Origin of the sequence: Arthrobacter sp. ISL-5, from assembly GCF_018613835.1 — a bacterium.
GTDB lineage: Bacteria > Actinomycetota > Actinomycetes > Actinomycetales > Micrococcaceae > Arthrobacter.
Window position 1 is genome coordinate 1 of sequence record NZ_JAGGPM010000001.1, and the last position, 57,341, is coordinate 57,341.

Annotated in this window: 52 protein-coding genes, 2 tRNA genes and 1 pseudogene (1 of these 55 running past the window's edge); 22 read left to right on the forward strand and 33 right to left on the reverse strand. The window is 65.7% G+C overall.

All coding sequences use genetic code 11. From position 1 onward, the window contains the following. Positions 1–336: 336 nt before the first annotated feature. From J7I89_RS00005 to J7I89_RS00015, 3 genes are read right to left on the reverse strand one after another with little or no spacing between them, the layout of a single operon-like run. On the reverse strand, positions 337–4,179 hold the full coding sequence (locus J7I89_RS00005; RefSeq protein WP_214966362.1) for a 1,4-alpha-glucan branching enzyme: 3,843 nt from the start codon (positions 4,177–4,179) through the stop codon (positions 337–339). A 1-nt stretch (position 4,180) separates the two neighbouring features. Further along, a complete protein-coding gene (gene treS / locus J7I89_RS00010; protein WP_214966363.1) occupies positions 4,181–5,977 on the reverse strand; it encodes a maltose alpha-D-glucosyltransferase in 1,797 nt (598 codons plus the stop codon). A 6-nt stretch (positions 5,978–5,983) separates the two neighbouring features. Beyond that, on the reverse strand, positions 5,984–8,056 hold the full coding sequence (locus J7I89_RS00015; RefSeq protein ID WP_214966364.1) for an alpha-1,4-glucan--maltose-1-phosphate maltosyltransferase: 2,073 nt from the start codon (positions 8,054–8,056) through the stop codon (positions 5,984–5,986). 131 nt (positions 8,057–8,187) lie between these two features. Between J7I89_RS00015 and glgP the strand changes: the two genes are divergently transcribed. Next, complete coding sequence (gene glgP, locus J7I89_RS00020) at positions 8,188–10,806, forward strand: alpha-glucan family phosphorylase (protein ID WP_214966365.1); 2,619 nt, start codon at positions 8,188–8,190, stop codon at positions 10,804–10,806. A 172-nt stretch (positions 10,807–10,978) separates the two neighbouring features. Here glgP and J7I89_RS00025 read toward each other — a convergent pair whose 3' ends face one another. From J7I89_RS00025 to glgX, 3 genes are read right to left on the reverse strand one after another with little or no spacing between them, the layout of a single operon-like run. Beyond that, positions 10,979–11,335, reverse strand: coding sequence for a barstar family protein (locus tag J7I89_RS00025; protein WP_214966366.1), 357 nt, complete (start codon positions 11,333–11,335; stop codon positions 10,979–10,981). Positions 11,336–11,340: 5 nt separating this feature from the next. Continuing rightward, positions 11,341–11,808 carry a ribonuclease domain-containing protein gene (locus J7I89_RS24870; protein ID WP_308159765.1) on the reverse strand — a complete coding sequence of 156 codons (468 nt, stop codon included), beginning with the start codon at positions 11,806–11,808 and terminating at the stop codon, positions 11,341–11,343. 5 nt (positions 11,809–11,813) lie between these two features. Then, entirely contained in the window at positions 11,814–13,934 is a 2,121-nt protein-coding gene (gene glgX, locus J7I89_RS00035; RefSeq protein WP_214966367.1) for a glycogen debranching protein GlgX, read from the reverse strand. 114 nt (positions 13,935–14,048) lie between these two features. Here glgX and J7I89_RS00040 point away from each other — a divergent pair, with 114 nt between their 5' ends. Next, positions 14,049–14,858: a carbon-nitrogen hydrolase family protein gene (locus tag J7I89_RS00040; RefSeq protein ID WP_214966368.1), complete on the forward strand. Its 810-nt coding sequence runs from the start codon at positions 14,049–14,051 to the stop codon at positions 14,856–14,858. A gap of 209 nt (positions 14,859–15,067) precedes the next feature. On the opposite strand, the gene J7I89_RS00045 is transcribed toward J7I89_RS00040, so the two are convergent. From J7I89_RS00045 to J7I89_RS00075, 7 genes are all read right to left on the reverse strand, one after another. Then, positions 15,068–15,235: a hypothetical protein gene (locus J7I89_RS00045; protein WP_214966369.1), complete on the reverse strand. Its 168-nt coding sequence runs from the start codon at positions 15,233–15,235 to the stop codon at positions 15,068–15,070. A 273-nt stretch (positions 15,236–15,508) separates the two neighbouring features. Beyond that, positions 15,509–16,501: a 23S rRNA (guanosine(2251)-2'-O)-methyltransferase RlmB gene (rlmB, locus tag J7I89_RS00050; RefSeq protein WP_214966370.1), complete on the reverse strand. Its 993-nt coding sequence runs from the start codon at positions 16,499–16,501 to the stop codon at positions 15,509–15,511. A 92-nt stretch (positions 16,502–16,593) separates the two neighbouring features. Continuing rightward, positions 16,594–18,048 carry a cysteine--tRNA ligase gene (cysS, locus tag J7I89_RS00055; protein WP_214966371.1) on the reverse strand — a complete coding sequence of 485 codons (1,455 nt, stop codon included), beginning with the start codon at positions 18,046–18,048 and terminating at the stop codon, positions 16,594–16,596. Positions 18,049–18,077: 29 nt separating this feature from the next. Beyond that, complete coding sequence (locus tag J7I89_RS00060) at positions 18,078–18,404, reverse strand: hypothetical protein (protein ID WP_214966372.1); 327 nt, start codon at positions 18,402–18,404, stop codon at positions 18,078–18,080. A 54-nt stretch (positions 18,405–18,458) separates the two neighbouring features. Beyond that, complete coding sequence (ispF, locus tag J7I89_RS00065; protein ID WP_214966518.1) at positions 18,459–18,944, reverse strand: 2-C-methyl-D-erythritol 2,4-cyclodiphosphate synthase; 486 nt, start codon at positions 18,942–18,944, stop codon at positions 18,459–18,461. Positions 18,945–18,996: 52 nt separating this feature from the next. Continuing rightward, on the reverse strand, positions 18,997–19,779 hold the full coding sequence (gene ispD, locus J7I89_RS00070) for a 2-C-methyl-D-erythritol 4-phosphate cytidylyltransferase (protein WP_214966373.1): 783 nt from the start codon (positions 19,777–19,779) through the stop codon (positions 18,997–18,999). Positions 19,780–19,952: 173 nt separating this feature from the next. Then, positions 19,953–20,435: a CarD family transcriptional regulator gene (locus J7I89_RS00075; protein ID WP_026266570.1), complete on the reverse strand. Its 483-nt coding sequence runs from the start codon at positions 20,433–20,435 to the stop codon at positions 19,953–19,955. A 329-nt stretch (positions 20,436–20,764) separates the two neighbouring features. On the opposite strand from J7I89_RS00075, the gene J7I89_RS00080 reads away from it, so the two are divergent. Next, the gene (locus tag J7I89_RS00080) at positions 20,765–21,322 is read left to right on the forward strand and encodes a hypothetical protein (protein WP_214966519.1); all 558 of its coding nucleotides are present in this window, start codon (positions 20,765–20,767) and stop codon (positions 21,320–21,322) included. Positions 21,323–21,409: 87 nt separating this feature from the next. Here J7I89_RS00080 and J7I89_RS00085 read toward each other — a convergent pair whose 3' ends face one another. Then, complete coding sequence (locus J7I89_RS00085) at positions 21,410–22,090, reverse strand: response regulator transcription factor (protein WP_214966374.1); 681 nt, start codon at positions 22,088–22,090, stop codon at positions 21,410–21,412. Continuing rightward, complete coding sequence (locus J7I89_RS00090) at positions 22,087–23,376, reverse strand: cell wall metabolism sensor histidine kinase WalK (RefSeq protein ID WP_214966520.1); 1,290 nt, start codon at positions 23,374–23,376, stop codon at positions 22,087–22,089. Before J7I89_RS00090 ends, J7I89_RS00085 begins: the two co-directional genes overlap by 4 nt. A 203-nt stretch (positions 23,377–23,579) precedes the next feature. On the opposite strand from J7I89_RS00090, the gene phoU reads away from it, so the two are divergent. Then, complete coding sequence (phoU, locus tag J7I89_RS00095) at positions 23,580–24,242, forward strand: phosphate signaling complex protein PhoU (RefSeq protein ID WP_214966375.1); 663 nt, start codon at positions 23,580–23,582, stop codon at positions 24,240–24,242. Positions 24,243–24,323: 81 nt separating this feature from the next. On the opposite strand, the gene J7I89_RS00100 is transcribed toward phoU, so the two are convergent. Next, on the reverse strand, positions 24,324–25,070 hold the full coding sequence (locus J7I89_RS00100; RefSeq protein WP_214966376.1) for a phosphoglyceromutase: 747 nt from the start codon (positions 25,068–25,070) through the stop codon (positions 24,324–24,326). Positions 25,071–25,203: 133 nt separating this feature from the next. Between J7I89_RS00100 and J7I89_RS00105 the strand changes: the two genes are divergently transcribed. Continuing rightward, positions 25,204–26,025 (forward strand): class I SAM-dependent methyltransferase, encoded by an 822-nt coding sequence (locus J7I89_RS00105; protein ID WP_214966377.1) that lies wholly within the window; start codon positions 25,204–25,206, stop codon positions 26,023–26,025. Between the two features lie 95 nt (positions 26,026–26,120). Here the strand turns inward: J7I89_RS00105 and J7I89_RS00110 are convergent, their stop codons facing one another. Together J7I89_RS00110 and J7I89_RS00115 are read right to left on the reverse strand one after the other, a co-directional pair. Then, positions 26,121–26,477 (reverse strand): DUF2516 family protein, encoded by a 357-nt coding sequence (locus tag J7I89_RS00110; RefSeq protein ID WP_214966378.1) that lies wholly within the window; start codon positions 26,475–26,477, stop codon positions 26,121–26,123. Positions 26,478–26,486: 9 nt separating this feature from the next. Then, on the reverse strand, positions 26,487–27,671 hold the full coding sequence (locus J7I89_RS00115) for a PLP-dependent aspartate aminotransferase family protein (protein ID WP_214966379.1): 1,185 nt from the start codon (positions 27,669–27,671) through the stop codon (positions 26,487–26,489). Between the two features lie 86 nt (positions 27,672–27,757). On the opposite strand from J7I89_RS00115, the gene tmk reads away from it, so the two are divergent. The 3 genes from tmk (at position 27,758) to J7I89_RS00130 (ending at position 31,191) form a co-directional block, all read left to right on the forward strand. Beyond that, positions 27,758–28,414 carry a dTMP kinase gene (gene tmk / locus J7I89_RS00120; RefSeq protein WP_214966380.1) on the forward strand — a complete coding sequence of 219 codons (657 nt, stop codon included), beginning with the start codon at positions 27,758–27,760 and terminating at the stop codon, positions 28,412–28,414. Continuing rightward, a complete protein-coding gene (locus J7I89_RS00125; RefSeq protein WP_214966381.1) occupies positions 28,411–29,553 on the forward strand; it encodes a DNA polymerase III subunit delta' in 1,143 nt (380 codons plus the stop codon). The genes tmk and J7I89_RS00125 overlap by 4 nt, the downstream gene beginning before the upstream one ends. A gap of 63 nt (positions 29,554–29,616) precedes the next feature. Next, positions 29,617–31,191, forward strand: a complete 1,575-nt coding sequence (locus tag J7I89_RS00130) for an alpha/beta hydrolase (protein ID WP_214966521.1) — start codon at positions 29,617–29,619, stop codon at positions 31,189–31,191. A 12-nt stretch (positions 31,192–31,203) separates the two neighbouring features. Here J7I89_RS00130 and J7I89_RS00135 read toward each other — a convergent pair whose 3' ends face one another. After that, a complete protein-coding gene (locus tag J7I89_RS00135; protein WP_251044734.1) occupies positions 31,204–31,863 on the reverse strand; it encodes an HAD-IA family hydrolase in 660 nt (219 codons plus the stop codon). Between the two features lie 375 nt (positions 31,864–32,238). Between J7I89_RS00135 and J7I89_RS00140 the strand changes: the two genes are divergently transcribed. After that, positions 32,239–32,311, forward strand: a tRNA-Thr gene (locus tag J7I89_RS00140). A 178-nt stretch (positions 32,312–32,489) separates the two neighbouring features. On the opposite strand, the gene J7I89_RS00145 is transcribed toward J7I89_RS00140, so the two are convergent. The 3 genes from J7I89_RS00145 to J7I89_RS00155 form a co-directional block, all read right to left on the reverse strand. Continuing rightward, positions 32,490–33,104 carry a carbonic anhydrase gene (locus tag J7I89_RS00145; protein ID WP_214966382.1) on the reverse strand — a complete coding sequence of 205 codons (615 nt, stop codon included), beginning with the start codon at positions 33,102–33,104 and terminating at the stop codon, positions 32,490–32,492. A 48-nt stretch (positions 33,105–33,152) separates the two neighbouring features. Continuing rightward, on the reverse strand, positions 33,153–33,665 hold the full coding sequence (locus J7I89_RS00150) for a hypothetical protein (RefSeq protein ID WP_214966383.1): 513 nt from the start codon (positions 33,663–33,665) through the stop codon (positions 33,153–33,155). 156 nt (positions 33,666–33,821) lie between these two features. Continuing rightward, positions 33,822–34,307, reverse strand: coding sequence for a hypothetical protein (locus J7I89_RS00155; RefSeq protein ID WP_214966384.1), 486 nt, complete (start codon positions 34,305–34,307; stop codon positions 33,822–33,824). 425 nt (positions 34,308–34,732) lie between these two features. Between J7I89_RS00155 and J7I89_RS00160 the strand changes: the two genes are divergently transcribed. The 4 genes from J7I89_RS00160 (at position 34,733) to ftsW (ending at position 39,663) form a co-directional block, all read left to right on the forward strand. Further along, positions 34,733–36,898 carry a copper-translocating P-type ATPase gene (locus tag J7I89_RS00160; RefSeq protein WP_214966385.1) on the forward strand — a complete coding sequence of 722 codons (2,166 nt, stop codon included), beginning with the start codon at positions 34,733–34,735 and terminating at the stop codon, positions 36,896–36,898. A 75-nt stretch (positions 36,899–36,973) separates the two neighbouring features. After that, entirely contained in the window at positions 36,974–37,462 is a 489-nt protein-coding gene (locus J7I89_RS00165; protein WP_214966386.1) for a hypothetical protein, read from the forward strand. A 153-nt stretch (positions 37,463–37,615) separates the two neighbouring features. Further along, positions 37,616–38,248, forward strand: coding sequence for a DUF305 domain-containing protein (locus J7I89_RS00170; RefSeq protein ID WP_214966387.1), 633 nt, complete (start codon positions 37,616–37,618; stop codon positions 38,246–38,248). A 218-nt stretch (positions 38,249–38,466) separates the two neighbouring features. Further along, entirely contained in the window at positions 38,467–39,663 is a 1,197-nt protein-coding gene (gene ftsW / locus J7I89_RS00175) for a putative lipid II flippase FtsW (protein ID WP_308159766.1), read from the forward strand. A 21-nt stretch (positions 39,664–39,684) separates the two neighbouring features. Here the strand turns inward: ftsW and J7I89_RS00180 are convergent, their stop codons facing one another. Next, on the reverse strand, positions 39,685–40,239 hold the full coding sequence (locus J7I89_RS00180; protein ID WP_214966389.1) for a cysteine hydrolase family protein: 555 nt from the start codon (positions 40,237–40,239) through the stop codon (positions 39,685–39,687). 255 nt (positions 40,240–40,494) lie between these two features. On the opposite strand from J7I89_RS00180, the gene J7I89_RS00185 reads away from it, so the two are divergent. Further along, positions 40,495–41,142 carry a PAS and ANTAR domain-containing protein gene (locus tag J7I89_RS00185; protein WP_214966390.1) on the forward strand — a complete coding sequence of 216 codons (648 nt, stop codon included), beginning with the start codon at positions 40,495–40,497 and terminating at the stop codon, positions 41,140–41,142. A gap of 12 nt (positions 41,143–41,154) precedes the next feature. Here J7I89_RS00185 and J7I89_RS00190 read toward each other — a convergent pair whose 3' ends face one another. Together J7I89_RS00190 and J7I89_RS00195 are read right to left on the reverse strand one after the other, a co-directional pair. After that, complete coding sequence (locus tag J7I89_RS00190; protein WP_214966391.1) at positions 41,155–41,538, reverse strand: hypothetical protein; 384 nt, start codon at positions 41,536–41,538, stop codon at positions 41,155–41,157. 396 nt (positions 41,539–41,934) lie between these two features. After that, entirely contained in the window at positions 41,935–42,198 is a 264-nt protein-coding gene (locus tag J7I89_RS00195; RefSeq protein ID WP_214966392.1) for a GlsB/YeaQ/YmgE family stress response membrane protein, read from the reverse strand. Positions 42,199–42,354: 156 nt separating this feature from the next. On the opposite strand from J7I89_RS00195, the gene J7I89_RS00200 reads away from it, so the two are divergent. From J7I89_RS00200 to J7I89_RS00215, 4 genes are all read left to right on the forward strand, one after another. Then, positions 42,355–42,528 (forward strand): CsbD family protein, encoded by a 174-nt coding sequence (locus J7I89_RS00200; RefSeq protein WP_214966393.1) that lies wholly within the window; start codon positions 42,355–42,357, stop codon positions 42,526–42,528. 501 nt (positions 42,529–43,029) lie between these two features. Then, on the forward strand, positions 43,030–43,278 hold the full coding sequence (locus J7I89_RS00205) for a hypothetical protein (protein WP_214966394.1): 249 nt from the start codon (positions 43,030–43,032) through the stop codon (positions 43,276–43,278). Between the two features lie 79 nt (positions 43,279–43,357). Further along, positions 43,358–44,332 (forward strand): hypothetical protein, encoded by a 975-nt coding sequence (locus tag J7I89_RS00210; RefSeq protein WP_251044714.1) that lies wholly within the window; start codon positions 43,358–43,360, stop codon positions 44,330–44,332. 39 nt (positions 44,333–44,371) lie between these two features. Further along, positions 44,372–44,551, forward strand: coding sequence for a hypothetical protein (locus tag J7I89_RS00215; protein ID WP_078029946.1), 180 nt, complete (start codon positions 44,372–44,374; stop codon positions 44,549–44,551). A gap of 84 nt (positions 44,552–44,635) precedes the next feature. Here the strand turns inward: J7I89_RS00215 and J7I89_RS00220 are convergent, their stop codons facing one another. The 8 genes from J7I89_RS00220 to J7I89_RS00255 all read right to left on the reverse strand — a co-directional run bounded on the left by J7I89_RS00220 (position 44,636) and on the right by J7I89_RS00255 (position 51,691). Next, positions 44,636–45,481, reverse strand: a complete 846-nt coding sequence (locus J7I89_RS00220) for an aldo/keto reductase (protein WP_214966396.1) — start codon at positions 45,479–45,481, stop codon at positions 44,636–44,638. Between the two features lie 80 nt (positions 45,482–45,561). Continuing rightward, positions 45,562–46,005 carry a hypothetical protein gene (locus J7I89_RS00225; RefSeq protein ID WP_214966397.1) on the reverse strand — a complete coding sequence of 148 codons (444 nt, stop codon included), beginning with the start codon at positions 46,003–46,005 and terminating at the stop codon, positions 45,562–45,564. Positions 46,006–46,012: 7 nt separating this feature from the next. Continuing rightward, entirely contained in the window at positions 46,013–46,690 is a 678-nt protein-coding gene (locus tag J7I89_RS00230) for a bacterial proteasome activator family protein (protein WP_214966398.1), read from the reverse strand. A gap of 38 nt (positions 46,691–46,728) precedes the next feature. After that, positions 46,729–47,013, reverse strand: coding sequence for a GNAT family N-acetyltransferase (locus J7I89_RS00235; protein ID WP_285290158.1), 285 nt, complete (start codon positions 47,011–47,013; stop codon positions 46,729–46,731). A 181-nt stretch (positions 47,014–47,194) separates the two neighbouring features. Beyond that, positions 47,195–47,386 carry a YbdD/YjiX family protein gene (locus J7I89_RS00240; RefSeq protein WP_214966400.1) on the reverse strand — a complete coding sequence of 64 codons (192 nt, stop codon included), beginning with the start codon at positions 47,384–47,386 and terminating at the stop codon, positions 47,195–47,197. A 13-nt stretch (positions 47,387–47,399) separates the two neighbouring features. Further along, a complete protein-coding gene (locus J7I89_RS00245; protein WP_214966401.1) occupies positions 47,400–49,700 on the reverse strand; it encodes a carbon starvation CstA family protein in 2,301 nt (766 codons plus the stop codon). A 243-nt stretch (positions 49,701–49,943) separates the two neighbouring features. After that, complete coding sequence (locus tag J7I89_RS00250) at positions 49,944–50,558, reverse strand: PadR family transcriptional regulator (protein WP_214966402.1); 615 nt, start codon at positions 50,556–50,558, stop codon at positions 49,944–49,946. Positions 50,559–50,707: 149 nt separating this feature from the next. Further along, positions 50,708–51,691 (reverse strand): NAD(P)H-quinone oxidoreductase, encoded by a 984-nt coding sequence (locus J7I89_RS00255; RefSeq protein WP_214966403.1) that lies wholly within the window; start codon positions 51,689–51,691, stop codon positions 50,708–50,710. A gap of 113 nt (positions 51,692–51,804) precedes the next feature. Between J7I89_RS00255 and J7I89_RS00260 the strand changes: the two genes are divergently transcribed. From J7I89_RS00260 to J7I89_RS00270, 4 genes and pseudogenes are all read left to right on the forward strand, one after another. After that, a tRNA-Ser gene (locus J7I89_RS00260) sits at positions 51,805–51,892 on the forward strand. A 261-nt stretch (positions 51,893–52,153) separates the two neighbouring features. Beyond that, positions 52,154–52,285, forward strand: coding sequence for a hypothetical protein (locus J7I89_RS25530; RefSeq protein WP_285290156.1), 132 nt, complete (start codon positions 52,154–52,156; stop codon positions 52,283–52,285). Positions 52,286–52,390: 105 nt separating this feature from the next. Then, positions 52,391–53,177 (forward strand): annotated as a pseudogene (locus tag J7I89_RS00265) (VOC family protein). Between the two features lie 89 nt (positions 53,178–53,266). Further along, on the forward strand, positions 53,267–57,341 hold the 5' portion of the coding sequence (locus tag J7I89_RS00270) for an ExeM/NucH family extracellular endonuclease (RefSeq protein ID WP_251044715.1). Its footprint extends 80 nt past the window's final position; only the first 4,075 of its 4,155 coding nucleotides appear in the window; the start codon lies at positions 53,267–53,269; the stop codon falls past the right edge of the window.

Consider the following 57,341-nt stretch of genomic DNA (forward strand, 5'->3'; position numbering starts at 1 on the left):
CACCCGGCACCACCACAACCAAACGGTCGCGGATCGCTCCGGAGCAACTTTTCAAACTTACCCGCTCGCTTCCTCCGTGTCAAATCGGCATCTGCGGCTCCTCGATGCCTTGGGCATCTTAGCTGCTGTACCGACCAACTCCGGGGAGCGGCGCGGAAATAAACTCTACCACTACTTTGCGCTGCGGCCAACCCACCACCGGAAGGGGCCGAAAAGGCCCGGAATCACGGGGATTCCGGGCCTTCTCGTCGCCCCGACTGGAGGTCCATTGGTGGGGTCCATTTGTGGGGTCCGTCAGCGGCATCCGTTGGCCTCTGCGGACTGACCGCATGGTGCTTAAGTCAGCGGTCCGCCTGGCAGTGCCGCGCCGCCGTCTTCGGCCGCGGGTCCGGCCGATGCCGCGGGTGCCGGTCCGGCCGATGCCGCGGGTGCCGGTCCGGCCGATACCGCAGCTGCGCCCGCGGCAGTGCCGCTTGCGACCTCTCCGATGCCGGCGGGCTTGAAGTAGGCGACACCCAGCGGGGGCAGAGTCACGGTCAGGGTTGCGGGCTGACCGTCGATGCCCTCGTCCTCCGCCGTCAGGGTCCCGCCGTTGAGGACACCCGATCCCCCGTATGCGGGCGCATCGGTGTTGAGTACTTCCATCCAAGCGCCGGTGGACGGCACTCCCAGGGCGTAACCCTCATGCGGCCCGCCCGAGAAGTTGACCGCGCAGACCAACGGGTTTCCCTCGGTGTCCCAGCGGACGAATGTCAGGACGTTGCGGTCCGCGTCGGCTCCGTTGATCCACTGGAATCCGCCGGGCTCGTTGTCCCGCGAGTACATCGCTGGAGTGGACTTGTACAGTTCGTTCAGGTCCTTGGTCAGCAGCTGCAGGCCCCGGTGCGCCGGGATGTCCGCCAGCCACCAGTCGAGTCCGTGCTGTTCGGACCATTCGGCTTCCTGGCCGAACTCGGTGCCCATGAAGATGAGCTGCTTGCCGGGATGCGCCCACTGGTAACCAAGGAACGCGCGGAGGTTGGCCAACTGCTGCCAGCGGTCGCCGGGCATCTTGCGGAGCATGGACCCCTTGCCGTGGACCACCTCGTCGTGGCTGATGGGCAGGAGGAAGTTCTCGGTGAAGGCATAGACCATCGAGAACGTAACCGTGCCGTGGTGCCATTTCCGGTTGACGGGATCCTCAGAGGCGTACTTGAGCGAGTCGTGCATCCAGCCCATGTTCCACTTGAGTCCGAAGCCGAGGCCGCCGTGGCTGGTCGGTGCCGTGACGCCGGGGAATGCAGTGGACTCCTCCGCGATCATGACCACTCCCGGATGGGTCTTGTACACCGTGGCGGTGGTCTCCTGAAGGAATGAAATGGCCTCCAGGTTTTCCCGCCCGCCGAACCTGTTCGGCTGCCATTGGCCGTCTTCGCGTGAGTAGTCCAGATACAGCATGGACGCTACGGCATCCACGCGCAGGCCGTCGATGTGGAACTCGTCCAGCCAGTAAAGCGCGTTGGCGACCAGGAAGTTGCGGACCTCGGTGCGCCCGAAATCGAAGATCAGGGTGCCCCAGTCCGGGTGCTCCCCCAGGTTGGGATCGGCGTGTTCGTAAAGGGGCTGCCCGTCAAACTGGGCCAGGGCCCAGTTGTCCTTGGGGAAGTGTGCCGGCACCCAGTCCAGGATGACGCCAATACCGGCCTGGTGCAGAGCATCCACCAGGTAACGGAACTCGTCGGGGTGGCCGAAGCGGGACGTCGGTGCGAAGTAGGACGTGACCTGGTAGCCCCAAGAGCCGCCGAAGGGGTGCTCGGCCACCGGCATGAATTCAACGTGGCTGAAGCCCAGCCACTTCACATACTCCACGAGCTCCTTGGCCAGCTCGCGGTAGGTCAGGCCCAACCGCCAGGATCCGAGGTGCACCTCGTACACGCTCATGGGCGAGTTATGGGGGTCCAGCTCGGCGCGCGCCTTCATCCAGGCCTCGTCCTCGAACCGGTAGTGGGACTCGACCACCCTGGAGGCGGTCAGCGGCGGCACCTCCGTGCCGAAGGCCAGGGGGTCGGCCTTCTCCACCCAGTAGCCGCCTTTGGCCTTGATCTCGAATTTGTAGCACGCCCCTGCTGAAACACCGGGGACGAACAGTTCCCACACACCGGAGGACCCGAGGGAGCGCAGTGAATTTTCGCGGCCGTCCCATGCATTGAAGTCGCCCTTGAGCCGCACGGCTTCGGCATTGGGAGCCCACACGGCGAACGACACGCCGTCAACGTCGCCCAGAGTGGACTTGTAGTGCTGCACATGTGCGCCAAGCACCTCCCAGAGCTTCTCGTGGCGGCCCTCACCGATCAGGTGCAGATCCACTTCGCCGACGGTGGGGAGGTAGCGGTACGGATCGTCCACGGTCACCGGCTCCGCGCCTTCGTACGTCACCTCAAGACGGTAGTCCGGCACGTGGCCGGCCTGCAGGGGCTCGACGACGGCAACCCACACGCCGTCGGCCTCGTGGGTCATGGGCACGGTGCCCGCGACGGTAACCACGTTGACCGCTTCGGCCAGGTGCTTTACGGTGCGGATGGTTACGTGGCCGTAGTCATCGAGGTGGGCGCCAAGCACCGAGTGCGGCGCGTGGTGTTCGCCAGCCGCCACCTGCGTAAGCGTGTGCGCATCCACGTGCAACGGCGCGTGGTGGCTGTCGGTATGTGCAGAGCCTGTCATTTTCTTACCTTCCGCTGCGGCACCGGCCGGTTCGCCGGGGCCTTTACTGCTGAGGAGCCGCCTGGACGCATTGACCGGAATGGCCAGCCAGCCGGGCCTGTTGCGTAATTCATAAACGACTTCGTACAACGCCTTGTCCAGCCACAATGCCACAAAGAGCGGCGACTTCCGGTCAATCGTGCCGGGCGTGACTTCGGAGTATCCCGCGAGGAAGGCCTCGGCGCAGTCGTCGACCCAGGATTCGGGCACGCGGGCATCGGTTCGCTCCCGCTCCGCAGCACCGGCGGCGTAGTCAAAGGAGCGCAGCATGCCCACCACGTCCCGCAGCGGCACGTCGGGAAAGTTGCGTTCCGAGATGGGCCGCATGGGCTCACCCTCGAAATCGAGAATGGCCCACCGGTCCGGTACGCCGCCGCTGCCGGGAACCTGGAGGATCTGGCCCAAGTGGAGGTCTCCGTGGATGCGCTGCAGAGCACCGGCCGGGACACCCTCGAGGTGGCTGAGCAGGCTTTCCAGCTCCTCTTCATGAGGGCCGACGGCGGCACGGGCCTCCGTCCATGCCTGGCGGACGCGCTGGGCTACTCCGGGGGCGATGACGCCGCCCGGGACGGGTTCGGCGGAAACGCCGAGCGTTTCCGCGAGCCTGCGGTGGACCATGGCTGTTGCGTGGCCCAGGGCATGCGCCTCTGCAGTGAAGTCAACTCCCCCGGCGGCGGCATCGACGGCCAGCCGCCAGGCATCCCGTCCGCCGGCCAGGAACTCGTGGGCGACCGCCAGTTCACCCTGGGCGCGGCCGGCGGGGGCGCCCTCCGGAGAGGCTCCCGGGGCCTGCCCCTCCTGGAGAAACCATTCGCCGGTGACCCAGCCCAAAGTGGCCGGCACTTCGGAAGTGCGGGCGGCAGAAAGGGCAGCCCCGACTTCCACTTCAGGATTGCGTCCGGCGGAAAGCACCCGGAAGAACTTCACGATGGCCGCGGAGACGCCGTCGTCCACTATCACTGAACTGTTGGACTGTTCACCGGAAAGGACCTTGACTGTCCCGGAAGCGCGCGGCAGGGGCTTGCCGGCCCCGGACAGATGACCGATGGCCATGCCGGCGGAAGCATCTCCTTCCGTACGCATGAGTTCCAGCCATTCCGCAATGAACACGCGGTCATGGACGGCATCGTAAATCCAGCGGTGGCCCAATTCGGCGTCGTCACTTTCGCCGATCAGCGCGCGCTCGGCGCCGGGCAGCGGTTCGCTGCGGTAGCTCAGCGGCACCTGCACCACATCGGTGCGGCGGGCGCCGTCGGCCGTCTCGGAAACCACAGCGGCGAGGAACACCTCGAGGCCCACCTTGCCCGAGGCGTCGTTGAGGATGAGTCCGCCCACCGGTGCCAGCGAAAATTCGGCAGATTTCACCGGGAACCAGCGCTGGCGCGGCAGCCAGCTGCGGAGCAGTTGTTCGAGCGTGGGTGTCAGAGTGGATTGGCTCATGTCAGCCCTCAATGGACAGGATCGGCATCGCCTGGGTGAACGGGGACGCCGGGTTGGAGGTCGCCGAGCGGACCCGCAGCCAGAAGAAATCGTGGCTGCCCAGGGTCAGGGTCAGGTTCCCGTCGTCACCGATACCCGGAAACGGCTGCCCGCCAAAAACGTCCCGGAGCCCGCGGCCGGCAAACTGCGGGACCCTCAACGTTGTAGCCACCGGATGCTGCGAGAGGTTGAAGGCGCACAGGATGGACTCGGCCGGCTCACCTGCCGCGTTGCCCTCCGGCAGTTCGCGCAGGTAGGCCAGGACGACGTCGTGGTCGGCTTCGACGTGCTTGAACCCGCCGAGGCCGAACGCCGCGTGGTTCCGCCGGACGCTCAGGATCTGGCGGGTCCAGCGCAACAGGGATCCGGAGTGCGCGGCCTCAGCCTCCACATTCGCCATGCTGTAGTTGTAGACCAGCGACTGGATCACCGGCAGGTACAGCTTGCCCGGGTCGGCGTTGGAGAATCCCGCGTTGCGGTCCGGGTTCCACTGCATGGGCGTGCGGACGGCGTCGCGGTCTTCGAGCCAGATGTTGTCGCCCATGGCGATTTCGTCCCCGTAGTACAGAAAGGGGCTGCCCGGCAGGGACAGCAGCATGGCATTGATGAGCTCAATCTCTGCCCTGGAATTATCCAGCAGCGGCGCCAACCTGCGCCTGATGCCGATGTTGGCCCGCATGCGGGGGTCCGGGGCGTACCAGCCGAGCATGGCAGCCCGTTCATCCGCGGTGACCATTTCCAGCGTCAGTTCGTCGTGGTTCCGAAGGAACGTTCCCCATTGGGCGCCCTCCGGAATCTCCGGTGTGTCGTGCATGGTCTCGATGATCGGGGCCGCCTTCTGATCACGCAGCGCGTAGTACAGCCGCGGCATGATGGGAAAGTGGAACGCCATATGGCATTCCGGCTCTTCCTCGGTGCCGAAGTATTCCACCACCTCGTTGGGCGGCTGGTTGGCCTCAGCGATGATCACCCTGCCCGGGTAGCTGTCGTCCACCATTTTCCGCAGCTTGCGCAGGAAGTCATGGGTGGCGGGCAGGTTTTCGCAGTTGGTGCCCTCTTCCTCGAACAGGTACGGGATGGCGTCGGCCCGGAAGCCGTCGATCCCCTGATCCAGCCAGAACCGCACGACGTCGAACAGTGCGTCGATGACCTTCGGATTCTCGAAATTCAGGTCCGGCTGGTGGCTGAAAAAACGGTGCCAGAAGAACTGGCGCCGGATGGGGTCGAAGGTCCAGTTGGACTCCTCCGTGTCCACGAAGATGATGCGGGCGTCCTGGTACTTCTCATCAGTGTCGCTCCACACGTAGAAGTCCCCGAACGGACCGTCCGGATCCTTCCGGGACTCCTGGAACCACGGGTGCTGGTCCGAGGTGTGGTTCAGCGGCAGGTCAATGATGACCCGGACTCCGCGGGCATGTGCCTCAGCCACCAGCCGCTTGAAATCGCTGATGGTGCCGAACTCGTCCAGTACGGAGTTGTAGTCCGAAATGTCATAGCCGCCGTCCCGCAGCGGTGACTGGAAGAACGGCGGAAGCCAGAGGCAGTCCACCCCCAGCCACTGCAGGTAATCGAGTTTCTCGATCAGGCCATGGAAGTCGCCTGAGCCGTCGCCGTTGGCGTCCGCAAAACCCCGGACAAGCACTTCATAGAACACCGCCTTCCGGTACCACAGGGGATCGTGCTGCAATCCGGGCGCGTTGAGCTCGAACGAACTCTTGGGTGTGAAGTGATGAGCCGGGTTCTGCGGGCTGAAACTCACTTGAGGCTACCTCCGGATGTTCAGAATGTGTGCAGGTTCAACATGGGCATCGAGTCTGACGTAGTTGTATTCGCCCCACTCCCACGTCTCGCCCGAGATCAGGTCATCGACACGGAAGCCGCCGTTCGCGGTGAGGTCATCGGGGTCGAGGTGCAGAGCGGCGAGATCAAGCGAAACCGTGCTTTCCCGCGTGCTGTGCGGGTCCACATTGACCACCACGATGATGGTGTCCTTCGTGCCGTCCGGAAGGGTCTTGTGCTTGGAATACACGATGGTGGCGTCGTCGGTGCTGTGGTGCAGCGTCAGGTTCTGCAGGTCAGCCAGCGCCGGGTGGGCCTTCCGGATTTCGTTAAGCCGGGTCAGGTACGGCGCGAGGGTCCGGCCGGACGCGTTGGCCGCGTCCCAGTCACGGGCCTTGTACTCGAACTTCTCATTGTCGATGTACTCCTCAGCCCCTGGCCGGGCCACATGCTCGTACAGCTCGTAGCCGGCGTAGACACCCCACAGCGGGCTGGCGGTGGCAGCGAGGGCTGCCCGGATCTTGAACGCGGCGGGCCCGCCGTACTGCAGGTACTCGGTGAGGATGTCCGGCGTGTTGACGAAGAAGTTCGGCCGGAAGTAGGCCGGCGACACGTGGCTGACCTCCTGGAAGTACGCCTCGAGTTCCTTCTTGGTGTTGCGCCAGGTGAAGTACGTGTAGGACTGCTGGAAGCCTGCCCTGCCCAGCGCATGCATCATGGCGGGCCGGGTGAAGGCCTCGGCGAGGAACACGACTTCCGGGTTCTTCTTGTTGACCTTCGCGATGAGCCATTCCCAGAACCACACGGGCTTGGTGTGGGGGTTGTCCACGCGGAAGATCTTCACACCGTGGCTGACCCAGAGCTGGACGATGCGCAGGATTTCCTTGGACAGGCCCTCGGGATCGTTGTCGAAGTTGAGGGGATAGATGTCCTGGTACTTCTTCGGCGGGTTTTCCGCGTAGGCGATGCTGCCGTCCACCCGCGTGGTGAACCACTCCGGATTCGTCTGCACCCAGGGGTGATCCGGCGCCGCCTGCAGCGCAAAGTCAAGTGCCACTTCCAGGCCGAGTTCGTTGGCCCGCGCCACAAAGGCATCGAAGTCCTCAAAGGTTCCGAGGTCCGGGTGGATGGCGTCGTGGCCGCCTTCCTTCGAACCGATGGCCCAAGGCGAACCAGGATCGTGGGGACCGGCAATCAGGGTGTTGTTCGGGCCCTTGCGGTGCTGCACACCGATCGGGTGAATGGGCGGCATGTAGATGACGTCGAACCCCATGCCGACGACGGCGTCCAGCCTTTTGGCCGCAGTCCGGAAGTTGCCGGACGTCCATTCGCCCGTCGAATGGTCCCGGACGGCGCCTTCCGACCGGGGGAAGAACTCATACCAGGCCCCGCGGCCGGCGAGGTCCCGCTCAACCAGCAGCGGAAAGGCTTCGGAGGCAGCGACCAGCTCGCGGATCGGTTCGCGGTCAACGACGGCGGCCACCCCCTCGCCGAAGCCCGCCGCCAGCCGCTCCTCGGCGGACAGCGACGTGTCGGACAGCACCGAGGCGGCGGTCCGGAGGGTTCGCCTGTCGTCGGAGTTCCGCGAAGGATCTTCGGCAGCCTGGGACAGCAATGCGGCCCCTTCGTCGAGCATCAGCTCGACGTCGATGCCCGCCTCGACTTTGACCTCGGCGTTGTGGTGCCACGTGCCGTAGCGGTCGTGCCAGGCCTCGATGACGAACGACCAGGTGCCGGTTGAGGTCGGCGTCAGCAGGCCTTCCCAGAGGTCCGTACCCTTGCCCCGGTCCCCGGGCGGGGGCTGCAGGCGTACGCGCTGGCGTTCCTTGCCTTTCGGATCCAGGAGGACCGCGCTCACGCCAAGCTGGTCATGGCCTTCGCGGAAGGACCGGGCACTGACCACGATTCCCTCGCCGGGGAGGGCCTTGGCCGGGAACTTCCCCCCTTCGACAACAGGCTGAACGTCCGTGATCGGGAAGCGGCCGAACCGGAGGCCGTCCGTAATCGAATTTTTCGGCGTTTGCTTTGCAGGGGCACTGGTTCGGGTGTTAGTCGTCACAGGCTCGACGTTAGCGAGAAACGGGTCGAATTGCTAAGCCTGCGATCCTAATTTGTGAACTGATTCGTCATTTACCGGAAAGTAATCGAATGCAGTTCCTGCCGTTCATCTTGTCGGTTAGTGTGGCGCAGGTGAAGGCAATCCGCAGATTTACCGTCCGTACCGTTCTTCCCGAACCGATTCGGCCGCTTGCCCGTTTGGCCACAAACCTTCGCTGGTCCTGGCACCGGCCGACGAGGGAACTTTTCGAGGGGCTCAACCCCAAAGTATGGGCTGAAAGCGACAACGATCCGGTGAGCTTCCTGGGACTTGTGGGCCGCGAGGAAATGCACCGGCTGGCCACTGACCAGGATGTGGTGGCCCGTGTGCAGGCTGCGGCGGATGACCTCGACCGGTACCTTCAAGAGCCCCGCTGGTACCAGAGCCTGGGTCAGGACGCCCCTGCGTCCGTTGCCTACTTCTCCCCCGAATTCGGCATCACGGAAGTTCTGCCCCAGTACTCGGGCGGCCTCGGCATCCTCGCGGGTGACCACCTGAAGGCGGCCTCCGATCTGGGCGTTCCGCTGATCGGAGTTGGACTCCTCTATCAGGCCGGCTACTTCAAACAGTCCCTGTCCCGCGACGCCTGGCAGCAGGAGACCTATCCGGTGATTGACCCGGACGGCCTGCCGCTGACGCTGCTGCGCGAGCCCTCCGCGGACGGCAACGGCAAGCCCATCCAGATCGCGCTGCCGCTGCCCAACGCGCGGCGCCTATTGGCGCACATCTGGCGTGCCGACGTCGGGCGTGTCCCCCTTCTGCTGCTCGACTCCAACGTCCCGGGCAATGACGACGCCGCCCGCGGAATCACCGACCGCCTCTACGGCGGCGGAGGCGACCACCGGCTGCAGCAGGAGCTCCTGCTGGGCATGGGCGGTGTGAAGGCGCTGCGGGTCTACCAGAGGCTTACGGGCACCACCGCGCCGGAGGTGTTCCACACCAATGAAGGCCACGCCGGGTTCCTGGGCATCGAGCGGATCCAGGAGCTGATGGCCGGGGAGCAGGCCCTCACGTTCGACGAGGCCCTCGCCGCCGGACGCGCGTCCACCGTGTTCACCACCCACACCCCCGTTCCGGCCGGCATCGACCGGTTTGAAACAGCGCAGATACAGCATTTCTTCGAAGCAGGCCTTGCACCGGATGTTCCCCTCTCGCGGATCCTGGACCTCGGCCGGGAGGACTTCGCCGACGGAAACCCGTTCCTCTTCAACATGGCCGTCATGGGTCTCCGGCTTGCGCAGCGGGCCAACGGCGTGGCCAAGCTCCACGGTGAGGTGTCACGGGGCATGTTCTCTGCGCTGTGGCCGGGATTCGACCACTCCGAGGTGCCCATAACCTCCGTGACCAACGGCGTGCACGTTCCCACCTGGGTGGATTCGCGCATTTCGAAGCTTGCCCGGAAGCGCTTCGGCCCCGAGGCGGAAGTCAACGGCCGCTGGGACCTCGCCTACAACGTCAGCGACGCCGATGTCTGGGCGCTGCGCCGTGAAATGCGTGTCTCCCTGGTCGAGGACGTCCGGCGCAGGCTGCGTGCGGCCTGGAAGAAGCGGGGGGCTGCGGACGCCGAGCTGGCCTGGACCGGCTCCGTGCTGGATCCGGACATCCTCACCATCGGATTCGCCAGGCGCGTGCCCACCTACAAGCGGCTGACACTGATGCTGCGCGAGCCGGAACGGCTGAAGGCCCTCCTGCTGCACAAGGAGCACCCCATCCAGCTGGTCATCGCGGGGAAGTCGCACCCGGCGGACGACGCCGGGAAGAAAATGATCCAGGACCTGGTCCGCTTCACCGACGATCCCGCCGTCCGCCACCGCATCGTGTTCCTGCCGAACTACGACATCGCCATGGCCAGGACGCTGTTCCCGGGCTGCGACGTCTGGCTGAACAACCCGCTGCGTCCGCTGGAAGCCTGCGGCACGTCCGGCATGAAGGCGGCCATCAACGGGTCCCTCAACCTGTCGGTGCTCGACGGCTGGTGGGATGAGATGTACGACGGCGAGAACGGCTGGGCGATTCCGACCGCCAACAACGGTGCTTCCGCCGAGGAACGGGACGACATCGAGGCAGCTGCGCTGTATGAGCTGCTCGAGACCCAGGTTGCGCCGCGTTTCTACGGCAACACCGTCTCCGAGTCGGCCGGCGCCGCGGGTCCGTCCGACTCCGGCCAGGAGAAGATCCCCACGCACTGGGTGTCCATGATCAAGCACACGCTGGCCCACCTGGGCCCGGCCGTCTCGGCCGAACGGATGCTGCAGGACTACGTCAACATCCTGTACAGGCCCGCCGCAGTCTCAGGACGGCACGCGGTGGCCGATTCCTTCGCCCAGGCCAAAGCACTCGCAGCCTGGGTCTCAAAAGTCCGTGCGGCCTGGCCCCACCTCCACGTGGAGCATGTGGACTCCATGGGCGTGTCCGAGGAGCCGCAGATCGGTGACACGCTGCAGGTCAACGCCTACGTGGGGCTGCACAACCTGTCGCCCAGCGACGTGTCCGTGGAGGTGGCTTACGGCCAGGCGGAGGAAAACGACGAACTCGCCAACGTGACCTTCGTGGACCTGGAGCCCAAGGAGGAACTCGGCAACGGCCACTTCCTCTTCACCGGGTCCATCGTGATCGACCGCTCAGGGTCCTTCGGGTACACCGTCCGCGTGCTGCCCAAGCACGAAGCACTGGCGTCCAAGGCGGAACTGGGGCTGATCGTCAACGCCTAGTCATCCAGGGTTGCGCCGCAACTCAGCCATCCTCCGCGTGCTAGCTCGTTCCTCCCCACCGTCCCCCTAGCCTCGCAAGCTCGGCCAGGGAACCCGGACGGCGTGGGCCCAGCTTTGACGCACGCTTCCGGATTGCTGAGTTGCGGCGCTGGCTGTCAAACGTTGTGTTTACTCAGAGGAGCACGGCGATGACTGATAGGTCCTTGCCGGCGTAGCTTTCTGCATCTTGCAGGATCTCACAGATGATGCCGAAGGACCGGTCGCTGCGGAAGGCTGCGGGCACTTGCCAGATGAGGGTCAGGGGTTCCTGGCCGTCGTCGGAGATGGTGTCGGCGAAGTCGTGCAGCGAGTCGTTGAGGGCGTCAAGGTTCACGCCGAAGTGTTCGGGAAAATCCAGTGCCTCGCCGAAGGTCGCCAGCACGGACTTCTTCGAGTCCGCGGCCGGGATCACCAGGCTGCGGCGTCCCGCGTCGGCCACCTGGTCGCGCAACTCTTCAATGGTCCAGGTGTCGCCGGAATAGATCTTCATGGGTGCTATTTGCCTTCTGCTATGAATTTGAACGACTCGTAGTGGTCCGGAGTGTAGTATTTCTCGCCGTCCCTGCCCGCCACGATCCTGCGGGCGCCTCTGTCTGACTCGCCGGGCGTGGGGACCGTGTACTCCTTGTAGTACCCGCCCGATTTGCGCGGCAGGAGGCGTTCAAAATTGCTGAACGTTGCGCCGTCGCGGGTGTACGGAAAGGGGCCGCCCTGCCGGATCAGGGCGAGGGTCCGGCGGCCTTCGGCCGGCAACTGGGACTCCCGTACGGCGGCCATGCCCGAGGGGTTGGGAACGGCCGTCACGTTCCCGGACGGCGCGGGCGACGCCGTGCCCAGCGGAGTGGCCGCGGGAGGCTGCACCGTGGGTGACGAAACGAGGCTGCACGCCACGAGGGCCGCCAAGGCGAGCCCTACCAGCAGCGTCCCAACGGCCAACAGCCTGCGCTTGTTAGTGCGGTACACGAGGCCTAGGTGCGGTAGATGCTGATGGTGTTCGCCGGCACGCTGTCCCGCTCACCGGAGGAGACCAGGCTGCCCTGCCGGCGGTCGTGGAGCTCGGACGTGGTGAGGCGCAGTTCGAAGAACCGCTTGCCGGTGCCGTCATCGTTGGTGACCTGGGGAAGGGTGACGTTGGCATCGTCGCGGCCGCCGTTGACCACAACGAGTCCTGCCACCTGGCCGTCGTCGGAGCCCAGCAGCAACTGCACCGCCCGGTGCCGGGGATCGTTCCACCGTTCCATGGACATGGGCTGGCCGTCCTCGTCATACCAGTACAGGTAGGATTGTGCGTCGCGGACCGGGAAATCGTGGGGCTGGCCGGCCAGGAATTCCTTGCGGAGGCGGATGATGCGCTTGGTGCTGCGCAGCATGGCGTGCGACTCCGGCGTGCTGGTCCAGTCGAGCCAGGCAAGGGGGTTGTCCTGGCAGTAGGCGTTGTTGTTGCCCTGCTGGGTGCGGCCAAGTTCGTCGCCGGCCGTGATCATCGGAACCCCGAGGGAGATCATGAGCGAGGCCATCAGGTTGCGCCGGGTCTGGGCGCGCCGGGCGAGGATGCTTTCGTCCTCGGTCCGCCCTTCAAAACCGTGGTTGTAGCTGCGGTTATCGCCGTGCCCGTCCCGGTTCTGCTCGCCGTTGGCCTCATTGTGCTTGCGGTCGTAGGACACGAGGTCGGTCATGGTGAAACCGTCGTGGGCGGTGATGAAGTTCAGCGATGCGAGCCGGGAACGGCCTGACGGTTCAAAGAGGCTCGCCGAGCCGGACATGGCGTCTGCCAGCCTGGCCACGGATCCGCCTTGGCCGCCGGCGTCGATCGCCGCTCGGTCCGCCAGCCAGAAAGAGCGCAGGGCGTCGCGGTAGTGGTCGTTCCAGTCTACCCAGCCGCCCGGGAAGCGGCCGGTCTGCCAGCCCCCGTAGCCCACGTCCCAGGGTTCGGCGATCAGCTTGACCCGGGACAGGACAGGGTCCGCCGCGACGGCAACGAGGAACGGATGGTTCGGATCGAACTCGTTGGCGGCGTTCCGGCACAGCGTGACGGCCAGATCGAAGCGGAAGCCGTCGACGTGGAATTCATCCACCCAGTAGCGGAGCGAATCCAGCACCAGCTGGACCACGCGGGGCTCGCCGAAGTTGAGCGTGTTCCCGCAGCCTGTGGTGTCGATGTATTTGCCGTGGCCGTCCGTGCGGTAATACTTCTGCTCGCCCAGTCCGCGGAAGCCGAAGGTGTGGCCGTCGGGCCCGCCCTCGGCGGTGTGGTTGTAGACGACGTCCAGGATGACTTCGATGCCCGCAGCGTGGAGCAGCTTGACCATGCCCTTGAACTCGTCCTGAACGGCCTGGGGCCCGGAGTCCTGCGCGGACTGCGTGGCGTACCCGGGGTGCGGGGCGAAGAATGCCGCCGTGTTGTAGCCCCAGTAGTTGGTCAGGCCGAGGTTCTGCAGGTGCGGTTCGTCGAGGTGGAAATGCACCGGCAGCAGCTGTACCGCCGTAATACCGAGGCCCGTGAGGTGCTCAATCATGGCCGGGTGGGCCATGCCCGCGTAGGTTCCGCGCAGGGCCTCCGGGATATCCGGGTGCAGCATGCTCTGCCCCCGGACGTGGGCCTCGTAGATGATGGTGTTGCGCCACGGCGTGTGCGGACGGTCGTCGGCGCCCCAGTCGAAGTCGTTGGACATCCTGACGTTGGTCAGGAAACCGTTGCGTTGGTCGACGGCGCGCCCGTAGGGATCGAGCAGCAGCGGCTGCCGGTCGTCGTCGTGGTCTTCGTCAAAGTTCACGCTGGGAACTGAGAGCGGCAGCACTTGACCATCGGTAGCGGCGCGGAAGCCGTAGCGCGAGCCGACCGGGAATCCCTCAACAATGCCGTGATGGACGCCATTCGTGACGTTCGGCAGCGGCTGGAGCCGCCAGCTGCCCCCCGGTGCCTGGTACGCGATTTCCAGGGTGAGGACGCTGGGAGCATAGACTGCCACGTTGGCGCGCCCCTTGTGCGAGCCGTCCTCGGCTGACCTTGGACGCGGAGAACTTACGCCGAGGGGGAAGGCCTGGGAGGCGTCAACGGTCGAGGCTGTGTCTAAGAGGGGCATTACCATCGATTAAAGCTTAGCTGGCACATACAAATAGCTGATCTATTCCGGGATGTTACACCCGCCGGCCCTGCTCCGAGCGGCGGCATACTGGTAGTACGCACCGATATGGAGGTAGTCGTGAGGGTTGCACTTGCCCAGATCATCACCGGCCGGGACCTGGCCGCCAACCTCGTGCTGGTCGAGGAGTATGCCCGCCGCGCCAAGGACGGCGGTGCCGAGCTGGTCGTCTTCCCTGAAGCCACCATGCGCGCCTTCGGGAATTCGCTCATCGACATCGCAGAACCGCTGGACGGCCCGTGGGCCAACCGGGTCCGCGCCATTTCCGCCGAGCTGGGGATCGTGATCGTTGCCGGCATGTTCATCCCCGGATCGTCGCCCGACGGAGGGCAGGCAAAAGTCCGGAATACGCTGCTGGTGACCGGTCGCGGCGTGGAAGCCAGCTACGACAAGGTTCACCTCTTTGATGCCTTCGGCTTCCTCGAATCGGACACCGTGGACGCCGGGACGGGTCCCGTAACGTTCGACGCCGGCGGCGTCACCTTTGGCCTGGCCACCTGTTACGACGTCCGTTTCCCGGCGCTTTTCACGGCCAACGCCGACCGTGGGGCCGTTGCGAACATCGTCTGCGCCTCGTGGGGTTCGGGGCCCGGCAAGGTGGAGCAGTGGCAGCTCCTGGCCCGCGCCCGCGCCGTGGACACCACCACCTACGTGCTTGCGTGCGGACAGGGCGATCCGGCAACCCAGGGTGTTGAACCGAAAGGCGCGGCGCCCACCGGCGTCGGGCACACCGCCGTCGTGTCCCCCTTCGGCGAAGTCCTGGAAGAGCTCGACGGCGCCCCCGGCCTGCTGTTCGCCGACCTGGACCCCGCCGTGGTCAAGGAAGCCCAAACCAAGCTCCCGGTCCTGGCCAACCGCCGCGAGTTCTAAGCCTGTCCTCCGCGAGACGCCGCGGAGGCCGACGCCGCAGCCGGGTGCCGCTGGTCGGTGCCGCGGACGGCGGCGCCTTGCCGTCGTTTAGCGTTCGGCCCCTCCCCAAACTTCGCAAGCTCAGTTCGGGGCCCGCAGGGCCTCTCTTCCTCCCGCCGGCTCCTTCGGCCGCTAGCGGCCTCACTCGCCTCTGGTCGGCGATGCGCTCCTTAGCAAGCCATCGCCGCCCGCTGGTTTTGAAGGCACTCGCCTTCGGCCTCACTAACCGTTAACAGGAAACGCTCCCGCACATGTTGTGCAGGAGCTTTCTTGTCTTCCAGCAAAAACTGCGAGAGCGTTTCTTGTTTTCCAGCAAGAGCTGCGAGAGCGTTGTCCATTTTTGAGCGAAACGTGAGAGAGCGTTGGCACTCCGGGCGCGCGTCTCGCAAGGCTCGACGACGTCAAGGCGTCGAACCCGCTAGCCGTAGCGGCCGTTTTGCTAAGGAGCGCATCGCCGACCAAAGCTGCATAAGGCCACCCGCGGCCGCATGGAGCGTCGGGAGGAAGGGATGCCCCGAGGGCCCCGAACTGAGCTTGCGAAGTTTGGGAAGGGGCATCCCGCTAAGCGACGGCAAAGCGGCCGCTACGGCGAACGCCACCCCCGGAGGAGACTACTTGGCGGCGCGCTGGCGGGAGACTTCGTAGAGGGAGATGCCGACGGCCATGGAGGCGTTGAGCGACTCCATGGCGGAGTCGATCGGGATGGAGACGATCTGGTCGCAGTTCTCCCGGACGAGGCGGCTGAGGCCCTTGCCCTCGGAACCCACCACGATGCAGACGGGCTCGGTGGCCAGGGTGAGGTCCGGCAGCGAAACGTCGCCGTCGCCGTCGAGCCCCAGGACGAAGATGCCCATGGTCTTGAACTGCTTCAGCGCGTTGTTCAGGTTGGACGCGCGGGCCACGGGCACGCGGACGGCAGCGCCGGCGCTGGTCTTCCAGGCGGCGGCCGTGACACCCACGGAACGGCGTTCCGGGACGATCACGCCGTGGCCGCTGAAGGCCGATACGGAGCGGATGATGGCGCCGAGGTTGCGGGGGTCCGTGATGCCGTCCAGGGCAACGAAGATGGGCGCGTTCGAGACGTGCCCCTTCTTCCACCGGTCGACGGTCTGCTCGGCCAGGTCATAGGCGTCCTGGTATTCATACGGCGGGATCTGCAGCACGAGGCCCTGGTGCACGGCGTCGTCTGTCATCCGGTCAAGTTCCGGCTTGCCGGTTTCCAGCAGCGGAATGCCGCGTTCGGCTGCAAGCTTCAGCGATTCCTTGACGCGGTCGTCCATCTCGATGCGGATCGCCACGTGCAGTGCCTTCGCGGGGATCCCGGCGCGGAGCGCCTCGACGACGGAGTTGCGGCCGGTGACCACTTCTTCAGTGGCGCGGCCCTTGGGGCCCGACCGTGCGCCGGCGCTGCGGCCGCCGCCTGCGCGCTTGGCGTCGGAGCGCTCCGAGAGCTGCTTGTTCTTGTACGCCTTGTGGTATGGGCGATCTTCGGCCTTGGGGGTTGGCCCCTTGCCTTCGAGTGCCTTGCGGCCGTGGCCACCGGTTCCGGTGGTGGGGCCCTTCTTGAGCTTGCGGACTGCGCCCGGGCGACCGTTGTTGGCCATGAGTTCCACCCTTGGTTGTATTGAGTAAGTCTGAACTCCAGTCTACTGACTCAAGTTAAATCGTTGACCGGGGCGGGTCGCTGCCGGGCGATCTAGCCGCGCTGAAGGCTCCAGGTGGCCCCGTCCGCGTTGTCTTCAACCACGACGCCGGCGGCCGACAGGGTGTCCCGGATGGCGTCCGATGCGGCCCAGTCCTTCCGGGCGCGGGCGTCTGCGCGGGCGGCGAGCTGCGCCTCCACGAGAGTTCCGAGGGCGGCGGTGGCCTGATCGTCGACGGCGGGCTGCGCGGCGTCGCTGATGCCCAGGACCCGGAGCATGTCAGTCACGCTGGTCAGTGCCTGCCGTGCCGCCGGGAAGTCACCGGCGGTGAGCGCTGAATTCCCGGCGCGCACAGTGTCGTGCAGCGACGCGAGGGCCTGCGGCACGTTGAGGTCGTCGTCCATGGCGGCCGCGAAGGCGTCCGGCACAGTGCCGTGGCTGCCGAAGAATAGGGAGCCGTCCGTGGAAAGGGCCCGGACCGCGCGTGCGATGAAACCGTCGATGCGTTCGACGGCGGCGGTGGCTTCCTGCAGGGACGTCGGCTGGTAGTCCAGCACCGAGCGGTACTGCGCCTGGCCGAGGTAGTAGCGGACCACGCGGGGCGGGGCGAGTTCCAGCATTTCGGCCGGGCTGACGGTGTTGCCCACGGACTTGGACATTTTCTCGCCCTGGTACGTGACCATGCCGTTGTGCATCCAGAAGTTGGCAAATGCGTGGCCGGCAGCCTGCGACTGGGCCATCTCGTTCTCGTGGTGCGGGAAGCGCAGATCCAGGCCGCCGCCGTGGATGTCGAATTCGGTGCCGAGGTACTTGGTGACCATCGCGGAGCATTCGAGGTGCCAGCCCGGGCGGCCGGCGCCCCACGGCGAAACCCAGCTTGCCGTCGTCGGCTCGCCTTCCTTGTGGCCCTTCCACAGCGCGAAGTCGCGCGGGTCCTTCTTGCCGCGGGGGTCAGCGTCAGTCGCCCCCTGCATGTCGTCGAGCTTCTGCCGCGTCAGCGAACCGTACTTGTTCCAGGAGCGCACGTCGAAGTAGACGTCACCCGAGCCGTCGAGGGCCGGGTAGGCGTGGCCGCGGTCGATCAGCTGCTGGATGAGGGCGTGCATCTCCGGGATGTGGCCGGTGGCGCGTGGCTCGTAGGTGGGCCGGGAGACACCGAGGGTGTCGTAGGCCTTGAGGAATTCCTGTTCGTACCGGTAGGCCAGCGCCCACCATTCCTCTTCCGGGACGGCTCCGGGCTCCTGCTCGAAATCCGGGTGGAAGGACGCCTCGGACTTGGCGAGGATCTTGTCGTCGATGTCGGTCACGTTGCGGACCACCGTGACCCGGAACCCGCGGTATTCGAGCCAGCGTGTCAGCTGGTCGAAGGCAATGGCGGACCGGATGTGCCCCACATGCGGCATCCCCTGCACCGTCGCCCCGCAGTAGTACAGGCTTACCTTGCCGGGTACCAGGGGGACGAAGTCGCGGACTTCGGCGGATGCGGTGTCGTAAAAACGGAGGGTCACCGCTCCAGATTAGCCGATGGCATTTCCGCTTACTTACAGACCTCGCCGATCCTGTTGTTCTGTTCCTTGAGCTCGGCAAGCTGCTCTGCGCTCTTGTCCCCGAGCGAGGTGCCGGCCACCTTCTTCATGACGTCCGCCATCTTCTGGATCGGGTCAGCAAGCTCAGGGGCAACCTTGTCGGCAACTTCCTGGTAGTGCTTCGCGATCTGGTCCGCCTGCTGGACCTGGCTGCCGGTCGGCTTGAAGGTATCGCCCTTGAGGAACGTGCAGCTCTCCTCCACGCTCATCTTGGGGCTTCCGGCGCAGCCTGCGAGGAGCAGCCCTGCGATCACGACGGCGGGAAGCAGCTTTTTCACGACGGGTCTCCTGGTATTGCGGTACTGGTGCTGCTTCCAGCCTAGGCGATTCGGCTACGGGGCCGGGTACACCAGGGCTGTGGCCACTGCCGAAATGCCTTCGCCCCGGCCCGTGAATCCGAGCCCGTCGCTGGTGGTGGCGGTGACGCTCACCGGGGCGCCGGCGGCCGCACTGAGGACCCGCTGCGACTCTTCGCGCCGGGGACCGAACTTGGGGCGGTTGGCCACGAACTGCACGGCGATGTTGCCGATCTCGAAGCCGGCGGCCCGGACGATCCGGGCGGCCTCCGCCAGCAGGGTGACACCCGAGGCGCCCGCCAGCTCCGGGCGGTCAGTGCCGAAGTGGGTGCCGAGGTCCCCGATGCCGCACGCGGAGAACAAGGCGTCGGCGGCAGCGTGGGCCACGGGGTCGCCGTCCGAATGGCCGGCCAGCCCCCGCTCCCCCTCCCAGAATAGGCCTCCCAGCCAGAGCGGCTGCGGCGCGTCTTCAGGAGCGAAGGCATGGACATCAATGCCGATTCCGGTGCGGGGCAGGATCATTTTCACTTCAGTCAGATTCACTGCCTCAGCAGGGTTGTCTGCGCTCATGCCCTCAGCCCTCGACCCAGCGGACGCCCAGGGGACCCTCGAGGAGGCCTTCGGCGATGATCAGGTCCAGCGGCGTGGTGATTTTCAGGGACTGGCTGGCGCCCCGGACGGCGTGCACCGGCACGCCAAGGAGCTCCACCAGCATGGCGTCGTCGGTGACGGCGGCGGCCTCGCGCTCGTCGAACCGGAGCGCGGCCTGGTGCGCCTGCCTGAGGGTCTCAAGGTTGAAGCCCTGCGGCGTCTGAACTGCCCGCAGCTCCTCCCGCGGGGCCGTTCCGGTGACGAGTTCAGGGGCGATGTCCGAGTCGCGGCCCTGGGTGGCGGCGACCGTCTTGACCGTGTCCACCACGGGAATGACCGGGATGACGGCCGATGCCCCGGCGGCCAGGGCCTGGGCCACGCGGTGGAAGACTGACTCGGGCGTCAGGGCGCGGGCCGCATCGTGCACGAGCACCGCCTCGGTGCCGTCCTCGAGGGCAGCCAGCGCGGACCGGACGGAATCCGCCCTGGTGGCTCCGCCGTCGACCGTGGTCAGGAGCGGGCCGCCGTCAACGAGCTCCACCCGGAAGTCTTCGCACAGCTGCCGCAGCCGGTCATCGCCGGCAGGCAGCGCGACGCATACCTGGCTCGCTACCCCGGAGGCCACAATGCCGCGGAGCGCATGCAGGAGGATGGGTTCGCCGCCGAGCGGAACAGCGGCCTTGGGCATGCCGTAGCCGAGCCGCTGCCCGGATCCTGCCGCCACCAGGATCACGGCGGTGACGGGGCGCGTAGGTGCATTGTTCATGCCGTCTAGCCTACGTCCCGGCCACCCGGCCCAGGCCAATTACGCGCACTCAGGCCCAACTGGGTAGCAGCACACGCCGTTTTGGGCGCCCATAACGGCGTCTGCTGCTACCCAGTTGGGCATTCTGGGCAAAAAAGAAACCCCGGTGGCTCGGTGCCACCGGGGTTCAATTCTTAGGAAGCCAAGACCTCGTCGAGAACGCTTGCTGCCTTCTCTTCGTCGGTCTTTTCAGCCAAAGCCAATTCTGAGATCAGAATCTGCCGGGCCTTGGCCAGCATTCGCTTCTCGCCTGCGGAAAGGCCCCGGTCGTGATCCCGGCGCCACAGGTCGCGGACGACCTCTGCTACCTTGATGACGTCACCGGAAGCAAGCTTCTCCAGATTTGCCTTGTAACGACGTGACCAGTTGGTGGGCTCCTCAGTGAACTCGGCACGGAGCACGTCAAATACGTGCTCCAAGCCTTCTTTGCCCACTACGTCGCGAACCCCAACAAGGTCAACGTTCTCTGCTGGAACTTCAATGGTCAGATCACCCTGAGCCACCTTGAGCTTGAGATACATCTTCTCTTCGCCCTTGACAGTGCGCATCTTGATTTCTTCAATTTTTGCTGCACCGTGGTGAGGGTAAACTACTGTCTCGCCGACCTCAAAAACCATGTGGACTTTCCCCTTTCCCGCAGACCAGTTTATCACGATTAAGGCATATGACTGGCACGGATCCGGGTCAGGAACCGCGTAAATCCGCGGAAAATGGGCTGAATCAGCCGCCCAAACCCCTTGACGAACGCGGATAATAGTGCATTCGCGACCCGCCGACAAGCGTTACGCGCGGGTAGTCAGAGCCTCCTCGCGCGGCCCAACCAAGGTGCCGAAACGGGCAGGTATGTGTACCGGCCGAATCCTTGTTTGGGTCCGTTTGCCGATAGGCTATGCCTGAAAACTGTTTCAAGACTTTTCAAGGAGTGCGTGACGTGCGTTTCACTGCGATGAACCGGGGCCAGCGCGGCAAGTTGGCAATGGCGGCTGCCGCCCTGAGCGTCGGCCTGCTGGCCCTGACAGGCTGCGGCTACGTCAACGCCCAGCAGACCTCTCACCAGTACGCTGCCTCCGACGGCACCCGCTCCGACGTGGGGCCGGTGCAGCTGCGCAACATGCTCATCGTCTCCACGGGTGAAAACGAACCCGGCCGGGTGATCGGCGCCGTCTACAACTCGTCCTCCAAGGACGTCAAGGTGACGCTCAAGGGTGCGGAGGGTTCCCAGACCGAGGTTTCGGTGAAGAAGAACTCCTACACGCTGCTGAACGACTCTACGGATGCCGCGACGCTGAGCACGGCAGGCGGCAAGCCCGGAACCCTCGTGGACGTCCAAGTCACCGAAGACGGAACGAACGTCAACAAGACCGTCAAGCTGCCGGTGGTTGACGGAACCCTGAAGGAATACCAAAAGTACCTTCCCGCTGGCAGCACGCCCACCGAAACTCCGACGCCTAGCGAGACTGCAACGCATGGCGAAAGCACCCCGGCCCCCAGCGAAGGCCACTGACGCAGACTGACGGGCTGCCGCACAGCTGAATGACAGAGAAGGAGGGGCTCCCGTCCGGGAGCCCCTCCTTCTCTGGTATTTCTGCGCTTACGGCTCGAACTTGTAGCCCAGCCCGCGGACGGTGACCAGGAACCGCGGCAGCGACGGATCGGGTTCAATCTTGCTGCGGAGCCGCTTGACGTGCACGTCCAGGGTCTTGGTGTCGCCGACGTAGTCGGACCCCCACACGCGGTCAATCAGCTGGCCCCGGGTCAGCACCCTGCCGGAATTCCGCAGCAGCATCTCCAGCAGTTCAAATTCCTTCAGCGGCAGGGACACCTGCTCGCCGTCGACGCTCACAACGTGGCGTTCGATGTCCATCCGCACCGGCCCGGCGTGGACCGTGGAGGAAACGAGTTCTTCCGGTTCGCCCTGGCGCCGGAGCACCGCGCGGACCCGCGCCACGAGTTCCCGGGAGGAGTAGGGCTTGGTGACGTAGTCGTCGGCGCCCAGTTCGAGCCCCACCACCTTGTCGATCTCTGAGTCCTTGGCGGTCAGCATGATCACCGGGACGCTGGAGCGCTGCCGAAGCTGCCGGCAGACTTCCGTACCGGACAGTCCCGGCAGCTGCAGGTCCAGGAGCACGAGGTCAGCGCCGTTGCGGTCGAATTCCTTAATGGCGTCCAGGCCGTTGTCCACAACCTCGACCTCGAACCCCTCCTTGCCCAGCAGATAGGACAGCGGATCGCTGAACGATTCCTCATCCTCAACAATAAGAATCCTGCTCAAGCGTTAGCTCCTCGTTCGTGGACGCCGGCGGCGTCGCGTGGTTCCCTGACGTTTTGGGGTTGGCTGCCGTCTGGCAACTTGGCGTGACCGGACGACTTGGCGTCGCGCGTCTGCCCTGCGGAGGAACGCGGCCGGGGCGGACGGGCCTCGGGGGCGGAGTCGGTGTCCTGCCCCTCCAGCTCCGGCAGGCGGAGCGTGAAGGTGGAGCCCTGGCCGGGCTGTGACCACAGGGTGACTTCGCCGCCGTGGTTGGAAATGACATGCTTGACGATGCTCAGTCCCAGCCCGGTTCCGCCGGTGTGCCGCGACCGCGCCGCATCCACGCGGTAGAAGCGTTCGAATACCCGCTCCTGGTCCTCGGGCGACATGCCCTCGCCCTGATCGGTGACCGAAACCGAAATCAGGCCTTCCTTGGAGCGTACGCCGATGCCCACCCGAGTGTTCTCCGGCGAATAGCGGATGGCGTTGTCGATCAGGTTGCGCAGGGCCGTCACAAGGAGGTCCTGGTCGCCGTAGACCTTGGCTTCAACCCGGCCGCCGATGACGATCTGGATGTTCTTGCTCTCGGCCGGGAGCTGTGAGCGGTCCACCGCTTCGGAGATGACGTCGTTGATGTCCACGGCATGACCCCGCTGCGCCACATTCGCCCCCTGGAGACGGGACAGTTCAATGATGTCCTGCACGAGTGCCGCCAGCCGGGCGGATTCCTTATGCATGCGCTTGGCGAAACGGCGGACGGCTTCTTCGTCGTCCGCCGAGGATTCGAGTGCCTCCGCCAGGAGCGAGATGGCCCCCACAGGGGTCTTCAGCTCATGCGAAACGTTGGCCACGAAGTCGTTGCGGATCTCTTCGGTGCGCGTGATCTCGGTCCGGTCATTGGCCAGCAGCAGGATGTATTCTTCGCCCAGCATGGCTGCCCGCACCTGCACGACGATGGTTCCCTGGCCGAGCGGGCCCCGCGGGAGCTCGAGCTGCTTCTCCAGGATGACGCCGTCGCGGCGCACATTGGCCGTCATGTCCAGAAGCTCCCGGTGCACAACAGTATGGCCGCGCACCAGACCGTAGGCATAGGCGGCAGGGCTGGCGCGGACCACGCCGTCGATGGCGTCCACCACAACAAACGCCTGCCCGACGACGGCAAGCACCTCAGCGGATCCCGGCGGCAGGGCAGGCTCGTCATATTCGACGTCCACGAGTTTCCGCTGCTGCTCGCTGACCCTGAACGCGAGCACGCCAAAGACGCCGAACGACAGGCCGAGTAGGCCGGCGATGACACCTATGAGCATTGGATCCACGGCTCCAGCTTATGCTTCCGTGAAGCCCGAATAGTCGATCTGCGGCCAAGAGGGTGCGGATTCAGCTAACGTTCATCTAGAGGTGCGTAACAGTTCACCGGACACTGGAATAGTGACCAGTTGGACTGCCGGAACGGTGACACGAAATTCTGACCGCCGCGGCGGGGCGGAGTTTCCAAGGAAAGGACGCCTACGTGCGTAAGGTTTTTCAGGAGGAGCTCGCCCAGGTGGGCGAAGACCTCATCGAAATTTCAAAGCTTGTCAGCGAAGCGATCGTCAAAGCAACGAATTCCTTCGAGGTCGCCGACGTCGATCTGGCGCAGGATGTCATCGCGGCCGACGCACGCATCGACTTCCTGCAGAACAGCCTCGACGAGCGCGCCATCGACATCCTCGCCCTCCAGGGCCCTGTCGCCAGCGACCTGCGCATGATCGTGGGTTCGCTCCGCATGAGCGCATCGCTTGAGCGCATGGGCGACCTTGCCCGCCATATCGCCCAGCTGGCGCGCCTCCGCTTCCCCTCCACGGTCATCCCGGCGTCCCTCACGGAAACGTTCAAGTGCTTCGCGGAGCAGGACATCCAGATTGCCAACAAGCTCACGGAACTGCTCGAGACCCGTGACCTCGAAGTTGCCCGCGACATCATGAAGGCCAACTCCGTGGTGAACGACCTTCACCTCAGCGTCTTCAAGGCGATCGCCCGCAGCGACTGGCAGGAATCACCGGCCACCACCGTGGATGTGGCCCTCGCCAGCCGCTACTTCGAGCGCTTTGCAGACCACGGCGTCTCCGTTGCCCAGAAGGTCACGTACCTCGTGACGGGTGCCTGGCACCCGAACAGCATCGAGCACGGCTAAGGGCTCCCGCGCCTCTTAAAGCAGCGAACGACGGCGGCCGGTCACCTCAGGTGACCGGCCGCCGTCGTCGTCTCGAAAGCTCTACTTCTTGCCCTGGTTGGCCACGGCCTGGATGGCCTCCGCGGCGGCCTCGGGATCGAGGTAGGTGCCGCCCGGGTTGATGGGCTGGAAGTCCTCGTCCAGGTCGTACACGAGCGGGATGCCCGTGGGGATGTTCAGGCCGGCGATGGCTTCGTCGCTGATGCCGTCCAGGTGCTTGACCAGGGCGCGCAGCGAGTTGCCGTGGGCCGTGACCAGGACGGTCTTGCCGGCCTTGAGGTCTTCCTTGATGTCCGATTCCCAGTACGGCATCAGGCGGATCAGGACGTCCTTCAGGCACTCGGTGCGCGGGAGGGCGTCGCCCAGGTCCGCGTAACGGGGATCGCGCGCCTGGGAGAACTCGCTGTTGTCGTCCAGGGGCGGCGGCGGGGTGTCGTAGGACCGGCGCCACAGCATGAACTGCTCCTCGCCGAATTCGGCGAGGGTCTGTGCCTTGTCCTTGCCCTGCAGGGCGCCGTAGTGGCGTTCGTTCAGGCGCCAGTCGCGCTTAACGGGGATCCAGCCGCGGTCGGCCTTGTCCAGGGAGATGTTGGCCGTGTTGATGGCCCGCTTCAGGACCGAAGTGTAGAGGATATCCGGGAGCACGTTGTGCTCAACCAGAAGCTCTCCGCCGCGAATTGCCTCCTGGCGGCCCTGCTCGTTCAGGTCAACGTCCACCCAGCCGGTGAAGAGGTTTTTGGCGTTCCAGTCGCTGTGGCCGTGGCGCAGCAGAATCAACTTGTAAGTCATGATTTTCATCCTAGCCGAGCAGGACCTGCCAGCGCCGAGCGTTACATTCCGCCACCCCTTAGCCGCTCGGTAGCCGCTCCTGCGCGGAGGTGGGACGGCCGGAAGGCGGCCCCGAGTTGGGTAGGCTGGGGCGGTGGTGCAGAAAGCAGAGCGGGTGGCGGCGAACCGTAGCAACCGGGGAAAGCCAGTCGGCAACGTAACCCGCGGCACCACGAATCCCAACCGAATGCGCAGGCTGGACCGCTGGCTGGCAGGGCCGCAGGCCTGGCGGCTCCGGGCGTCGGCCAACCCGCTGGTCATCGATCTCGGCTACGGCGCCTCCCCGGCCACCGCCGTCGAGCTCTTTGAACGGCTCGGTGCCGTCCGCGCGGATGTGCGCGTCTGCGGGATCGAAATCGAGCCGGAACGCGTACGCGCGGCGAAGGCCCTCGAGCGCCCCGGACTGAGCTTCCTGACCGGCGGGTTCGAGCTCCCGGTGCAGGGGCAGCCCGTCCTGGTCCGCGCGTTCAACGTGCTGCGGCAGTACGAGGAAGCGGATGTCCACGGCATCTGGCAGCTGGTGCAGGAACGGCTGGCGCCTGGCGGACTGTTCATCGACGGAACATGCGACGAGATCGGCCGCCGGGTCACGTGGATTGCGCTCGATGCCGAGCGCCCGGTCAGCCTGAGCATGTCCGTGCGGTTCGGCAGTTTCGACCTGCCCTCCGACATCGCCGAACGGCTGCCCAAGGCGCTCATCCACCGGAATGTTCCCGGCGAACGGATCCACGGACTGCTGCAGGCCATGGACCGGGCGTGGCTGGAATCGGCGCCGTTTGCGTCGTTCGGAAACCGGCAGCGGTGGACGGCCATGTGCCGGGCACTGCTCGACGGCGGATGGCCGGTCCACGACGGGCCGGCGCGGTGGCGCCTCGGGGAACTTACGGTCGGCTGGGAAGCCGTGGCGCCGGACTAAGGGTCCGGGGACAAGCTCAACCGGCGGACGGCGTGCTGGGCCCACGCCGGCAGGGTTCCCTGAGCGAGCTTGCGAGCTTAGGGTGCCGGTGGGGACTACCAGGGGCCGTAGGGGCCTATGTTGCGGCTGCCGCCGCGGCCGGCGTCCTTCACTGCAGGGCGAACGTCCGCCAGGTACACGGAGGCCGCCACTACCGCGGCCAGGCCAAACAGGCCGAGGGGCCCGATCAGGCCGCCTCCCCCGCCGCCCAGCACGGACAGCGCGCCGACAGCCAAACTGCCGCCCGTCAGCGCCAGCCAGAACGTCTTGGTCCTTTTGCCTACAGCCTCAAACGCGTTGGCCCTGTGACGGACGCAGTCGAAGAAGGCCCACACTTCAAGGGCCAGCGCCACCAGCCCCAGGATGTAGTAAACCGCGTTCTCCACATAAAAGATCAGTACTCTTCCGTCCACCAACCCAGCCTAACTGTCCAAACCGTCCAATGCCTGCTGCAAATCGGCCCAAAGGTCCTCGACGTTTTCGATTCCGACGCTCAACCGGACCAGATTCTCAGGAACGCTGACCGGCTCAGCCGCGTGCCGGCGTCGTCGTTCAATCAGTGATTCCACGCCGCCGAGTGAGGTTGCGGGCAGCCACAGCTGCAGGGCGCGGACCAGCTTGTCCGCGGTGTCGGCGCTGCTGAGCCCTCCGGCCGGGGCGATCTGGATGCAGACGATGGAGCCGAAGCCCGTCATCTGCGACTTCGCCCGGTCGTGTCCCGGGTCCGAGGTCAGGCCCGGATACCGGATGCTCTCGACGGCCGGGTGGGCGCTCAGCCTCTCGGCGAGCACCGCGGCGGAGGCCTGCGAGCGCTCAATCCGCAGCGCGAGCGTCCGCAGACCGCGCAGCGCCAGCCAGGCTTCGAAGGGACCGGCGATGCCGCCGTGGATGATGCGGTGGTGGAGCAGGGTTTCCCGCAGTTCGGCATTCGATGTCACCAGGGCGCCCAGCACGACGTCGGAGTGGCCCGCCAGGTATTTGGTCACCGAGTGAAGGACGACGTCGGACCCCAGTTTGAGGGGCTGCTGCACCAGCGGTGTGGAAAAGGTGTTGTCCGTGACGACGATCGCGCCGGCGTCGTGGGCCGCCTGGGTGAGCGCCCGGATGTCGGCGATCCCGAGCATGGGGTTGGTGGGGCTCTCGAGCCACAGCATGTCAGCGGGTTTGCCCTCCTTGGGCGCAATCTGGGCCCGGACGGCGTCGGTATCCGCGATGTCCACCGTGCGGAGCTCCAGGAAGCCCTTCTCAGCCAGTTCGGCAGCCATCACCAAGGAACCGGAGTAGCTGTGGGACGGCATCACCAGCACACCGCCGGCGGGGATGAGCGAGAGGGCGGAACTGACCGCCGCCAGGCCGGAGGCGTACAGGAGGCCGGGAAGCGAGGCGCCTTCGAGCTGGCCGAGTGCCTCCTCGAAGGGGTCCCAGGTGGGGTTCGAGTAGCGGCCGTAGCCGCGGTCGCCGTCGGCAAGGGCCCCGGTCCCGAAGTACGTGGAGGACAGCACGATGGGCGGGTTGACAGGCTCGTCCCGTTCGCGGGGAGGACGGCCGGCGGCCACAACCACCGTTTCCGCCGAAAGGGACGCGGCATGCTGTTCGGAAAGGCTCATGGTCAAAGCGTACGTTGGCCGCCTGCGGGGTGGAAAAGCGGTTACGGCGGGCCTTTCCTGTCGGTGATTATCGGTAGGCTGGACAAGTGAATACGCAGAGTCCCGGACTTTTCATCGCCTTCGAAGGCGGTGACGGCGCCGGCAAGTCAACGCAGGCCGCCCGGCTGGCCGGATCACTCGAATCGCTGGGCCTGACCGTGCTGCGGACCAGGGAACCGGGCGGAACGCCGATCGGTGAAAAGCTGCGCTCCCTCGTGCTGGATCACGGCCATGGCCACATCGACGCCCACACGGAAGCCCTGATCTTCGCCGCCTCCCGCGCCGCCCACGCCAGCCAGATCATCAGGCCTGCCCTGGAGCGCGGCGAAGTGGTGCTGACGGACCGCTACATCGACTCCTCCGTGGCTTACCAGGGCGCAGGGCGGGACCTCGGTACGGACGCCGTGCGGAGCATCAACGAGTGGGCCACCTCCGGGCTGCAGCCGGACCTCACGGTGCTGCTGGACGTCCACCCGGCAGACGGCCGCAGCCGCCGCACGGCCGGCGACGCCGCGGAGGACCGCCTGGAATCGGAGGCTGACGAGTTCCATGCCCGGATCCGGCAGGCCTTCCTGGATCTCGCCGCCGCCCGCCCGGAGAACTACCTTGTGCTCGAGGCACGGCTGCCCGTCGAGGAGCTCGCGGCCATCATCCTGGACCGCGTCGAGAAACTGCTGGCCGCCTCCGGCAGGAGCCTGGGATGACAGTCTGGGACGACCTCCAGGGCCAGCCGGCCGTCGTCGCCCAGCTGCGGCAGGCCGCCATGGGTGAAGGGCCCACCCACGCGTGGCTGTTCACCGGACCGCCCGGCTCGGGCCGTTCGAATGCCGCCAAAGCCTTCGCCGCCGCATTGAACTGCGACCAGGACGACGTCTCCCTCCGCGGCTGCGGCGAGTGCCCGGCGTGCCTGACCATCCTCGGAGAGACCCACGCCGACGTCGCATTCGTGCGCACCGAAAAGGTGACCATCACCATCGAGGAGGCGCGCGAGCTCGTTTCCACCGCAGGCAACCGGCCGTCGTCGGGGCGCTGGCGGATCATCGTGGTCGAGGACGCCGACCGCATGGCCGAGCGCACCACCAACGTGCTGCTAAAGGCGATCGAGGAACCCACGCCGCGCACCATCTGGATGCTGTGCGCGCCCTCCCGGGCCGACGTCCTCGTAACCATCCGGTCAAGGTGCCGGGCAGTGGCCCTGCGGCTCCCGCCCGCCGCTGACGTGGCGGCCCTCCTGGTCAAGCGCGACGGCGTGGATCCCGCGCTGGCCGAACGCGCGGCCCGCGCCGCACAGAGCCATGTGGGAATCGCCCGCCGCCTGGCCCGCGACGCCCAAGCCCGGGAACGGCGGCTTGAAACCGTCCGGTTCCCGCTCGGCCTCCGGGGCATTACGGCCGCCGTCATGATGGCTGATAAACTGGTGAAGATCGCCACCGAGGAGGCCAACAGCTCCAATGAGGAGCGTGACGCCGCCGAGAAAGCCGCGCTGCTTGCCACGCTGGGTGCCCCCGAGACCGGAACCCTGCCGCCTGCCATGCGCAGCCAGGTGAAGCAGCTTGAGGACGACCAGAAGCGGCGTGCAAAACGCTCCGTCACGGACTCCTTGGACCGGACGCTCACTGATCTTCTGTCGTTCTACCGGGACGTTCTGATCATCCAGCTGGGGAACGCCGTGGATTTGGTGAACGTTGAGCTGAGAGGCGAGCTGGAGGAATTTGCCGGCAGGTCAAGCCCCGAGGTGACCCTTGCAAGGATGGATGCCATCAACAAGGCCCGCAAACGCATCACCACTACGAACGTCGCGCCGCTGCTGACCATCGAGTCAATGGCCGCCAGCCTGATCTAGCCGCACCACCGCCCGCCCTGTCCCACGATGCCTGACGCCGCCGCCCACAAGGAGAACCGCATGATGCCTGCACCGCCCCTGTCCGCGCGAGCCCGATCCCTCGTGACCGGGCTGCGGACCGTCGGCGCCATGGCCCTGGTCATGCTGCTGGCATCGTGCAGTTTGCTGGGGCAGTCCAAGGACGACTCGTCGCAGGGCAACTCCACCGGCCAGGCGGACCCGTCCATCGCGGCGGCGGCCCCGGAGGGACTGAAGGACTTCTACTCCCAGAATGTGGTCTGGGAGCCCTGCGAGGACAAGCTTCAGTGCGCCAAGATCAAGGTCCCGCTCGACTACGCCAAGCCCGACGGCAAGACGATCGAAATCTCCGCCCTGAAAATGTCCAGCACGGGCGGCAAGAAGCAGGGCAGCCTGCTCGTCAACCCCGGCGGCCCGGGCGCTTCCGGCTACGACTTCGTCCGGGATGCCGGCGCGAGCCACTTCTCCGAGAAGGTGCGTTCCAACTACGACCTCGTGGGCTTCGACCCCCGCGGCGTCAAGCGTTCGGCTCCCGTCACGTGCCTGACGGACAAGGAACGCGACGAAGCCCGCGCCAAGGTCTACACGCCGGAAACCGACGCCGGACTGGCAACCCTCCTCGCCGACAACAAGGCTGTGGCGGCCAAGTGTGCCGCGGGAACGGGGCCGGTGCTCGGGCACATCGACACCGTCAGCTCGGCCAAGGACCTGGACGTCCTGCGCGCCGTGCTCAACGACTCCAAGCTGAACTACATCGGGTTCTCCTACGGGACGTTCCTCGGCTCCACCTACGCTTCACTGTTCCCCGACAACGTGGGACGCATGGTCCTCGACGGCGCCTTGGACCCCTCGCTCAGCGCCGAGGAGCTCACCAGCGGCCAGGCGAAGGCCTTCGACAAGACGCTCCACGCCTACGTCGCCCACTGCCTTGGGGAGAACGGCTGCCCCCTGAGCGGCACCGTTGAGGACGGAATCCAGCAGATCCGCGACGTCATCGAGTCCGTGATACAGACTCCCCGCACTGCCAAGGACGGCCGGGTGGTGGGCGGCAACACCTTCGTCAGCGGTCTCATTACTCCGCTGTACGGCAATGAAAGCTGGCCGGCCTTGACCCAGGCGCTGGACGCGGCCATGAAGGGTGACGTGAGCCCCATGCTTCGGCTGGCCGATCTCGGCGCGGACCGCGGCCCCAACGGCAAATACACGTCAAACACCGCCTATGCCTTCAGCGCGATCAACTGCCTGGATTACCCCACCACCAGCGATCCGGCGGCCATGCGGGCCGAAGAGCAGCAGTTGCGCGAAGTCTCCCCCACGTTGGGCTACTTCTTCGCCTACGGCGGAGCGAACTGCGCGGACTGGCCGTACAAGAACACCCGCACGCCTGCCGCCGTCGATTACACCGGCTCCGCGCCAATCGTCGTGGTGGGCACCACCGGCGACCCTGCCACGCCGGTGGAATGGGCCAGCGCCCTGCGCAAGCAGCTTGGCAACGCCTCGCTGCTGACCTGGAAGGGCCAGGGCCATACGGCCTACGGCCGGTCCAACAACTGCATCGGCGACGCCGTGGACAAGTACCTCGTGGACGGCAAGGAACCGGCGGACAACACCGTCTGCTGACGCAGGCGCCTGTCAGCGGCCGGTTGCGCGTCGCTCGAGCAGCGCCGGAAAGTCCTTGATGGACGGAACGACGGCGGTGGCACCTGCTGCTCGCAACGTCGCCTCCGAGTGCGCTCCGGTGAGGACGCCAGCAGCCACGGTGGCGCCGGCACGCAGGCCGGTGTGGATGTCCGCGCTGGTGTCACCCACCACGGCGACCTTCCGGACGTCATCGATGTCGAGGGCAAGGACGGCCGTCAGGACCATGTCCGGGAAGGGCCGGCCGCGCCCCGCATCAGCCGGGCACAGGCTGAGGTCGGCAAGACCCATCCAGCCGAGGGACTCCAGCACCATGTTCTGCGTGTGCCGCCCAAAGCCGGTGGCCAGGCAGACCTTGATGCCGGCATCGCGCAGCCGGCCGATGGATTCCTCGGCCCCGGGAACGGGGCGGATTCCGCCGGCGGCTATCAGCTCGTCGCAATTCAGCTCAAACATCCTGTTGGCGCTGACGGCAGCCTCCGGGTCATCGAACAATTCGCTGAAGACCGTCATCCGGGAGATTCCGGAATGGTCGCGCGCGTAGCCCAGCATGCCCTCAAATTCCGCGGAGCCCTCCGGGACTCCCTGTTCCGCCAGCGTGCGGGACATCGCCCGTTCCATCAGGCCGCCGTCGAACACTGTTGTTCCCACCATGGCCAGCACGGCCAGCCTGATCTCCTGCGCCTCAGGCACGGCAGCCGCGCCGGGGTACCGTTCGCTGCCCAGGGTCGCGCCTGACACTCCCCTGTTGAAGACCGTTGTGCCGTTCATGGCTGTTGCGCTGTCTAACGTCATGGTCAAGCTCCTTTGCCGGCGTGGCCCAATGCTGCACCACCTGTTCCTGCCAGCATGGCCGCTCTTTCTGGTGGCGGCTTGAACCCGATCCGACGGCCGAATGAACATCCTGCCAACGTCAATCTCGGGGTCAATCTCGGGCTGGAACGGGCGTCATTTTGACCCGGACGCAGGGACTCTATTACAGTTGACTCTTGCATGAACCGGCCGGGTTTTCCGGTTGTTTGATGCGGTGCTTCCTTAGCTCAGTCGGTAGAGCGTTTCACTCGTAATGAAAAGGTCATCAGTTCGATTCTGATAGGAAGCTCGAGAAGAACCCCGCATCCCCGCTGATCCAGCGGGGATGCGGGGTTTTTGCTTGGGCGGCATTCCAGCAGTGCACTGTCCAGCACACCACTCAGGAGGGCACCCTCAGTGTCCATCCCACTGATCCGCGCTGGCCGCCGAACTCTATCCGGCCACAGAAGGAGCAGGCCTCGCCGGCTTCAGAGGACGCCAAATGTGGAGACGAGCTGCGCCCGGCCCTCTTCGAGTCGGTACGCGACGCCGACTACCGCGGTGGAGTAATTGTCCACCGCGTCGAAAATCACCCGTGAGCTGTCCAGCAGCCGGGGCACGGTCTGCTTGACGTGTTCGATAACCATCTCGTTGACGTCCGTCTTGTTCTCGCGCAGCGACCTCAGCACAGACGGGGTGATCCGTTCGACCAGGTCGCGGATGTGGCCCGGGGGCACCTCCCCGGTTTCCACGGCGTCTTTCGCGGCCGTGACGGCGCCGCAATTGTCATGTCCGAGGACTACGATCAGCGGGACGTGGAGCACCGAGACCGCGTACTCGAGCGAGCCGAGAACGGCGTCGTCGATCACGTGGCCGGCTGTGCGCACCACGAAGACGTCGCCGAGGCCGACGTCGAAGATGATCTCCGCGGCGAGACGGGAGTCCGCGCAGCCAAAGATGACTGCGAACGGATTTTGGGTAGTCACCAACTCGCTGCGCCGAGAGGCGTTCTGGTTCGGGTGCAACGAATCTCCCGAGACGAAACGCTCGTTGCCGTCAAGCAGGCGCTGCCATGCCTCGTACGTGCTGATTCTGTTGATCACCCACTTACTGTAAGTGGGCGGCTGCGCCGGGCAGGGGAAATGCCGTCCTTAGCCAAAGTCGGAGGACCCGGTAACAGTGTCCAGAATCTTGCGTAGCGACTCCGGTCGGCCAGCCACGTCGATGTCTCCCTTGTCGGTAGAAAACCGGATTACCTGGAATCCCCTATGGGTGACGTACTTGGCTTCATTCCGCTCGATACTCCTGGGCCCGGAAGGCGTCGCCGCCAGGACCCTGAAAGTGGTGGGCCGGCCGGAGGGCTCGAGCGTGTCGTAGACGGCTGGCTGAAACTTCAGCGCTGAGGTCTCATCGAATGAGGCAACGCCCGTGTTCCAGAGACGGCTGAGCGAGCCAGTAAGCGAGTCCGGGTAGCGTATGTAGACCAACATCCCGCCCTGCGAGTCGAGCCTGGAGGCAGTCTCGCGTTGCCGGCGGGCATCGAAGTACCACGAACCTGCCACAAAGAGGGCCCACAGTCCCGCGTTGAAGAGCACCTGGTCCAGCGGATGACCCCAGCTGATGAAGAGAGCGATGCCCGCGCCCCAGGCTACGGCGAACCACAAGTGCAACCATTTTGCGGTGGGCGGCGATCCACTTCCTCATGCCGGTCATCCTAGACGGATCCCTGACCTGCTCGGCGCTGGGACCGCAAAAGACCGCGTGCCGGGCCGTAAACGGGGCCGGCACGCGGTCTTCCTTCGTTGTATTGAGTGGCGGCGTTACCTCAACGCGGCACAAAGATCGAGTTCCCGGCCTGAGCCGCTCACCACCTCGAGAGCTCCGGTGGTGTTGTCGAAAATAAAGACAACCCGTCCGGTGTGCAGTGTGCTGGACACTCCGCCCGGAATATCGGGGCCGGACCGTGACAGGTAATTGTCTCCTGTCAGCGTTATCGTTTGCGTCCCCGCGCCGAAATCAGTACGGACGCCCGAGCCCGTCATCTTAGCTGTGTAGGTCTTTCCGGCGACGGGGTTAAGGGGATCGGAGCCGTAGTTGATGTAGGTGACCATCGAATCCGACGAAGTGGACATGATGCGGGTTACGAAGCCGTCATTATCCGTGAAAGCCCGGGACCACGCTCTATCTCCCCCGGTCCACGTGAATCCAAGGTTGAAGTCGGGACACGCATAGCCGACGGGGATGTACGACGGCGCCTCGGGCACGTCGGGGCCGGACGCCGAAGCGGGCAGAGATGGTACGAGCAATGCTGCTGCCAGGACTGCGGGAGTTGATGCCCTTGCCAGTAATACCCCCTGGGGGTATATTAATGGTGTTGTCAGTGAAGTGGTATGTCCAGGTCGGTGCATTGCATCGCCGTCACAGCCGTTCAACCCCAGCGCCCATCACTTCTTCCCAAGGAATGGAACTGACATGTGCGGAAAAGAATCCCGTAAAGAGCTCCCTCTGGTGTCCTCCGCGTCGGGCTGCAGCTGCAACGGCGTGGAAACGGCGTCCGTCGATCTCGTCCCGGACGGCCGCTCCCGCCTGGTTATCTCCGGATCTGCCCCCGCCGCGGCGATTCGTGTCGCTGTTAACTCCGCCGGATACAGCCTGATCCCCCGTTAGTTCGGTCCGCTGTCCTGTGGACGGTCTCGTCCGCAGGACAGCCTGCACCTCTTAGGGAGGAACAATGGAAGACCAAACTCAGCACCCTAACCACCATCACGACCACCACGCCGGCCCGGCGCACGACGCCAGCGGCGGAGCAGCCTCGATGGCGTCCCCCACGGCAGCGGTGGCGACCGCACCCGGGCGCCACGACCATCATGCAGCGCACGGCGCCCAGGATGACCACACGGTGCACAGCCATGGCCAACACGCCGGGCACAGCACGGCCATGTTCAAGGACCGGTTCTGGCTGACCCTGGTCCTGTCGGTTCCCGTTGTGTACTTCAGCCCGATGTTCGGGCACCTGCTCGGCTACATGCCGCCCGAGTTCCCCTTTTCGACCTGGATCCCGCCCGTCCTGGGAACGGTGATCTTCCTTTACGGAGGCCAGCCATTTCTCAAGGGCGGCCTCAACGAGCTCAAATCCCGGAGCCCGGGGATGATGCTGCTGATCGGCATGGCCATCACCGTCGCGTTCGCTGCTTCCTGGGTAACCAGCCTGGGCATCGGCGGTTTCGACCTGGACTTCTGGTGGGAACTGGCCCTGCTGGTGGCCATCATGCTGCTGGGCCACTGGATCGAAATGCGCGCCCTCGGCTCCGCCCAGGGAGCCCTGGACGCCCTGGCCGCGCTGCTGCCCGATGAGGCGGAACGCATCACCGACACAGGGACCGAGACCGTCAGGGTCTCGGAACTACAGGCCGGGGACACCGTCCTGGTCCGGTCCGGCGCCCGGATGCCGGCGGACGGCACCGTCATCGACGGGCAGGCCGAGTTCGACGAATCCATGATCACGGGTGAATCCAAGACCGTGCTCCGGTCCGCCGGTGACCCGGTGGTCGCCGGAACCGTCGCGACGGACAACACGGTCAGGGTTCGAGTAACGGCAGTCGGGAACGACACCGCGCTGGCCGGGATCCAGCGCCTGGTCGCCGAAGCCCAGGCGTCCTCGTCAAAAGCGCAGGCGCTGGCCGACCGGGCAGCGGCGTTCCTGTTCTACTTCGCCACGGTGGCAGGCCTCATCACCTTCATCGCCTGGACGCTGCTGGGCAGCGTCCCCGACGCGGTCACGCACACCGTCACCGTCCTGGTGATCGCCTGCCCTCACGCCCTGGGCCTGGCCATCCCGCTGGTCATCGCCATCTCCACCGAACAGGCGGCCCGGGCTGGCGTGCTGATCAAGGACCGGATGGCGTTGGAACGCATGCGCACCGTCGACGTCGTCCTGTTCGACAAGACCGGCACCCTCACCAAGGGTGAGCCCGAGCTCAAAGACGTCGCCTCGGCCGGGGGTGTCAGCAGTGACGAGCTGCTGGCCGTGGCCGCCGCCGTCGAGGCCGACAGTGAACACCCCGTCGCCCGTGCCATCGTGCGGGCAGCCCGCCAACGGGGCCTGGACATTCCGCAGGCTACAGGCTTTACCTCTATGACAGGCCGGGGCGTCCGCGCCACCATCGAAGGCCGCACCCTCCGGGTCGGCGGCCCCGCCTTGCTTCGGGAACTCGGCCTCACCGAAGGCGAAACCCTGACAGCGTCCACGCGGGCATGGATGGACCGCGGCGCTGCCGTGCTGCACATCGTGGACGGGAACCGGATCCTTGGTGCCGTCAGCCTGGAAGACGCTGTGCGTGCGGAGTCGCGCCAGGCCGTCGCCGCCCTGCAGAAGCGGGGCATCAAGGTCGCCATGATCACCGGCGACGCCCGCCAGGTCGCCGCAGCCGTGGGAGCCGAGCTGAACATCGACGAGATCTTCGCCGAAGTCCTGCCCGCGGACAAGGACAAGAAAGTCGCGGAGCTCCAGGGACGAGGCCTGAAAGTCGCCATGGTCGGCGACGGCGTGAACGACTCCCCGGCGCTGGCCAGGGCCGAGGTCGGCATCGCCATCGGCGCCGGCACCGACGTCGCGATGGAATCAGCCGGCGTGGTCCTGGCCGGCAATGACCCTCGCGCGGTCCTGTCGATGGTGGACCTGTCCCGGGCCAGCTACCGGAAGATGTGGCAGAACCTCGTGTGGGCCACCGGCTACAACATCATTTCCGTCCCGCTGGCCGCCGGAGTGCTCGCCTTCGCCGGCGTCGTGCTCTCCCCCGCCGCCGGCGCGGTCCTGATGTCCGCCTCCACCATCGTCGTCGCCCTGAACGCCCAGCTGCTGCGCCGGCTGAAACTGAACCCCGCCGGGGTCCGCTGACCCAGACGGCACCGGGCCACCGGGGTCACAGCCGGTAGCCTAGAAATCACATCCCGAACGGAAAGGAGGAACGTCATGGCCGCATCCCACCGGAAAGCCGCGCCGGCGTTGCTCCGCCGCACGGGCCTGCTGGCCGGCATCCTTGCGGTCCTCGCCGGGATCCTGGGCATGCACGTCCTCACGGGGACCCACAGCATGCATTCCCCTGCCGCCCTCACAGCCGGCGCCAGCGGCGCGACGGTCCACACAGGAGCCGCGGCGGGCCATGTCCATGCGGCCCAGGGCGCCGCCGCCACGTCCCCAACCCACGTTGATTCGGGCAAGCAGGTCGCTGCCAGCTCCTCAGTGGAGCCATGCTCGTGCTCCGACAGCTGCGCGAGCACGCACACGATGACGGTGTCCTGTACACCGTCGGGGAAAACGGGGTCGCTCTCTGTCCCGTTGCCCGGCACGGCGGTTTTCGACGTTGTCTCCAACGCCCGGGCACCGGGGGCGCTACCCGCTTCTTATTCCTATCTACCCGGCAGTCCGTCGCCGGGTGAGCTGTCTATCAGCAGAACATAAACCAAAGGCCGTTTTGCGCCGGGAACGACCAGTTCCGGCGCGCACACGTCCCTTGCTGAGGCCCCTGCTGTGGCCCTCAGCCCCCGCACCCGCTGATGCACACTTCCCGACGGCGCCATGCGCCCAACGATGATTTGAAGGACCTCATTTCCCATGAATAAGAAACTTCTGCCTCTGTCCGCCACTGTCATCGCGGCGGCTCTCGCCCTGGCCGGCTGCGCGAGCGGGTCCGGATCCGGAGCATCCGGCACGTCCATGCCCGGCATGGACCACGGCAGCACCTCCTCCAGTGCCCCCTCCACCAGCGCCCCGGCTTTGGCCACGGAACACAACGCCGCGGACGTCACGTTCGCCCAGATGATGATCCCGCACCACGCCCAGGCCGTTCAGATGAGCGACATGATGCTGAAGAAGCCGGACATTCCTGCCGAGGTAACGGCCCTGGCAACCAAGATCAAGGCCGCCCAGGACCCTGAAATCGAAATGATGACCGGCTGGCTCCGGAGCTGGAACGAACCAACACAGCTGCCCTCCGGCCACAGCAGCCACAACATGAGCGGCATGATGAGCGACGACGACATGAAGAAACTCGGTGCCGCCCAAGGTACGGAAGCTGCCCGGCTCTTCCTGAAGCAGATGATCGCCCACCACGAAGGCGCGATCATGATGGCCAAAACCGAGAACAGCGCCGGTAAGAATACGGACGCGATCAAGCTCAGCAAGGACATCGTGAGCGCGCAGGAAGCCGAAATCCAGGAAATGCAGAAACTGCTGGCAACCCGCTAGCCCGCGCGCCGTCCGGCACCTGGCCCCTGCCGCCCCTTGCGGCAGGGGCGGTGTCGCCGCCTGCTGCCCTTCCTTCCTGCACCCGAGTCACGCCCCGCGCCGATGGGGCGGTATTGTTTCCCAGTGGGTTTTCCCTTCCCGGATCGGCCCGGCGCAAGGCTGGCCCGAGGGAAGGGAACAGTGATGAGTAAGTGACCGCCAGGTATCCGTCGACTCGTGTGACCGAGAGCCGTGACGTGTTCGCCCGCGTCGGCCGTTGGCTCGGGGACGAATCGGGAGACCGCACCAGGCCAATCATCCTGGCCGTAGTGCTGATACTGGCGGCGATCGGGCTGGTCCAGGTCGCCTCGGCATCATTCGTCGAGTCGGTCGCGAACGGGCTCAACCCCTACGACCTGCCCCTGAAGCAAGGCATGTGGACGGTGGGCGGCGTGCTCATCATGTTCGGCCTGGCACGCCTCCCGGCCCGGCATATCCGGAAACTCGCCTGGCCCCTGCTGGTGGCCGCCATTGTTTCCCTCGGCCTGGTGTTCACGCCCCTGGGCATGACCGTGAACGGCAACCGGAACTGGCTGAGTTTCGGCGGGTTAACCGTCCAGCCGTCCGAGTTCGCCAAACTCGCGCTCATCGTCTGGGCGGCAGCCGTCCTCTCCCGCAAACAAACATTGCTCCGCGAGTGGAAGCACGCCGTCATCCCGGTGGTCCTCCCCGCCGGTGCGCTCATCGTCGGACTCGTCGCGCTCGGCCGCGACCTTGGCACGGCCATGATCATCATGATGATCCTCGCCGCTGCCATGTTTTACGGCGGCGTACGGATGAAGGTCTTCGGCGTCGCCGGCGCCTTCGGCACGGTGGGTGTCCTCGTCCTGGCGGCCACCAGCGGCAACCGCGTCGACCGCATTTCGTCCTGGCTCGGCATGGGCTCGGCTGACGACGCTCAGGGCGTCGGCTACCAGGCGTTGAACGGCCAGTACGCACTGGCCTCGGGCGGGTGGTTCGGGGTAGGCCTCGGCCAGAGCCGGCAAAAATGGAACTGGATCCCTGAAGCCCACAACGACTTCATTTTCACGATCCTCGGCGAAGAACTCGGGTTGGCCGGCACGCTCTTGATCCTCGGGCTATTTACCGTGCTCGCCATCGCAGTTTTCAAAGTCATCGCCCGGACCCAGGACACGTTCGCCCGCATCGTGTCCTCCAGCGTGATTACCTGGATCATAGGCCAGGCCATAGTGAACATCGCCATGGTCAGTGGGCTGCTTCCCGTCATCGGCGTGCCGTTGCCGTTCATCTCCTACGGCGGCTCCGCCATGGTCTCCTCGCTCGCAGGGATCGGCATGATCCTCGCCGTCACCCGCACGGAACCAGTAGCAGTCCGCGGCCCCCGGCCGAAGAAACGTACGTTGGTTGCCCTGTGACGACGGCGACAATTTCACTTCTCAGGCGGTGAACGTCACGTCTTTCGCGTCCCTGACCTGTGCGGTACGGCCGGGAGCCGTGTGGTACTTCCAGTAGAGGTTCGTGTGCGCAATGACTTTGTCCGGCGGCGGGGCGCCCCACGCGCTCTGATCCTCCGTCGTGTGTGCATCGCCGACGAGCGTGACGTCGTAGCCGCGAACAAAGGCCCCATGGATCGTGGACCGGATGCATTCATCCGTCTGAGCGCCAGTCACGACCAGGCGACCTACCCCTGCTTTGGCCAAGACGTCTTCCAGATCGGTGTCTTCGAAGGAGTCCGGAAACGACTTGTGCACCAACGGTTCCGGCTCCTGGCGTGCCAGCTCCGGGACGTACTTCCAGTCGTCGCTCCCCCGCTCCAGCTGGTCGTCGGAGTGCTGGACCCAGACGATCGGGGCGCCAGCGTCGCGTGCCTTGTCGACCAGCGTGCCGATGTTGGCGATGACCGAGTCGCGCTGGTGAACGTCGGCCACCACGCCCACCTGGACATCGATGACCATCAAGGCGGTGTTGGGTCGATCTGGCAGTGTGGTCATGACGATCTCCTCTGATGTTGGGCGGGCCCTGCCACTCGATCATGATAAGCCGGTCCGACGGCGTCGGCTCCTGTCCGGACGGTGCTTTGCGGATTGAAATCCAGAGTCGGGACGCGTTAATTGCGGGCCAGATAGTCGGGGTCCGAGTAGGGCACCCCATGTGGGGGTAGCGCCCCTGTCGTTTGCCCAGATTCTCCCGGCTTTCCCTAGGGTGGTGCCGCCAGACTCGATTATCTGGACGAAACGGGCACCCTCATGCAGCACAATCTCAAGACCTACTCGTTTCCGCTCGGCGCGGGAAAGCAATGCCCCTCGGGAACGTTCCACCTGGACCTGGCATCGGGCCGCTGCGACTGGTCCGACGGCCTGTTCGCCATCCACGGCTACGCCCGCGGGGAAGTCGTCCCCACCGAGGCACTGATCATGGCCCACAAGCATCCGGAGGACCGCGGGCCTGTCCGCGAGCTGCTCAATGAAATCCGTTCGAGCGGGGGGCAGGGAGCCCTCTTCCACCGCATCATCGACTGCCAGGGGCGAGAGCATCGTGTGCTGACCCTGGCGCAGGCCTGCGAAGGCCATGGACCGGTGACGGCGATTCAGGGCGTGGTGATGGACCTTACCCGGACAGTGGCGGCGGAAGCCAGCCGGGAAGCCGCAGCGGCAGTGGCCGGGGCTTACGCCAACAAGGCAACCATCGAGCAGGCCAAGGGAATCATCATGGGCCGCCTGGACGTTCCGGCAAACGAAGCCTTCACCATCCTCGCTGCCCGAAGCCAGCACACCAACACGAAACTCGCCGCCGTCGCGGCTGAGCTTGTCGATGCAGCGGGCCAGGGGAAGGTGACGGCGGCCCTGCAACGCTGGGGGATTTCAGAGCCTGCCGGAACACGCATATGGTCCTGACGTCGGCCGCATTCAGCGGGCGTCTCTTCGCCGGCGTCCCGACTCGGGGTCGGCTTGACCCTGCGATGGCGGCGACCCGCTCGGGGCAATAAGGAGCTCACCGAGCCTGGCTGCTTCAGCATGCGAGAGCCACACGGAGAACGGGTGGTCGTCGTCCATCCGCTCGATCGTCAACGTAACACCGTTGCCCCGCCCGCCAACAAGATAGTCCGCCAGGGCCGGCGCCAGGTCCGGTCCCATCAGAATGCTCCCCTCGCGCCCCGTGCAATCCCAGCGTTCGCCTGCGTCCAGCGCACGCTTGTGCTCTCCGCAGACCAGCGCTGTGACCCTCGAGTCGGCCGACACGAAACGATCAGCCGAAGGATTAGGGCATCGAAGCACCTGGCATCCAGTCATCGCTGCTCCTTCCTGGCCGTATCGCTGCCTGGGCCGCGTCCCTGCTGGAGCATGTCCCGGCCCGCAACTCCAGGATTCGATAGACGGCTACGTTCCCCCCGGAAGACTCCACTCTCGCTGGTCCGCCTTGGGAAAATCCCGGAGCCATGATGCCCCCTTGTGCTCCGGACGCCCTGATCAAGGGGGCCGGCGTACACGGCGCCCGAAGCCTGGGAGGAATTCCGGGAACCGGAGCCCGGAAAGACAGCACGGAAGGGCAGTCCCTCGTTCCTTCGTCCGGACGGGTGTGCACGACGACCGTCGAGACGGGAACAGGGACCCGTCAGCATCCCCTGGAAATGGTCGATCCTAAAGTGCCCCGCGCAGGCGGCATGTCCCCTTATATCGCGGGACCGGTCAGACCCGGCTTCTGCGGGTGACTGCACCGAAGATCAGCAGCACGATGACGGCGCCCAGGATGGACAGCAGCCATGTCCTGAGGTCAAAGAATTCACCAAGACCCCCGCCGAAGACCAGGGATCCGATCCAGCCGCCGAGTATCGCCCCGACTACGCCCAGGACCAAGGTCAACAGCCACCCGCCGCCCTGCCTCCCCGGAAGAATGGCTTTGGCTATGGCTCCTGCAATCAGGCCGAGCAGGAGAAATCCGAGAAATCCCATGACGCACTTCCTTCCAACACACGTACCGCTGGCATGTCGCCAACCGTATTTATGAGTTAATCAGTATGCTTAGTATCTGGCAAGCTTTTGGCTTATGATGAGGCTGTAAGCCGCCGGCGGATCCGTCGACGGAAGCCAACGGCGAGGGGAGACACCATGGGTTTGGATGACAAGATCGAAAACACCGCCGAGAAACTCGGAGGCAAGGGCAAGGAAGCCGCCGGCGAGGCTACGGGCGACGAGAGCCTGAAAGCCGAAGGCCAGGGCGACCAGGCCAAATCAGACCTGAAACAAGCCGGCGAAAAGGTCAAGGACGCGTTCAAGGAATAACCGGCCGACGGGACTGAAGAAGGGTGCAGCCCCACACCGGCGCCGCACCCTTCTTGTCTGTGCTGACGGCACGGATATTCGCGGCAGGACGAGTGGTCTGCCCGCCGGTGCGTGACGTCCGTGCGCCCAGGGAAGTCTCTTGTCAGGCCATGGGGGCGGTGCTATAACAAGCCGTATCAGCCGTCGTGGGCCGGTTGGCGCCGTGTCGTAAGCCGGTTAGTGCCATAGAGGATCGAATGTAAGACCAGGGGGTCGGTGACAGCAAGTCACGCCTGATGGGCCGGGACGGGATGCTGGGACACGCTCAGGATGCCACTCGGGCGAAGAGCTTTTAGAGAACGCCACAGCGCAGCGTCGCGCATGTGCAGCACCATTAGCGCGCGGAATATCTGTCCCGCAAAGTGGTCCCCGGTTAGTACCTTCCGGAGACCGCGTCACCCAAAGCTGCAGAGGGAGACAGCAGCACCAGAAGCCATTCACCTGGCTGTTGATCGGATTCCAGTGGATCAGGCGACGATCGTCGGCTATGCCCTCACCTATATCGCGGCAATTATTGCCGTTTTCCTCATGTTCCTGCCCGCTTTCATCCTCTTTGCCCTCCTCCTGCTCGTGGCAGCAGCGGTGCAATTGGTGATCCTCTTCTTGAACGCCATGGCCGTCGGGCTGTACCGGAGCCTTGGGAGAGCGCATCGGAACATGACCGACCGGTGGCACCGGACCCGGGGAGGCGGCAAACTGGTCCCGCATTGACCGGCGCCGGCCGGGTCTGATGCCGCGGCAAGACGTCCGCTCGTCCTGACATGCCGCAGGCGGCCCTATGATGGCTGGCATGGTGGAGGTTCTGGAGGACGTCGCACGGCGGCTGTACGCGCTGCCTTTCGACGAGTTCGTGCCCGCACGGACGGTCGCCGCCAAAGACGCCGCAGCCGACCGCCCGCTTTCCCAAGCGATCCGGGAGCTGCCCAAGCCCTCCGTTGCGGCCTGGGCAGTCAACATGCTGGCACACAACCGGCCCGAGGCTTTGCAGCAGCTCAGCGACCTCGGCCAGACCATGCAGGACGCTCAGGCTTTACTCGACGCCGCCGCCCTGCGTGAACTGGCACGCGAGCGGCGGAAGCTCCTTGGCGAGGCGGTGGCGTCCGCCAGGCTTGCTGCTGAGGAGCACGGACGGAAAATCAGCGGACCCGTGGCCACTGAGGTGGAGGAGACCCTCCGCGCGGCCACCGCCGACCCAGCGGCGGCCGCTGCGGTGCAGAGCGGGATGCTGTTGCGGGTTCTGTCGGCCGACGGCGTGGATCAGGTTGATCTGGGCGGCGCGGTTGCGGTTCCTGCCGCCCTCGGCGCACGGCCGGCCAGGCCGCGGACCGCGCGCACAACTGCCGGACAGGCGTCGACGGCCGGGCGGCCGGCGCCGCCGCACGCATCCGGGCAGTCCGGCGCCCCGCAGAAGCCGCGCCTGCAGGCCGTGCGCGAGGCACCCCGCCCGCCGTCGCCGTCGGTGCTGGACAAAGCGCTGGCGGCCCTCGCCGAAGCCGAGACGGCGGCCGCGGAAGCTGTCGGCGAGGCGGAGTTTCGCACGGAGGCGCAGGAGGAGGCGTCTGCGGCGTTCGACCGGCTGACGGCCGCGGTGACCGATGCCCGGAAGCGGCTACAGACACTGGAGGTCTCGCTGGAAGCGGCACGGAAGGAGCGGGATGTGGCTGCCGCGGAGGCAAAGCAGGCGGCCAGGGCAGCGGAGAAGAGCCAGCGGTCAGCCATGCTGGCGAAGGAACGGGTGCTCCGGCTGCGCAACACACCGGACTGAAGCACGAATAATGTCAGACCCCGGTTGCACCATGGAGTCATGGAAATGAACCAGGAATTCCACGTAACGTATTTCGATGCCGACTGCGGGCGGGCCAGGACCGAGGTGTTCGACACCGCCGCGGACGCTGAGCGGTTTGCCAGCCGCAGCATTTCCGGCGAGGACGGCTGGGCTGTAGTTGATGCCGTGGAGACGCGGCAGGACCGGCTGGCAGCTTAAGAGACTGCAGCTTAAGAGACGGCAGCCCCGTCCGCGCTGGTGAACAGTGGGGACTGATCAGCGGGGACGGGGCCAGCAGCCAGACTAGGCGAAGTCAGAGACCGCAGGGTCCGGGCCGATCCGCCCGGCACCTTCTGCGGTGCGGTCCAGGCCGTTGATCGCCTCGACGTCCTCCGCGTCCAGCGTGACGTTCAGGGACTCAAAGTTCTCGCGGATCCGGGACTCCGTGACGGACTTCGGGATGACCACGTTCCCGACCGCCATGTGCCAGGCGATAACCACCTGCGCCGGCGTGGCCCCGTGCTTGGCAGCGATGCCGGCGATGATGGGGTCCTCGAGCAGTTCGCCGCCCTGGCCCAGCGGTGACCAGGCCTGGGTCAGAATGCCCTTGGACGCATGGAACTCCCGGAGCCCCGCCTGGTTGAAGAACGGGTGCAGCTCCACCTGGTTTATGGCCGGCACCACTCCGGTCTCGTCGATGATGCGCTGGAGACCCTCGACGGTGAAGTTTGAGACGCCGATGGACTTGACCCTGCCGCGCTTCTGAAGCTCGATCAGTGCCTTCCAGGTGTCCACGTACTTGTCCTGCTTCGGCTGCAGCCAGTGGATCAGGTACAGGTCCAGGGTTTCCAGGCCGAGGCGCTCCATGGACTCTTCAAAAGCCGCCAGCGTGGATTCGTAGCCCTGGTCCGAGTTCCAGAGTTTGGTGGTGATGAAGATTTCCTCGGGTGACAGTCCGGAGCTGGCGATGGCCCGGCCAACACCGGACTCGTTGCCGTAGATCTTGGCCGTGTCGATGTGGCGGAAGCCCGCCTGGAAGGCCTGAAAGACAACCTTCTCGGCGATGTCGTCTTCAACCTGCCACACGCCGTAGCCGAGCTGGGGAATGGTCTTGCCGTCATTGAATGTCAGTGTTGGTGAAGAAGTCATCTGCCTATCCTGCCAACAATGGGCACACCGGCGCAGCCCCCGCGGCGAGGCTAAGCTAGGCGCTTAATGCCCAGGGCCAGTCAGGATTCGGCCAGGAGTCGCTCGGCGTCGGCCACTTGCTCGAAGACCGTTTCGGCACGGCGCCGCACGGACGCGGCACCCACCGGAACGGGACCGACGGCGAGGCGGAGCATCGCTGCTGCCTCAGCAGTGGCGGCCAGCGAGTTCCCCGCCTTCGACAGCGCGCGGTGCACACCGGACAGCGCATGCGGAATATCAAGCCCGTCGCTTGGTGAGCGACGCTGTGCCTCGACGCATACGCTGCGTACACGGCCGGACAGCTCCGCCAGCTGGTTGGCCACGTCGACGAGCTCCACGTAAAGCTGTTCGTCCTCGACGCCTTCCAACACCTGGTGGTAGCGGTCCAGACCGCGGTGGAAGCGGTCGTGGGCGCGACGCCACAAGCCCTTGCCGAGTTCGGCGTCGTCTTTCCGCCCTTGCCTGGCGGCCGTGAAAAAGCCCAAAGATGACCTACAAGTACTGTCCGGGGCCGTGATCGGAATCTTCCTTCCGCCCTGGTTGAGGGGTGCCGGCCGTCGGCTGCGGGGCCTTGGCTCGCTGCGGCTCGCCGTTCTCGCCGATCACAACGCCGGGTGCAATGACAGTCCCCGGGGGAAGCTGCCGCAGCTGGATTTGGGCCATGGCCTGCTCCCGGGCTGCGTGCTGGGCGGCAATGGCCGTTTGGATGCCGTGGAACAGGCCTTCCAGCCAGCCGACCAGTTGGGCCTGGGCTATCCGAAGTTCGGCGTCCGACGGCGTCGCGTTATCCGGGAAGGGCAGGCTGATCCGTTCCAGCTCCGCCACGAGCTCAGGCGCCAGGCCGTCCTCGAGTTCCTTGATGGAGCGCTCGTGGATCTCCGCCAGGCGGCCCCGCGCGGCGTCGTCCAGGGGCGCTGCCTTCACCTCTTCCAGCAACTGCCGGATCATGGTGCCGATCCGCATCACTTTGGCGGGCTCATCCACCAGGTCCTGCAGGCTGGCTCCCTTGGGCTTGGCCGGCTCCGAGGGCGTGTGGCCCTCCGCCGGGACAGCATCCCCGTCAAGGGTTGTGCCCTCCACGGGTACGTCGTCGTTTGACTGGAACCCGCCCTGCGGGGCAGTACCGGCATCTTCGGCCGCCCGAGGTTGAGTGTCTTTCGGATCGCTCATGCGTTCATACTCTCACGAGCCCGGAATGCGGAGTCCAGTCAATGAAGCTCCTTGACCAGGATTTCGCCTTCATCGGCAACGAAACCGCATTTGCCGTAAAAACCCACGGCGTAGGTGCTGGCCGGGACCCACACTTCCGCCACTCCGTTCTCCTTCATCCACGCTTCCATCGCCGCCACCATGGCCCGCCCGATCCCCCGCCGGCGCCAGTCCGCATGCGTCCCCATCTCCATCAGCAGCAGTTCGGCCCAAGGGCCGGCAGTCCGGCGGCGCTGCACGTAGCAATGCAGGAATCCGACCACCCGACCGCCGGCCTCGGCCAGCCAAAGAGCACCGAGGGGTCCGCCAGAAAGTCCCGGGCGCCGTCGGACGTCAGCGCGCCCGACGGCTCCGTGGCTGGATCCTCGTCAAAGAGGTTGTCACGTTCCGCAAGCGCGTTCAGCGCTGCGGCGTCGTCCGGTCCGATCCGCCGGATCAAGACCCCGGCGGGCACGGCCGCCAACGTCAGCAGCACCTGCCCTGCGGGTTGGTGTCCTGGCGGTCCGTCCTGTCCCGCCAGAATTCCCGCTCGGTCATGGGCGGCGCCTGGTGGCCGGAGGCGGCGTGGTGCTCCAGGTATTTCTGGTACGCGTCCGCCCCCATCACGCCGCCGAGATAGCGGGCGAAGCCCCGGAACCCTTCGAGAATCGTGTTCATGACCAGATCCGCATCAGTGGTGCGCGGGCTTTTCGAGCCGCAGCTCCGCAGGGAGTTTGTTCCATTCGGCCATCAGTTCCCGCTCCGCCGCCGTGGGAATGAACCCAGCCGGCGCGTAGCCCCGGGACGGCACGGCCGGGTCCTCGTGGTCCTTGTGGGCAACGCCGGCACGTTCATGGCGGAACGCCTTCGACGTGGCGATCAGCGCCGTGATGATGACGATGATGCTCAGGACCACGAAAATCACCGACAGCCAGCCCTGGATCATGGTGTTGCGGACCACGGCCTCCATAGCAGCCACGGTCTTGGCGGTTCCGAACTCCGTCTTGCCGTCCGCCAGGGCCTTGGAGAAGGCTGCGTTGTTGGCGAAGTAGCCCACGGCCGGGACGGGCGAGAAGATCTTCTGGAAGCTCGCGGTGATGGTCACAACGGCCGCGAACGCCAGCGGCAGGGCCACAATCCAGAGGTACTTGAATGAGGCCCGCCTGGCTGCGATGGCCAGGCAGACGGACAGGGCGATGGCGGCGAGCAGCTGGTTGGCGATGCCGAACAGCGGGAACAGCGTGTTGATGCCGCCCAGCGGGTCGGTGACGCCCATCAGCAGCACCGCGCCCCAGGCACAGACCATGACAGCCGTGCAGAGCCAGGCCCCCGGCCGCCAGGAGTGTTCCTTGAACTTGGGCACGAAGTTGCCGATCGAGTCCTGCAGCATGAAGCGGGCCACGCGGGTGCCGGCGTCCACGGCGGTCAGGATGAACAGCGCCTCGAACATGATGGCGAAGTGGTACCAGAACGCCATCATGGCCGTGCCGCCGATGAACTGCTGCATGATATGGGCAAGTCCGACGGCAAGCGTGGGCGCACCGCCGGTCCGGGAGACAATGCTCTCTTCGCCGACGTTGGCCGCCGTCTGCGACAGGAGGTCCGGGGTGAGGTTCACACCGGCAAGACCCAGGCTGTTGACCCAAGTAGCAGCAGTTTCCACCGTGCCGCCGGTCAGGGCGGCCGGGGAGTTCATGGCGAAGTACAGACCGCGGTCGATCGAGATGGCAGCGACGAGGGCCATGATGGCCACGAAGGACTCCATCAGCATGCCGCCGTAGCCGATGAGGCGGGTCTGGCGTTCCTTTTCGATCAGCTTCGGTGTGGTGCCGGAGGAGATCAGGGCGTGGAAGCCAGACAGCGCGCCGCAGGCAATCGTGACGAACAGGAACGGGAACAGGGCCCCGGGGAACACCGGCCCGTTCTCCCGGCTCGCAAACTCGCTGAAGGCCGGAACGGTGATTTCCGGGCGGACCACAATGATGGCCAGCGCCAGCATGACGATCACGCCGATCTTCATGAACGTGGAGAGGTAGTCGCGCGGAGCAAGGAGGAGCCAGACGGGCAGGATCGCGGCGATGAAACCGTAGAAGATGAGGCCCCAGGCGATGGTGACCTTGTCCAGGTGGAAGAAGGCCGCACCCCACTCGGTGTCCGCGACAAGGCCGCCGCCGATGATGGCGGCCATGAGCAGGACGAAGCCGATCAGGGAAACTTCCAAGACCTTCCCGGGCCGGATGAAGCGCAGGTACACGCCCATGAAGAGGGCGATCGGAATGGTCATCCCCACGGAGAAGACGCCCCACGGGCTTTCACCGAGGGCGTTTACGACGACGAGCGCGAGGATGGCGACGATGATCACCATGATGAGCAGCGTGGCGATGAGGGCGGCGGTGCCGCCGATCACGCCGAGTTCCTCACGGGCCATCTGGCCCAGCGAGCGGCCGCCCCGGCGCATGGAGAAGAACAGGACCAGGTAGTCCTGCACGGCACCTGCCAGCACGACGCCGATGATGATCCAGATAGTGCCGGGCAGGTAGCCCATCTGGGCCGCGATGACAGGGCCCACCAGCGGCCCGGCGCCTGCGATGGCGGCAAAGTGATGGCCGAACAGGACGTTGCGGTCCGTGCGGACGTAGTCCTTGCCATCTGCCTTATATTCGGCCGGAGTGGCGCGGCGGTCGTTGGGCCTGGTGATGTAGCGTTCGATCACCTTGGAGTAGAAGCGGTAGCCGATGAGGTACGTGCAGACCGAGGCAAACACGAACCAGATTGCGTTGACCGTTTCACCCCGGATGATCGCGAGCATGAACCATGCCACGCCGCCCACCAGCGCAATCGCCGCCCAGATCGCAATCTTCGCGGGCGTCCACGTACTCTCTTCGGCTTCGCGGACGGCTTCGTCCACGGCGGTCGGCGGCAGCGATGGATCCGGCGTCAGTTCCAGATCCTCGTCCGTCGTCCGAGCCCTGCCGCCAGGCATGCTGCTCATGTCTCCTCCTTGAGATTAAAAAATGTGACAACCCCCTGAAGCGCACCCTACCAACGGGTGCCAACAATCGAAACGCACAATTGCAAGACGCCGCCGGACGAAGCGCCGAGCGGTGCAGCCGAAGCGGTGAACGGGAGGTGTTGCGGCCGCTCCATGTCACGGTGCCAGGCCGGAAAGCCGCGCCCCGGCCGAAGGTCCGGCTCACCTTGGCGAGCTCCAGGACCTGCCGCGGCCCCTGGACGCTCACCGCCGTGTCTCCGCGTTGAGCGGGGCGGCCTCTTCCACAGTGACCCCGTTGGATGCCTTGCGTACTGCGCTGTTCGTGCCGGCCGTCTGCGAGAGCTGGACCATGCGGGCTTCGCAGAGATCCAGCCAGCGGACCTCCGCCTCGGTCTGGAATATCAGCGAATCCAGCACCAGCAGCCAGGCCGTGTCGCCCGGGCGCTGGCTGGCGGCCGTGTCACGCCGGGACTTCGTGTAGTCCTGCAGGGCCCGCATGGAGGCAACGCGTTGCGCCTGGATGATGGAGGCCACGTCCACGCCGGGCAGCGTGACGGCGAGCGCCAGTTTGATGGCGAGCTCGTTCCGCGGCGGGTTGCTCCGCTCCACCGGCGAGGCGAACCAGCCCTGGACCTCGGCCTTGCCGGCGGCCGTAATGCTGTAGACCACGTGGCCTTCGCCGTCGCCGCCGTCGTTACTGACCCGGCCGTCGCGCTCGAGGCGGTCCAGTGTGGTGTAGACCTGCCCGATGTTGAGCGGCCAGGTGGACCCGGTGCGGTCCTCGAATTCGACCCTGAGCTGGTAGCCGTAACGCGGCTGGTCCTGCAGCAGGGCGAGGAGGCTGTGGCGGATGGACATGTTGCTCCTTGGTTAGGAAGGCCGCGGTATGCACAAGCCCTCAAGACCAGTGCATACCGCGTATATGCCGAGCCTAGCCGCATCGTCCGGACATGGCAATACCGGGTATGCAAAACTGTGGTTCTTGCCGGGAAACCGGCGTGCGCCTGCTACATGACCAGCAGGATCTTGCCCACGTGCTCGCCGGAGTCGAAGTACTCATGGGCCGCCCTGACCTGGTCCAGCGGAAACGTCTTCGCCACGAGCGGGTGGATCCGCCCTTCGGTGATAAGGGGCCAGACGGAGTCCCGGACAGCCGTCATGATCACGCCCTTCTCCTCGACCGGCCTGGGCCTGAGCGCTGTGGCGACGACGGCAGCGCGTTTCCGCAGCAACTGCCCCAGGTCCAGCTCGCCCTTGGCTCCGCCCTGCAGCCCGATGACGATGAGGCGGCCGTAGTCTGCAAGGGCATCGATGTTCTGCTGCAGGTACTTGGCTCCCACGACATCCAGGATCACGTCCGCGCCCTTGCCGCCGTTCTGGGCCCGGAGGCTCTCGGCGAAATCCTCCTCGGCATAGTTGATGGCGATGTCGGCCCCGAGGAAGGCTTTGGCGGTGCTGACTTTCTCCTCGGTACCGGCCGTGGTGGCCACGGTTGCACCGATTGCCCTCGCGAACTGGATGGCCATGGTGCCGATTCCGCCGGTGGCGCCGTGGATCAGGACGGTCTCGCCGGCCTGCAGCTGTGCGGTCATGATGAGGTTCGAGTACACGGTCGCGGCCACCTCCGGGAGGGCCGCCGCGGTAACCAGGTCAACGCCGTCGGGAATCCGCACTACCTGCTCCGAGCGGACCGCGACCTGCTGCGCATAGCCGCCGCCCGCCAGCAGAGCCACCACCTTGTCTCCGATGGAGAACGGCTTGGTGACTCCCGGACCGAATCCGGCGATGCGTCCGGAGACTTCCAGGCCCGGAATTTCCGAGGCGCCGGGAGGCGGCGGGTAGAAGCCCTTGCGCTGATGCACGTCGGCGCGGTTCAGTCCCGCTGCCACGACGTCGATCAGCACCTCGCCCTCGCCCGGAACGGGGGCGGGCACGTCACGGATTTCCAGCTTTTCGGGCCCGCCCGGCTCCGAGATGTAGACGGCTTTCATGGAGAACTCCCGATTTCCTAGCTGATTACTGCCCAAAAATAGTGTGCACCGGCAGCAACCGCCACACTCCGGTTTTTGTTGCAGCCAACTGCCTATGAAACACTACTAGTTAGGGAAGGTTGTCCGAGCGGCCGAAGGAGCTGGTCTTGAAAACCAGTGTGCGGTAACCCCGTACCAAGAGTTCGAATCTCTTACCTTCCGCGCAGTGCAGTCAGAGCACAAAGTAGGGCCGGTCGGGCCAATCGAAAGGTTGGTCCGACCGGCCCTTCTGCGTGGGCAAGTACAGCTGCGGGCCGCGACTCCAAAAGCAGGTAAACCGAGTACCGCCTCCGCAGAAATCGAGTACGCACCACGCATGCGCAGACCCCTGCTGAGGGCGTTCACTGGAATCAGCATCGCTCCTTCCTCCGAAAGCGGGAAAGGGCTTCAGCATCACAGCGATTTAGGGGGAGGTTCGCCGTCATGAGTAAGTCTGACAAACAGAGCCTGAGGTACTCGGACTACTACTGGTGCATGTCCCTGAAAGACTTCATCGAATGGGTCGAAGCGGACGACGACCAGGAACCCGCAACGTCGTATTCGGACCAGCGCTGACGCCCTCACCATTGAAACTGTCACACCCCCGGCATAGTCTCGATCCTGTCTCCATGACCGCCATGAAGTGCGGAGACTTTCTGCACACCACACCAGGAGCTGATCATGCCTACACCCGACATCACGCCCGGCGCACCCTGCTGGATTGACCTCATGACCTCGGATCCCGACCAAGCCAAGCGCTTCTATGGCGAACTCTTCGGCTGGGAATTCCAGACCGGGGACCAGGAAAAATACGGCGGCTACATCACGGCTGCCAAGAACGGTAAGTCCGTTGCGGGGCATCATGCAGAAGCAGGAAGACCAGGCCGGCATGCCGGACATGTGGTCCACCTACCTGCGCACTGATGACGCTGCCGCCAGTGCCGTCGCGGTCAGGGCCAACGGCGGCCAGGTCTACATGGAGCCCATGGATGTTCCCGAACAGGGCCACATGGCATTCTTCGGGGATGCTTCGGGGGCCGCGATCGGCGTCTGGCAGCCCCGTGAAATGCGCGGCTACGAGCTTGTCGCCGAACCCGGCGCTCCCGCCTGGCACGAGCTTCACACCAAGGACTATGCAACTGCCGTGAAGTTCTATGAGGACGTCTTCGGGTGGGACACCGACGTCATGAGCGACACGCCCGAGTTCCGCTACACCACCCTGGGCGCCGGCCGCGAGGCGAAGGCCGGCATCATGGACGCGTCGGGCTATCTCCCCGCGGACGTCCCGTCCAACTGGCAGATCTACTTCGCCGTGGAAAACGCCGACGCATCCATCGAGCAGGCAGTTGGCATGGGCGCAACCCTCGTCGACGGGCCGGACGATACGCCCTTCGGACGGCTGGCCACCCTGGCTGACCCCACCGGCGCCATGTTCAAGATCGTTCAGGACACCGGCCAGGGCGCCTGAGACCGGCGCTTGAGCCCTTCCGACACTAAGTAAATTCACCGAACAAATACCGGCCGGTCGCTTCCCTGCAAGCTACCGGCCAGTAGTCTTTGTGCTGGCCGGAGGCGGGCGTTCCGCTGGGGAGCGTTCCGCCACAGGGCGGCAGCAACGGAACTACCGGGCTGGATCTCCCCGCCGCCGACGTCGTGGCCGCTGGCTTCAACCCTGCCGTAGGGGGCGGAACAGTCGTCCTCGCCAAACAAGCCACGGCGCTCAACCCGCTTGCCACCGGCTCGGTCGTCGAGCCGGAAAATGTGGCCGACCTCCTCGGCTACGGCTCCTCCAACACATTCGAAACGCAGGCTGCCGCCGCACCGGCGGGCATCGGGGACGTGAAGAGCCTCAACCGCAGCAACGGCGCGGACAGCAACAACAATTTCGCGGACCTCATGCTCGGCGCCGCCATCACGCCGAAGGCCGCCAACGGCACCGGAAACCCCGGTCCGGTGGATCCGGGACCGGTCACGCCGCCGGCCGTCCGGACCATCGCCGAGATCCAGGGCACCGGCGCGGCGAGCCCGCTGGCCGGATCGTCCGTCACCACGCGCGGCAAGGTCACGGCAACGTTCCCGACCGGCGGCTTTGCCGGCTTCTACCTCCAGACCGCCGGAACCGGCGGGGACCTGACGCCGGCCAACCACACGGCGTTGGACGCTGTCTTCGTCTACTCGCCGTCCACGGTCAGGTCGGTTCAAATCGGCGACTACGTCGAAGTCACGGGCACCGTCTCGGAATTCTTCAACATGACCCAGGTGACCGTTGCAGCCGCCGCGGACCTGAAAAAGCTCACCGAGGCCGCGCCGGAGGTCAAGGCCACCGGCTTTGCCCTTCCGGCCGACGACGCCTTCCGCGAATCTCTCGAGGCGATGCTGCTGGCACCGCAGGGGCCCGTGACGGTCACCGACAATTATGCGCTCAACCAGTACGGCGAGATCGGCCTGGCCGGCGGAACTGCGCCGCTGGAACAGCCCACCGCCGTCGCCGCCTACGGCTCCGCCGAATACGCGGCCACGGTTGCTGACAATGCCGCCCGCGGCATCAAGCTCGACGACGGCGCCACCACCAACTTCCTCAAGGACGCCGCGTCCAAGGCCCAGCCGCTGCCCTACCTGACCGCCTCGGATCACGTCCGCGTGGGTTCCCCGGCGACCTTCAAGACCAACGTGGTGCTCAGCTACGCCAACAACGCCTGGAAGTTCCAGCCCCTGACCCACCTGAGGCCAGCCAATGCGGACACCGTCCAGCCCGCAAGCTTCGGCCCCACCCGCACGGATGCCCCGGCGGCCGTGGGAGGCAACCTGAAGCTTGCCTCGTTCAATGTGCTGAACTACTTTCCCACCACCGGGGACCAGATCCCCGGCTGCACCTTCTACACGGACCGCGACGGAAACCCCATCACCGTCAAGGACGGATGCAATGTCCGCGGGGCGGCGAACGCCGCGAACTTCCAGCGCCAGCAGGACAAGATCGTCGCCGCCATCACCAAATCCGGCGCCGACGTCGTCTCCCTCATGGAGGTTGAAAACTCGGCCCAGTTCGGCAAGAACCGCGACGACGCCGTCGCCAGGCTCGTGGAGGCGCTGAACATCGCCACGCCCGGTATCCGGGACTACGTCCGCACCCCCGCCAACGCTCCCCCGCTGGCCGACGAGGACGTGATCCGCACCGCCTTCATCTTCAAGATGGCCGCAGCGGTGCCGGTCGGCGAATCCGTTATCCATAACGACACCACGGCCTTTGCCACCGCCCGCAAGCCGCTGGCCCAGGTCTTCAAGCCGGCGGGCGCCGCAGATGACAAGAAGTTCATCGCGATCGCCAACCACTTCAAGTCCAAGGGTTCGGCAGCGACTCCTGATGACACCGACAAGGGCCAGGGCGCCTCCAACCTGGCCCGCACGGCGCAGGCCAAGTCCCTGCTGGCCTTCGCCGACGGACTGAAAACGTCCAAGGGCACGGACAAAGTCTTCCTGATGGGCGACTTCAATGCCTACGCCAAAGAAGATCCCATGAACGTCCTCGCCGCGGCCGGGTACGTGAACCAGGGCGAGAAAGCCATGAACGCCGACGGCAGCGCCCAGCACTCGTATCTCTTCGGCGGGCTGGTGGGCTCCTTGGACCACATCCTGGCTTCGCCGGCCGCCAACGCAGTGGTGACGGGCGCGGACATCTGGAACATCAACTCCGTGGAGTCCGTGGCGCTCGAATACAGCAGGTATAACAACAATGTGACCAACTACTATGCGCCGGACCAGTACCGGGCCAGCGACCACGATCCGGTGGTGGTGGGCCTGGACCTGCTGGCCGCACCTGTCACACCGGCCACCGTGGACCTGAACTTCCTGGGCATCAACGATTTCCACGGCCGCATCGACACCAACACTGTGCTGTTTGCCGGGACCATCGAGAAGTTGCGTGCCGCGGCGCCGGGGGCCACCGCCTTCCTGTCCGCGGGAGACAACATCGGGGCCTCGCTGTTCGCGTCCTCCGTCGCCAGGGACCAGCCCACCATCGACGTCCTGAACACGCTGGAGGTGAAGGCCTCAGCGGTGGGCAACCACGAGTTCGACGGCGGCTGGACCGACTTGCGCGACCGCATCGCCGCGGGCGGCAGCAACGCCAAGTTCCCCTACCTGGGCGCCAACGTCTACAGGAAGGGCACCTCGGAGCCCGTGCTCCCGGAGTTCACCGTCCTCGAGATGAGCGGCATCAAGGTGGCCGTCATCGGCACCGTGACCCAGGAAGTGCCGTCCCTGGTCACTCCTGCCGGGATCACTGAACTTGAGTTCGGCGATCCCGTCGACGCCATCAACCGCGTCGCGGCCAGGATCAAGGCGGAGCACCTGGCCGACGTGATCGTCGTGGAAAACCACGACGGCGCCGGGTCCGGAACACCGGACGGCGCCACGTTGGAGCAGGAGGTCGCAGCCGGCGGCCCCTTCGCCAAACTGGTCACCAAGACGTCCGCCGACGTCGACGCGATCTTCAACGGCCATACGCACAAGGAGTATGCCTGGGACGCGCCGGTTCCCGGGGTGCCGGGCAAGACCCGGCCCATTGTGCAGACCGGCAACTACGGCGAGAACATCGGCCAGATCCAGCTGACCGTGGACACCAGGACGAAGGCTGTCACCGGTTACACGGCAGGAAACGTCACGCGCACCACGGACGCCGCCGCGGATCTTGTGGCCGCCTACCCGAGGGTTGCCGCCGTCGACGCGATCGTCAGGAAGGCTCTCGCCGAGGCCGCGGAGATCGGAAACCAACCGGTGGGCAAGGTGACCGCCGATATCACCACTGCCTTCACCCCCGCCACGGACACCACTGCGGCGAAGCGGGACGACCGCGCCAGCGAGTCCACCCTGGGCAACCTCGTGGCGGACTCCCTCGTAGATGCGCTCAAGGCGCCGGAACTGGGCGGGGCCGAAATCGGCCTCGTCAATCCCGGCGGCCTGCGCAACGAGCTGTACTTCGCACCCGACGGGACCATCACGTACGCCGAGGCCAATTCCGTCCTGCCATTCGTGAACAACCTGTGGACCACATCCCTCAGCGGGGCACAGTTCAAGACGCTCCTTGAACAGCAGTGGCAGACCAACACCGACGGCAGCGTCCCCAGCCGCGCCTACCAGCAGCTGGGCCTGTCCAGGAACGTCAACTACACCTACGACGCCGCCCGCGCCGCGGGAGACCGCATCACCTCGATCCGCGTGAACGGGGAACCGGTTGATCCCGCCAAGTCCTACCGGATCGGCACCTTCAGCTTCCTGGCCACCGGCGGCGACAACTTCCGGATCTTCAAGGACGGCACCGGCACCGATGACTCAGGCCTCGTGGACCGCGACGCCTGGATCAAATACCTCAAGGACCACAATCCGGTGTCCCCCGACTTTGCCCGCCGCACCGTGTCCGTGGTCAACACGACGCCGGCGGCGGTCAAGGGCGGCGACGCCATGACGCTCGAAGTCGCCAAGCTGGACCTGACCTCGCTGGGCAGCCCGGCCAACAAGTCACTGACTGCCGTGTTCACGGACGCTGCGGGCACGTCCACCCCGCTGGGCACGGTTCCCGTGGCCTCCGGGGCTGCCAACGTGAACCTCGCGGTGCCGGCCAAGGCCGCCGCCGGGG

Excerpts from the sequence above, each read along its gene's own strand:
- J7I89_RS00005 (WP_214966362.1), bottom strand. The coding sequence starts at position 4,179 with ATGAGCCAATCCACTCTGACACCCACGCTCGAACAACTGCTCCGCAGC.
- J7I89_RS00025 (WP_214966366.1), bottom strand. The coding sequence starts at position 11,335 with ATGAAGATCTATTCCGGCGACACCTGGACCATTGAAGAGTTGCGCGAC.
- glgX (WP_214966367.1), bottom strand. The coding sequence starts at position 13,934 with ATGGTAATGCCCCTCTTAGACACAGCCTCGACCGTTGACGCCTCCCAG.
- J7I89_RS00045 (WP_214966369.1), bottom strand. The coding sequence starts at position 15,235 with ATGGACAACGCTCTCGCAGCTCTTGCTGGAAAACAAGAAACGCTCTCG.
- rlmB (WP_214966370.1), bottom strand. The coding sequence starts at position 16,501 with ATGGCCAACAACGGTCGCCCGGGCGCAGTCCGCAAGCTCAAGAAGGGC.
- ispF (WP_214966518.1), bottom strand. The coding sequence starts at position 18,944 with ATGATCCTGCCCCGCACCGGAATCGGCATTGATGTCCATGCCTTCGCT.
- ispD (WP_214966373.1), bottom strand. The coding sequence starts at position 19,779 with ATGAACAATGCACCTACGCGCCCCGTCACCGCCGTGATCCTGGTGGCG.
- J7I89_RS00075 (WP_026266570.1), bottom strand. The coding sequence starts at position 20,435 with ATGGTTTTTGAGGTCGGCGAGACAGTAGTTTACCCTCACCACGGTGCA.
- J7I89_RS00080 (WP_214966519.1), top strand. The coding sequence starts at position 20,765 with ATGAACCGGGGCCAGCGCGGCAAGTTGGCAATGGCGGCTGCCGCCCTG.
- J7I89_RS00090 (WP_214966520.1), bottom strand. The coding sequence starts at position 23,376 with ATGCTCATAGGTGTCATCGCCGGCCTACTCGGCCTGTCGTTCGGCGTC.
- J7I89_RS00100 (WP_214966376.1), bottom strand. The coding sequence starts at position 25,070 with ATGACTTACAAGTTGATTCTGCTGCGCCACGGCCACAGCGACTGGAAC.
- J7I89_RS00115 (WP_214966379.1), bottom strand. The coding sequence starts at position 27,671 with ATGAGCCTTTCCGAACAGCATGCCGCGTCCCTTTCGGCGGAAACGGTG.
- J7I89_RS00125 (WP_214966381.1), top strand. The coding sequence starts at position 28,411 with ATGACAGTCTGGGACGACCTCCAGGGCCAGCCGGCCGTCGTCGCCCAG.
- J7I89_RS00130 (WP_214966521.1), top strand. The coding sequence starts at position 29,617 with ATGCCTGCACCGCCCCTGTCCGCGCGAGCCCGATCCCTCGTGACCGGG.
- J7I89_RS00135 (WP_251044734.1), bottom strand. The coding sequence starts at position 31,863 with ATGGTGGGAACAACAGTGTTCGACGGCGGCCTGATGGAACGGGCGATG.
- J7I89_RS00160 (WP_214966385.1), top strand. The coding sequence starts at position 34,733 with ATGGAAGACCAAACTCAGCACCCTAACCACCATCACGACCACCACGCC.
- J7I89_RS00165 (WP_214966386.1), top strand. The coding sequence starts at position 36,974 with ATGGCCGCATCCCACCGGAAAGCCGCGCCGGCGTTGCTCCGCCGCACG.
- J7I89_RS00170 (WP_214966387.1), top strand. The coding sequence starts at position 37,616 with ATGAATAAGAAACTTCTGCCTCTGTCCGCCACTGTCATCGCGGCGGCT.
- J7I89_RS00180 (WP_214966389.1), bottom strand. The coding sequence starts at position 40,239 with ATGACCACACTGCCAGATCGACCCAACACCGCCTTGATGGTCATCGAT.
- J7I89_RS00185 (WP_214966390.1), top strand. The coding sequence starts at position 40,495 with ATGCAGCACAATCTCAAGACCTACTCGTTTCCGCTCGGCGCGGGAAAG.
- J7I89_RS00190 (WP_214966391.1), bottom strand. The coding sequence starts at position 41,538 with ATGACTGGATGCCAGGTGCTTCGATGCCCTAATCCTTCGGCTGATCGT.
- J7I89_RS00195 (WP_214966392.1), bottom strand. The coding sequence starts at position 42,198 with ATGGGATTTCTCGGATTTCTCCTGCTCGGCCTGATTGCAGGAGCCATA.
- J7I89_RS00200 (WP_214966393.1), top strand. The coding sequence starts at position 42,355 with ATGGGTTTGGATGACAAGATCGAAAACACCGCCGAGAAACTCGGAGGC.
- J7I89_RS00210 (WP_251044714.1), top strand. The coding sequence starts at position 43,358 with ATGGTGGAGGTTCTGGAGGACGTCGCACGGCGGCTGTACGCGCTGCCT.
- J7I89_RS00215 (WP_078029946.1), top strand. The coding sequence starts at position 44,372 with ATGGAAATGAACCAGGAATTCCACGTAACGTATTTCGATGCCGACTGC.
- J7I89_RS00220 (WP_214966396.1), bottom strand. The coding sequence starts at position 45,481 with ATGACTTCTTCACCAACACTGACATTCAATGACGGCAAGACCATTCCC.
- J7I89_RS00230 (WP_214966398.1), bottom strand. The coding sequence starts at position 46,690 with ATGAGCGATCCGAAAGACACTCAACCTCGGGCGGCCGAAGATGCCGGT.
- J7I89_RS00240 (WP_214966400.1), bottom strand. The coding sequence starts at position 47,386 with ATGAACACGATTCTCGAAGGGTTCCGGGGCTTCGCCCGCTATCTCGGC.
- J7I89_RS00245 (WP_214966401.1), bottom strand. The coding sequence starts at position 49,700 with ATGAGCAGCATGCCTGGCGGCAGGGCTCGGACGACGGACGAGGATCTG.
- J7I89_RS00250 (WP_214966402.1), bottom strand. The coding sequence starts at position 50,558 with ATGTCCATCCGCCACAGCCTCCTCGCCCTGCTGCAGGACCAGCCGCGT.
- J7I89_RS00255 (WP_214966403.1), bottom strand. The coding sequence starts at position 51,691 with ATGAAAGCCGTCTACATCTCGGAGCCGGGCGGGCCCGAAAAGCTGGAA.
- J7I89_RS25530 (WP_285290156.1), top strand. The coding sequence starts at position 52,154 with ATGAGTAAGTCTGACAAACAGAGCCTGAGGTACTCGGACTACTACTGG.